Source organism: Corynebacterium sp. HMSC071B10, assembly GCF_001814825.1.
GTDB lineage: Bacteria > Actinomycetota > Actinomycetes > Mycobacteriales > Mycobacteriaceae > Corynebacterium.
On the sequence record NZ_KV818023.1, the window covers coordinates 33555 to 89733 of the forward strand.

Consider the following 56179-nt stretch of genomic DNA (forward strand, 5'->3'; position numbering starts at 1 on the left):
GCGGGCCAGCTGCGTCATCTTGTTGCGCCCGCGCAGTTCCACGGACTTCATCAGCGTCCAGCGCTGCTGCTCGACCTCGTTCGCGGCGCGTAGCGTGGCGGCGTTGGTCAGCACGCGGCCGGGCACGCCCTTAGCCAGTTCGGTCAGGCGTGCCGCGGCGTTGACGGCGTCGCCGATGACGGTGTACTCGAAGCGGTCGTGCCCGCCGATATGGCCCGCAACGACGTGGCCGGAGGCCACGCCCACCCCGGCTTCGAGCTGAAGGCCGTTGAGTTCTTGGCGGAGTTCGCGGGCGGCTTGGAGGGCGTGCGAGGCCGCGTCGTGAAGCGAGACTGGGGCCCCAAAGACGGCGAGCGCGGCGTCGCCCTGGAACTTATTGATCACGCCCTTGTTGCGGTGCACAACCTCGACGACAACCTCGAAGAAGTCGTTGAGTGCGGCCACGACCTCCTCGGGCGTGTGGTTGACGGCAAAGGTGGTGGAGCCGACGACGTCGACGAAGACGACGGCGACCTTGCGGTCCTCGCCACCCAGCTCCGGCTTCTCCTCCAGAGCCTTCTGTGCGACCTCGCTGCCGACGTAGCGGCCGAAGATGTCACGCACGCGCTGGCGCTCGCGCAGGCCCCGCATCATTTCGTTGAAGCCCGCCTGGAGCACGCCGATCTCAGAGCCGTCGTAGATGTCGACCTGCGTGTTGGTCTCGCCGCGGCGCACGCGGTTGATGGCGTCCTGCAGCTCCTTGATGGGGTCGACCACGCTCATGATCACAAAGGCGGTGCCGAACGCGCCGGTGGCCATGGCGGACAGCGCCAGCACGAACACGGCCGGTTGCAGCTCGCCTGGGGTGTTGGTGAAGTAGCCGCGGGACTGGGCGAGGAACAGTAGGACGATGCCCAGCATGGGCACGGCCGAGGTGGTGAACCACGTCATGTAGAGGCGCTGTTTGATCGGCGGCTCCAACGTGGCGTCCTCGAAGCGGCGCGCCAGCGCCTCCGCCGCGATGGGGCGGACCAGCCGCTCGGCCTGCAGGTAGGTCAGCACGGCGGTGACGAAGCAGGCCATGGAAGTGGCCACGAAGATGACCACCGCGAACCGCCCGCTCGTGCGCGCGGTGAGCACGGTGAGGATCGTGATGCCGATCAACCACACCACTACCACGATCATGGTTTGCAGCACGGGCAGTCGCAGCACCAGCCGCCGCACCATGTTCGGGTCGTGGTCTTGCGGCCGATGCTGCCACTCCAGCACCGGTCGGAAGAGGAAGAAGGTGACAACTATCCCCAGCACCACGGCGCACGCGACGTAGACCAGCCCGATCAGCCCGAGCGTGGAGCTGTGCAGCGCCAGCTGCTCGGTCTCCGGCATCGGAATGAAGAAGCGGATGAACACCATGATGGCGGCGGCACCAAGCAGGTTCGTTCCCAGCACGGTTGCGGCGTAGAGGGGCCAGGAGGTCCCCCACACCCAACGCAAGCCGTGCCAGAATCTGTTCATGGTGTATTACCTTAGCGAACGAGTACGCTAGGGCGCTGTGAACCTGCCCCAGTTTCGAAGTGTTGCCGAGCGCCTCGCGGATGCGCCAAACGTCCGCGAGGTCATCCTTGCTGCGGCCAGCGCTGCGCGGGAGCAATCGCTTATCGACGCCCCCCGCCAGGACTACGCCATGACCCACTCCTGGCTCTTTACCGGCCCACCCGGCTCGGGCCGTTCGCAGGCCGCACTGGCTTTCGCCGCAGCCCTGGTGTGCACGGACCCGAACGAGGTTGGGTGCGGGCGGTGCAAGGGCTGCCTTGACGCGCTCGCGGGCCAGCACACCGACATCGTGCACGTGGTGCCGAAGGAACTGATTATTAAGACGGACTACATCCGCGAGATCGTTGCCCAGGCGGCAAGGATGCCGACGGTTGCGCCCTACCGGGTGCTGATTATCGAAAACGCGGACCGCCTCCACCCGGCTGCGGCGGATGCGCTGCTGAAGACGGTGGAGGAGCCGCCTGAGCGCACCGTGATCATCCTGCTCGCGCCGTCGACAGACCCGGAGGACTTCTCCCAGACGCTGCGCTCGCGCTGCCGACACCTCTATATCCCCTCGCCGTCCGAGGCGGAGCTGGTGAACATCCTCATGCAGGAGGAGGGCGCCACGGAACACGACGCGCGTCTCGCTGCGGCGACCTCGCTGCGCCACGTCGGGCGTGCCCGCCTTCTGGTCCGTAGCCCCGAGATCCAAAAGCGCCGAGCGCAGGCCATCAACATGGCGGAGCTGATCTTCCAGGGTGCGTACGCCTTCCAGGCTGTTGGCTCGCTGATCAAGGCGACGGAGAAGGAAGCAGTCGACTCCTACGCGGACGAAGACGCCGCGGAGCGCGCCAAACTCGAGCAGGCCCTCGGCATGGGCGCAAAGGGCAAGGGCGCGGCCAAGGCGCTGCGCGGGGCCGCGAGCTCGCTGAAGGAACTCGAAGCCCGGCAGAAGGCGCGCAGCACTCGCCGCAAGCGTGACGTCTTCGACCTGGTCCTGGTGGATCTCGCCGGCGTGTACCGCGATGCGCTGGTGGTGCAGGCCGGTGCCGACGTCCCGCTGACCCACCCCGATTTCGAACCGCTCGCCCGCGAACTCGCCGAACGCGTCCCTGCCTCCGGCCTGGTCGCCTGCCTGGACGCGATCGCCCAGTGCCGCGCGCGTCTGCACCAGTCGGTGACCCCAGCCGTGGCGTTCAACGGCATGATCGGGCATCTGCGCGTCGCTTGCGGCGTACGCTGACCTGCTGGTTTATCGTTTAGTGGTTTCTGCACTACAATCGTTTTCCGGTACAGCGTCGCTATGCGTGTTGTCCGGCCGCCTTAGCTCAGTCGGCAGAGCGTTTCACTCGTAATGAAAAGGTCGCGAGTTCGATTCTCGCAGGCGGCTCCACCAAAACCCCAGCTAGAACACCGTTTTAGCTGGGGTTTTGTCGTCGTTTCGCGCGTCCAGTTGCCGATTAGCCCGATCAGCGACATCACACAAAGTGGGGAGCAGCGGGCCTGGTCCTAGATGCACAAAAGCCCCGCACGTAGCGGGGCCTCTGGCAATGTGGAGTTGCACACGACATGCAATCTCTACGCCTCAAATGGTAATGCAAAGCCACCAGTAGACATAAGGAGCAGATCGAACGGCACGGAGCATCAGATAAATATCGATTCCATAACTAAACGCAACTCTGGTTGATGATTACTTGTGCTTCTTCTTTACTGGGGAGGTACCTGAATTGAGTACGAGAGGAGTTGATCCGCAATGCATTACACCAGGAAGTTTGCCCCATCGTTTTGATTTCTGCGTTAGTGGTTGGGGGGCCGGCTAAGGCGCAAATTGATGGCCCTTCGCTAGTTCCGTGCTCGCCGTCGACTGGGTGCGTAACTGACGGAACTTACCAGTGGCAGGCCCCTATGCCTCCCAAGCTTACGGACGAAGAGCTGCGGCTATGTGATCAATGCAAAGTGCAAACGGTTGCTGCAGGACTAACCGCTGTGGCTGGAGGGTGGTGCTGTTGGGCAACTCGGTGCCGCAGTTATTGGTCCGTGTAAAGAAGTTCACGACAAATACCAAGAACGCGTCGGGCGAGGAGAATAGGAGACAGGTCATATGAGTGGACGATTCATTCTTTTGATTTTGGCGACAGCGTTGGCCTCCCTTTTGTTCATCTGGATGGTGCAAAGTTCGGAAACCCAGTTTTCCGGTTTCATCAGCGGAGCGGTAGCGCTATTCCTTGCTGCTCTTGCGGTGCGTGAGTGGAAGTCCAGGAACTCTCATCCGCATTAAAGCGTTCATCTAGATGCCCCAGGCATCGTTCTGGGCGTAGAAGTGGAGCTACCCTGCTTCAGTGTGACCTACACCGTGTACGAGGACAACTACATCATTCTCGAGGCCTCTGCCCCAGCCGCCGTGGAAGTAGACGTAGACCTACTTTTTGATCGTTTTAGGTGGGCAGAGTTATCGCTTGGCTTCGCCAGCACCGGGGGTTCCTTGAACGAGGAAGTCTCTTCGGGTCTCTGGGAACTCAATGACGTCACACGCAACATGATCAAAGAGCTACAAGCTATCCAAGTACATGTGAATGTCCGCTCTGCGGAGGGCCGATTGCCCCTTCGGCAGCTCTTCGCTGTGTGGGACTTGGCGCTCCCTGTAGCTATCTTTTCGGACCTTCGGTCGGTCGCCATGAAGAGAATTTCGCGTCCTGGAATCTCTCCAGTGCAGCGGAATCCCTTTCCTGACTTCTATTCGCGGGATTGCCTTGAAGATGTGGGCAAGGAATCATGGGCAAGTGCTGTAGCGCTCGTCGATCATGTTGTAGTTCGGCACCACCCACCTGAGCAAGGGAAAATCGCGTTGAGTGTTGGAGGAAAGAAGACCAAAGAAGCAACGTTCTATGCAGAAGGATTCCGCCCCGTGATCATCTCCCGTGATTTTGAATCGATCTTGGGTGATCTTCCCCTAGAAGAAGAATGGTCTGTCGCAGCTATCCGGATATGAGCAGGGCATTGATTGCAGGCCTCAGCGACGAGATCAACGCACTCGAACCCGCGAGGCTGCATTGTCCAAACGGGGCTAGCTCCATTTGGATCAAGGCCGGGCAGAAAACCCCAGTTCGAACCGTTTTAGCTGGGGTTTCTTCGTTAGCTGTTGCGACCGGCTATTTGGTGGCAGTGTCGTGACTAACCGGTAGCGCTTCAGTGAGCATCCGGTAGCGGCTCAACTTGCATAGGGTGATGGTTCCTGCATCCGCTTCATTCGGGTGCAGCACGTTCCGGATGGAGTCCGCTGATGAAATTGGAGCTATACCGCGGAAATCTCCACGGTCGGCCCCGGCTCTTCGGCACTAAATTGAACCAAGCCCGGTTGCAGTTCATCTCGCTTCAGGAGCGGCCCAAGCCCATCCTTGATGCCTGTCGATTCGGGGTAGTTGGTACCGCGATTCCGCGTAGTTGGTACCGGTGCTCCGCGTACTCGGTACTGCAGGGCGCTTTCATAGTTGATGCTGGAAGTACCGTGTTTCGGTGATGCTGCGGCAGCTCCAACCCGTTATACGAAGGAAAGGCCTGGAGCCCTACTCGCGGACTGCACCGTTGTCTCGATTCCAGGCCGACAGCAGTGGTGGTGGGACATTCTGGGGAGCCCGGGGCCCGAGTGTTCACAGCGCCGAAGACTTACTGAACCGTTGCGGGCAGTTGCGAATGACGCTGCCGGAGAGCCGATTGCAACATAGCGGACACCGAACCCGCATAGAAGTCTTCACCATGCGCAAGGACACCCCCAGTGGCCTGCTCGAACGAGTAATGCCTGCAGCCGGGGCCATACAGCCGGCCCGGCTCTGCTGTCCAGGTACCAACTACTTGGAACGCGGCAGTACCGAGCCTTCGGAGCGCCGGTATCAAACCCGCCCCTGACAACGCCACCATTTCTGAACCCTTGACCGACTCGCCGCAGGTGCGGAGCCCTGGCGAGCCTCCGCTACCGGATACTCACTCAGGCGCTACCAGATACTCACCACACCGCTACCATTTCAGTCTTCTGAACAACTGAGGTTCATCATGAGACCACGATATCCCGTTCTGGTTCACACCCCGAGAACTTAACCTAATGTTCACAGCTTTTTCATCCCCCATTCCCATCCCCCACGATCAGCATCAGGAGAGGGGGGAGCGTAGCAATGGGAAATCTTTGAAGCGTGAAAGTAGTCCGTGAACGGCTTTTGCTCAAGATGCACACATTCCTCAGAGTCCCATTCGAACGATGCCAATTCATGCCAGACCTCAAATTGTAGCCGCAAACAATGCAGATCCTTAAGGCCAAAAAAGCTGCATAGCTCTGAAATCGTAAACTCCGCAACGACTTCATCTTTGTACAGCTTAATCCGAACAACATGATGGTCAACGTCTACCGGTTCGCCACCCTCTAGGTTCCAGAGTGGGGTTTTTAACACTTTCATTAGAGCCTCCTTAATTAGACTCCCCTGTAAAGTCTCCCTGGCACCGTTCCAAGTTAAAGGAATGGGGGTGGTGGTGCCACGTTATATCCAGCGCAACCTCTTGTGGCCAACACACTTCACTCACGTTCCCTTTCAATTAGGGTACGCCCCAGAGTTACATGTGATGTGCTGGCATTAATGAAACACGGCGAGTAGGAAGTCTAATTCAACCCCAACTTCTGCGGCCCGAGAATTTGGCTATCTCTCTGTTCGCACTATTTATTCCTCATTTTCCACGACCTTTCTCCGGCCCAACACGGCCGGGCCCGACCCCGCACGACTGAAGTTCATTCAGCACCTCCACGACGTCGACGTCCTGGTCCTCGATGACTTCCTGGCTACACCTGTGGATGCCGCGACCGCGCACCAACTTCTCAACATCCTCGCCGGGCGAGAAGGCAAAGTCTCAACGATAGTGACCTCACAATTCGCCCCACTGGAGTGGTACAAGTCCATCCCCGACGCCGTGATCTCCGAGTCAATCCTCAACCGACTCGTCTCCGGCGCCGAGATCATCACACTCGAAGGACCAAACATGCGCCTGACCACCAACGCATAACCACCAACAACGCCTGAGTGAGACACCGCTACCGGATACTCACTCAGGCGCTACCGGATACTCACTCAGGCGCTACCAGATACTCACCACACCGCTACCATTTCAGTCTTCTGAACAATCAGCGACGAGATCAATGCACTCGAACCCGCGAGGCTGCATTGTCCAAACGGAGCTAGCTCCATTTACACCCGACCGCCCCATAAAATCCCAGGTCGTGCATCGCCACATCGGCTAAACGGAGCTAGCTCCATCTAGGCCTGCACACCCACGACGCCGCACACCGACGAAACCTCAACCCCCAACAACCCCGCGCACCAGGTACCCGCGCCGAATCTGCACGCTGCGGATGAGCGCGGAGCACGCAGCGAGCACGGCGAACACCGCAAACGGCAGACTCGGCCCGACGCGCGGCGTGATCCACGCGATCAATGGCGAGATCCCAAACCCGATGTAGGTCGCCACGTAGTACAGCCCGATGACGCGGCCGCGTTTTTCGGGCGGGGTGTACTCGTCGACGTCGAGAAGCCCCTCGCGCAGGCACAGCCCGTACGCCAGCCCGAGCAGCGCGGTAGCAGCCAGGAAGACGCCGGCAGAAGGTCGTGCCCCGCCTACCGCGATGAGCGCCATGCCGCCGGTCGCTCCGAGCGCCCCGACCACGCCTGCGCGCGGTCCCCACTGCCCGCGCCGGGCGAGTGCCTGCACGGTTAGTGCCACGCTAAAGCCCAGTACAGCGGCCACGCCGGGCATGAACGCGGCACCGATGGCAAAGTCGGTGCGCCCGGCCAGCACCACCATCGCCGTCGTGATTGAGGCGAAAACCCAGATCCCCATCGGCACCGCCGTCGCGAGCGCCTTAGCCTCGCTGTGCGCGGAACGAGCCTCAGCAGTCTGCGTCACCGCAGGCGCGCCGTCGTCGCGCATGCTTATCGACGCCACCATCACCCCCACAGCCATCACAATCGGCACCACGAACGGGACCTTCACCGCGTCCGCAGCCAGGTGAGCGACTACACCGGAGGAAACCGGACCAAGCATGAACCCGGTGGTCAAGGCGATGCCCGCGGCGGTTGCGCCGCTCGCGCCGCGGAGCCTGCCGGCCCAAGCGGTGCCGGCGCTGACGACCAGGCCCACCCCGAGACCGACGATGAAGCGGCCGAGGAGCAACCCGTGTCCGGGGATGCCCAGCATGAGGTAGACATTGCCCGCAGCCGCGATGATGGTGCCCGCAACCACTGCGGGCCGCGACCCGAAGCGGTCGGCGACCCACCCGCCGATGAGCAGGCTGGGGAAGAGCCCAACCGCGTAGATGCCGTAGGCGCTGTTGGCCAACACGGCGGAGACGTCGTGGTCGCGGCGCAGCAGCACCAGTACCGACGCGAAGTGGTTTGCGGACCACCCGGCCGTAATGAGGAACGCGAGGGTGAGCGCGTACGTGGCGCGCGCCATTAGTCCTCCCGGCGGCTTTCTGGCAGCAGGCGCGGTACGACCTTGCCGGTGGCGTTGCGCGGCAGCGAGCGGACGAAGTTCACGTCGCGGGGGATGGAGTGGTCGGCCAGGTTGGCGCGGACCCAGTCGCGCACGGCCTGGGCGGTCAGGCGCTTACCGGCCTCGGAACGCTCCGGCACGACCCAGACGGCGATGCGCTTAAACGTGTCCGGGTCGTCGACGCCGCCGGAGTGCAGCTCGTCGATGCCGGGCATGCGTTCGAGGACCTCGGTGACGGACTGGGGGTGGACGTTTTCGCCGCCGACGATGATCATGTCGTCGTTGCGGCTTAAAACGTGCAGATAGCCGTGTTCGTCGAAGTAGCCGAGGTCGCCCATCTCCACCAGCCCGTCGATGGTGACCAGCGGGGTCTCCGGGTTGGTGTAGCCGCGAAGTGCGGTTTCGTTGTTGAGGAAGATGCGGCCGACTTCGCCCTGGGGGACCTCGTTGTCGTTGTCGTCGTAGATCTTCAGGATGGTGCCCGGCGGGACGCGGCCGGCGACGGAGGCGTCGCTAGCCAGCAGCGCGGGGTCGGCGGCTGCAGCAAGTGCGAGCTCGGTGGACCCGTAGATGTTGGCCAGGATGGGGCCGAAACGTTCGTGCATGCGCTCGACGATCGCCGGGGTCAGCGCGTTGCCGGCGGAGCCGATGAACTTCAGGTGCGAGGTGTCGAAGCGCTCGTTGTCGGGGATGTCCAGCATCTGTTTGAAGAAGATGGGAGAGGAGATCATCCCGTCGCAGCGGTACTGCTGTAGCTGGCGGAAGACGTTTTCGGGGTCGAAGACGCGCTGGGTGACCACGGTGCCGCGCACGCCGAGCGTGATGTTGAGCGCGGACCAGCCCCAGGTGTGGAAGATGGACGCCGTCATCTGGATGGTGTGGCCGGAGCGAAACGGCATGGCCTCGAGGTATCCGGCGACCACCAGCGGCATCTTCGGCTCCGGGCGCAGGATGCCCTTCGGGATGCCGGAGGTGCCGGAAGACATGAGCACCATGTCGCCGTGCTTGGGGAACAGCGGCAGCTTTGGCAAGCCGCGCGTGCCGCGGGCGATGATGCCCGCCTGGGTCAGCTCGTCGCCGTGGTCGCGGGTGGTGTGCGCCCACACGCGCGTGACGTGCTCGATGCCTTCGGGGATGCGGTCGGCGAACTCGTCGTCGATGAACAGGATGTCAATGTTGTTTTCTGCGATGATCCCGGCGAGTTGCTCGGGGGACGAGCCGATGTTGAGCAGGAAGATCGTGCCGCCGGTGTAGCCCTTCGCGGCGAGCGGCAGGATGATGCCGCGGCCGTTGCGTGCCATGACACCGATGCGTAGGGCGTCGAGGCCCTTGTCCTGCTGGACTTGAAGGAGCCAGCGGCCGAGTGTGCGCGATTGATCGCGGAGTTGGCGGTAGGAGAGGAGCCCGTCGTCGTCGATAAGCGCGGTGCGCTCGGGCACTGCTGCTGCACCCTGCTCGACCTCGCGGGCGGTGGTGAAATGGTAGCGCGCGAGGTTGGGGACGAGGGCGAGCATGGCTTTCGGGCCGCCCTCGCCGCTGATGAGGCCGGCGCGGTTGGCGGCGCGCAGGAAGCGCACGGCGGAGCGCGCAGTGAACGCGACGCGGGAGGGGGTCAGCGCGGGTTTGTGCATGGCTGTAGTCCTTCTTTCCCGAAATTGGCGTACGGGCGATAAGTGTATCTGTTTAGTATTGCAAAACGTTCAGTAGTGTGACAATTGTGCACTCGTGTTAACTTGTGTTGTTAGGAGAGTATGATACGGGTAACGTTTCGCTGTGACCTTGGGATGATTACTCTGTACAAAGTTCTTTCGCAAACGGGAGCACACGCACAATGACGAGCACACGCTTACGCACAACACTTGCCGCCATCTGCGCGGCTGTCCTCGCCGCACTCGGCGTCGTTGCCGCGCCAAGCGCGGGGGCGCAGCAGCGCAACATGGTGATCTTCGGTGACTCCGTCATCGCGGACCCGAGTGGCCCGCAGTGGGCGGCCGGCAAGCTCGGGCTCGACTCGCGCGGCTCATCCTCGGTGACCACGTGGTGCCCGACCTCGCCGACCAGCTGGGGCAAGCAGGCAGCGGCCCGCCTTGGTCTGCCGGCCTGGGACTACTCCTGCACCGGCACCGTCTCCATCCAGAAGGGCCCGCAGTTTTCCTCGCAGGTCACCCGTGCGGCGCGCGACGGTGGGCTCAACCGCAATACCGCCCGCGTGATCATCTCCACCGGGTTCAATGACACGTACCACAATGACGGCCGCAATCGCGCCGCTTTCCGACGCGACTTTGTCGCCGCCATGGTGCCGCAGATTAACCGCATCCGCGCCGCCGCCCCGAACGCGCGCATCCAGATCGTGGGCTACCCCAAGATCACGCAGGGCGACAAGGTTTGCCTCTTCCACATCGCGCCGAACGTGTCGGATACGACCCCGTTCGCCGCGGTGCAGGAGTGGGAGGACTCCGCGCAGTGGGCCCAGGTGGACCTGGCACGCGCGACAGGCATTGAGTTTTTGGACTTGAAGCCTTCGACCTGGCACAACAACATGTGCGCGCCCGATAATAAGCGCATGTGGGCCGGCCTGGTGGACTTCTACGGCGGGCCGGGCAACCTGCCTATCCACGTCAACCAGCGCGGCCACGCGCACGTCGCCCGCGTTATCGCCGCATCCTAATTACGGACATGACCACCGCTGCGGCAGAGCACACCGCAGCGAAGCCGAAGAGATAGACGGCGACCATATTCGGCCCGCCTTCGCTGAACCAGTTCAAGCCCGCATTAGCGAGGACGATCAAGAACAAACCTGCGTTGATGCGGGCAGTGCGCTCGAGCCTGCGTTTTGGCCGCGCCGGGAGGCTGTGCGCGTAGCGCTTCGGATCGCCGAACTCTTCTTCCACGCTTGTGCCGTTTTCTGCGGCGAACGCATGTGCCTCCGCGATGGTCTCGCGGATCTCGCGCTCGTGGTACTCGCCGCGGGCCCGCAGCTCACCCGCGACCGTGGTGTCCCAGTCGCCACGGGGCGTGTGTTCTTCTGGGCCCTGTTTCTTCCACGGTAGGAAGAACGCCGCGGCCGCAAAGATGAGCGCGAGGATGAGGCCCCACTCGTTGCCGAACGGCAGGCCAAACTTGTCCAGCGCCATGATGGCCCACGCGCCGAGCAGGCTGATCGCCACGAGCGGGATAGCGGAGAGGGCACCGGCCTTCCACTTCGCCATGCGGGTGTAGAGATTCCAGTAGGTGGCCAGCGTGACGCTCAACCCGAACGCGAGGATCGCTGGGGTGACCACCATGCCGAGGGAGACATCGTCATTCCAGGTGACAACGGTGAGCCCGAGCGCGAAGCCGGCTGCGGCCACGAAGAAGATCCATGTAAGGCGTGGCGGGCGCGCCCTCTCTTCGCCAACGAATGGGTCTGTGCCTCCGTGCGCGAGCTCGTCGCGTACTTCGGCGGCGTGTTGCTCGGCCCATTCGTCGGCTGTGCCGAAAGCGGCCTCGGGGGTCAGTCCGTCGGCTTGCGCGTGCGCTGCGGCGTCGCCTGCGGCCCGTTCCGCGGCGTCGCGGGAAAAGCCGTGGTTGAGGGTCAGTACGAGGGTTGCGCGGTCAGTCCAACGGCTCATTTCGTGTCCTTTCGGGTAGCGGGGTCGTTAAAAAGCGAAGCACGGAGCTGGTCGAGCTGTGCGCTGTGGGCAGCGAGCTCAGCCTCGCCCTCGGCGGTAATCGCGTAGGTTTTTCGGCCCGGGCCGCTCTCGCTTTGGGTCCAGTGGGCCTGGATGAGCCCGGCGTCCTCGAGCTTGCCGAGTACGGGGTAGAGGGATCCGCCCTTCGGCCTGCCGAAGCCGAGCGCCTCGAGCGATTGCGCGATGGCGTAGCCGTGCGCGGGGCCGTCGCGAAGGCAGCGCAGCACCGCGGTGGGCATAAAGGCGCGGATCCACGGTTGAGGGAAGCTCATGTACCTAAGTATGAAACGTACCTAGGTACGTGTCAAGAGTTGGTACGGTGGGGGAGTATGACTGCACAAAAGGTTCAAGGAGTAATCGCCCGCGAGAAGGGCGCAGACGTCGAGGTCACCACTATCGTTATCCCCGAGCCTGGCCCGAACGATGTGGTGGTGAAAGTCCAGGCCACCGGCGTGTGCCATACGGACCTGGCCTACCGCGACGGCGATATCGAGGACGCGTACCCATTTCTGCTCGGCCACGAGACGGCCGGCGTGGTCGACTCGGTCGGCGCGGACGTCACCCACGTCGCCCCCGGCGACTTCGTCGTGCTGAACTGGCGCGCGGTGTGCGGCGAGTGCCGCGCCTGCCGCAAGGGGGACACGAAGAACTGCTTTAACACCCACAACGCTTCCAAGGGCATGACCTTGGAGGACGGCACGGAGCTCACCCCGGCGCTGGGCATCGGTTCCTTCGCGGAGAAGACCCTGGTCCACGAGCTGCAGTGCACCAAGGTGAACCCGGACGAGGACCCGGCCGCTGCGGGCCTGCTCGGCTGCGGCATCATGGCTGGCCTCGGTGCCGCCGTGAACACGGGCGAGGTCCAGCGCGGCGATTCCGTCGCGGTCTTCGGCCTGGGCGGCGTTGGCCTGGCTGCCGTCGCTGGCGCGGCGCTTGCGGGCGCGACCACGGTCATCGCCGTCGACCTTGACCAGCGTAAGTGCGACGCCGCCACCGAAACCTTCGGTGCCACTCACGCGATCTGCTCGAAGGGTTTGAGTGAGCAGGAGGTTATCGATAAGGTGCGCGAGCTTACCGACGGCTTCGGCACCGACGTCGCCATCGACGCCGTCGGCATCCAGCCCACCTGGCGCCAGGCCTTCTACTCGCGCGACCTGGCAGGCCGCATGGTCATGGTGGGTGTGCCCAACCAGACCGACCACATCGACGTGCCCGCCATCGACGTCTACGGCCGCGGCGGCTCGATTAAGCCCGCCTGGTACGGCGATTGCCTCCCGGAGCGCGACTTCCCCACCTACGTCGACCTGCACCTGCAGGGCCGCTTCCCGCTCGGCGAGTTCGTCTCCGAGCGCATTGGAATCAGCGATGTGGAGGATTCTTTTGCCAAGATGAAGCGCGGCGACGTGCTGCGCAGCGTCGTCGAGTTCTAGCCCGCCCAACCCCGAAAGGACCACCATGACTTTCCGTGTAGATAACGTTGTCACCTCTGGCCTGTTCAAGCTCGACGGCGGTGAGTGGGAAGTGGACAACAACGTCTGGATCGTCGGCGACGACAGCGAGGTCTACATCATCGACGCCGCCCACGACGCCAAGGCGATCGCCGCCGCGGTGGGGAACCGCCGCGTCAAGGGCATCATCGCCACCCACGGCCACTCCGACCACATCGACGCCGCGCCCGAGCTTTCCCGCCTGGTCAACGCGCCGGTCTACCTGTACCCCACCGACGGCTTTTTGTGGCAGCGCGAGAACCCCAACGCGCACTATGAGCAGCTTCTCGACGGTGCCACGTTCCACATCGCAGGCACCGACCTCAAGGTCTTGTCTACCCCGGGCCACTCGCCCGGCTCCGTGGTGATCTACGCGCCCGAGGCAGGCGAGCTCTTCTCCGGCGACACCCTTTTCCAGGGCGGGCCGGGCGCAACGGGACGCTCCTTCTCCTCCTTCGACACCATCATCCACTCCCTGCAGACCTCCGTACTGGACCTGCCAGCGGAGACGGTGGTGCGCACCGGCCACGGTGACCACACCACCATCGGTGATGAGGCACCGCATCTGGAGGAGTGGATCCGCCGCGGCTACTAGGGCTGTGGCTTAGAAGCCTCGCTCGTCTGCCATCTTGCTCAGCCATTTTGGCTCGTCGATGCGCAGGGAGAGGTCGGATTCAACGTCCGTGATGCGGTCGTTGTAGCGGCGAATCAAGCGAGCGAGGCTCTCGCGGATCCGGTCGGAATTGTACAGTGCGAGCTCTTCGATGTTTGTCCCAATGTAGGATTCTGCCTCGACGACTCCTACGCTCTGGTCAATCGCGGCAACTTCAGCAAGCTGTTTCGCCGCCAGAACGCGAGATGCAGGGACGATAATTACGGGTCGCACCCCTTCAGCGAGGTTATCCCGGCACCGGTCCATGAGCTTCTCCATCGGAGAAACAGTCACGTGGAACGCGGTCGTGCCGATCTGAAAATCGCCATTGCGTTCAGTCTGGAGATCTGCCGTGGTGGCTTTGTCCCGTCCAACATCGAGATCTGGAAAGCGGAGCTCAAGCTTTGCGCCGATGAGATGCTGGAGCACCGAGCCGGTGGGGCGATCATCCCTGGCAGCAGCTGCCTTGAGGATCTCGCCAACAGTGAGCGCGACGGGCTTGTTATGGTTCAGATCGACTTTGATCCGCTGCTTGTCAAAGTAATCAACTTTGGCTTTTTCGACGAAAAAGGACTCGAGCTGATCTGCCAGAACCGCAACATCCAGTCCGTCGATGTTGACGCGATTCCAACGCTCAACGAGGCCCTGCGCCTTAGGGATAGTCCCGCGTGAGGTTCTCCCACCCTCAGACGTATATTTCTGTGCTCACCGTGCTCCGCCAGGATTTTCTTCATTGCCGTGCCGGAGAGGCCGCGAACCTGACTTTGGTTTTCTGAGAGTAGACGCTCTTGGGTGATCGGCAAGCCTTCGCGGACCATCCTGGAGACGATCAAACCGACGTTGATCGTATTTGTTCTCGCGCTCTTATCTCGCTTGCGGTGGTCCTCGTACCAGTCTGTTGCTTCACCAAGAAGTTCGCTGAGCGCTTCTTCCACTCGACTCGCGCCGACGCTATTAGAGGGCGTGTTCGCCATATGTGTCTCCTCGAGTTTCCAAAGCAAGCGGAACCAGCGCCTCTCGTGAAAGCCAAGACACAACTGGCACTGCCACCGCGTCGCCAAAACCGTAGTGGACCTGGGACTCACGTAAACCATTGAGGTTGTACCACCCGGCACCCATGAGGCGTGCGTACTCGAGTCCGGTCATCCAGCGAACTCGGATCTGGCCGTGCCCCATGACCGCCACCGCCTGCTTCGATGAACCGCCGCGCGCTGTGCGCAAGCAACCCGCGATGTCTTCAGCGCGCATTTCCCAGGTGGGAACGCCGTTGCGGGTTCTCCGGTAGGCAGTACGCGCGGTCATAGCTCGCGCGTTGATAAACCCATCGGCGCGGAGCCGCTGTGTTGGCGACATGGAGCTGATGAAAGCCTCGGTACGCTGGCTGTCCCACCACCGCGGATCGTCGTCTGCAAGGTGCTCGATCTCGCTGCTGAACCCGTCTTTGCGGGGAGCAGCGATAGCCGGGAACGGGAACTTGAAGGTGCGCAGGTCATCTTCCTGGTGTACCCACGCCACAGAATCTGGTCGCAGCGCCGTGTCGCCTTTGCCGCCGTCAAGCGGTTGCTTTGCACCGATAAGGAAGAGTCTTGGGCGGGACTGCGGGACAAACCTGCGTGCGTCGATGGTGACGACATCCACCGCGTATCCGAGTTCGTTGAATTCCCTGATTGCAGCGCGAAGATCGTCGCCACCGTGGGAAGAAGCCAGGCCAACGACATTCTCTAAGACTGCGACGTTTGGTCTGCGATCTCCCATTCCGCGAAGGACATTGGTGAAACCAAAGAACGCGGATGATTCCCGACCGCTGATCCCATCCCGCTTCCCAGCCAGTGAGAGATCTGTGCAGGGAGAGGAAGACCAGGCAATGTCTGCGGCTGGCACCTGGTCTGGGTCAACGTCAAATACGTTCTCCAGCGCAAAGTCATCGTCGCCCCACTGGCCCGAGTACATGGCGAACTTGTTCTTGTCGTAATCGTTTGCCCAGACCGTCGAGATTCCTGCGTCAGCCATCCCAGCCCGCGCGAGACCGATACCTGCGAAAAACTCAATCGCGGTCAGCTGGTCGGTGGCGTGGACGGGGTGCAAATGCGGCATAGGAGACTCCTCGAGGAGCAGATGATCTTAAGGCTGTCTAGCTTAGCGAAAACCGCATTCGAATTCTTGCTCGACCCTACGCCCCGGCCCTCTCCAGCTCGGCGTCGATGACCTCGGCGAACTTCTCGTACGGCAGCGCGCCCTCGAGGACCTGGCCGTTGATGGAAAAGCTCGGGGTGGCGTTGAAACCGGCCTGCTGGGCGAGCTTGTTCGCCTCGGTGAGCGCCTGGTCGTACTTGTCGCTTTCCATATCCGCGCGGAATTGCTCGAGATCCGGTACGCCTGCTTCTACTGCAAAGCCGACCAGCTCATCGAGGCTGAAGTCCGGGTGGCCGTCTACCTTGGAAGCGGCCGCCACGTAAGCTTCCTGGAACTCGAAGAACTTGCCCTGGTCGGCGGCGGCGCGGCCCGCGCGTGCGCCGTTGAGTGCGCTTTGGCCGTTGATGACAAAGTCGTTCATCTCGTAGCGCACCTTGCCGGTCTCCACGTACTGCTTCACAATCTCCGGCATCGTCTCCGCCGCGAAGCGCATGCAGTAGGGGCAGGCCCAGTCGGAGAACTCGGAGATGACGACGGGTGCGTCGACGTCGCCAAGTGCCATCGGGTCATCCGCTTCTCGACGAGCAACCTCCACCTTCGCTTCCTTCTCACCTGCGGCTTCGCCCGCGGCCGGCGCCTGCTGCGTCTCAGTCGCCGTCGGCGGGGTAGCGCTCTGGCTACCGAGCACGTAGCCGCCTACGCCCGTACCGAGCGCCAGCACGGCGGTAAAGGCCCACATCAGGGGCGGGATCTTCGTATCGCTCACGCGGAATTACTCCTTGTTCGATTTGTCTGTGATCCCCAGCGTATCTTCCGGGCGCACCGCGTTTTGCAGGGCCACCGCCCGCGCCAGGCGCGCGTAGCGCAGCTCCTGCTCGCGGAAGCGCGTCCATGTGGAGATGGTGGTGAAGAAGAACGCGAAGATCAGCGCGTAGAGCATGAGATCTGTGCCGCGTGAGACGCCGAGCCAGTTGGCCAGGATAGTCACATCGTCGGGGCGCAGAATCGCCCAGATCGCCGCGAACACGAGCACGACGAATCCGAGCTTGACCCACGCTTTCGCGTTCGCCTTCTTACGGTGGGTGAAGAAGTAGATGGCCAGCACCAGGGTGGCCAGGATGAGGAAGAACTGGATCACGGTAGCCTCCTTGCCACGATGCCGTCGGCGAGGATATTCACGCCGTTGATCAGGGATTGGCCCTTGCTCATGGAGTACTCCGTGTACAGAATGTCCACCGGCTCTTCGGCGACCCGCCAGCCGTGCTCATCGATCATGGTGACGATCTCGGAGGCGTGCGACATCCCGTTCATCCGGATGTTCATCTCGCCTGCCACCTTGGCGTTGAAGGCGCGCAGCCCGTTGTGCGCGTCCGTCAATCCCAGCCGGCGGGTGCGCGGGGAGAGAAACACCACGGTTTTCAGCACGACCCGCTTGATCCATGGCACCTGCGTTTTTTCCTGCCCGGCGAAGCGGGTGCCCACCACGATGTCGATGGGCTCGGTGCGCAGCCGGTGGATCATGCGCTTGACGTCTTTGACCTGGTGCTGGCCGTCGGCGTCGAAGGTGACGAAGTACTTCGCGCCGGGCTGGGCGCGGGCGTATTCCACGCCTGTCTGGATCGCTGCACCCTGGCCCAGGTTCACCGGGTGGTTGACCAGGTGCGCGCCCGCGGCGTGGATGGCTTGCGCGGAGTTGTCGCGGGAGCCGTCGTCGACCGCCACGATGTTGGGGAAGGTCTCCCGCGCACTCGTCAGCACCTCTTGGATAACCTGCCCCTCGTTGTAGCAGGGGACGATCAGCCAGGTGTCGTCATAGGACTCCTGGCCTGCATCCGGGTAAGTGTCGCGGGAATCGTTCATAGCGTGCAATACGTTACCGCGCACGGTGGAAAAGTAGGGCGTACACGCGTGTGAGCAGCCTGTGAGGAATAGTGGGTGAAAGGGTTCCTAACCCGGCTGCTCACTTACCTCGATGGAACAACACACTATACGCACGCTGCATAAGCTGTAGCGGGAGCGCGCGATAAAGGTTTCGGAGTACGAAGTTGAGACGCGCACGCATCGGTGAGACAAGGCCATATCGGACAAGTGCCGACTGAAGTGCCCTTTCAGCCTTGCGTACATTTTTCGCGGAACGGCGTCTGAACTGCTCTTGATCCACTCGGAAGTATGTCAGAGGTTCCGGAAGATTATAAAGCTTTTTCCCCTGCGAGATCATGCGTGCCCATAGGTCATAGTCCTCCATGCCATGCAGATCACGGTAGCCTCCTGCGGCAAGCACGTCGGCGGTGCGAAACATTACAGAAGGGTGGTTCATTGGGGAATTTAGACGGACGTACTTTGCGATTGCTGAGGGGGTTTCCGGTAGTGCTCTGACATTGCCGTGACCTGAGTCGTTAAACTCCCTCATGGATGAACCGACTGCCGAGATGTCGGGGTGCTCGTTAAGGAAGCGAAGCTGGGTCTCGATGCGGTGCGGGAAAGCGGCATCGTCTGAGTCGAGGCGTGCGACAAATTCGGTATCCACTGCATGAAGACCTGCAGCCAGAGCTTTCCCGAGACCAACGTTTTTCGGCAGTGGTAACGTATCGACTTTGCTGAGGAGCTCGCGGACATCCGGAGAGATCGGGCCGTCGAGAACCACGAGGATGCGTTCGGGAGGTCGAGTCTGTGCCTGCAGGCTCTCCAAAGCGAAAGCAAGGTCGCCAGGTTGCGTTTTTGCGTACACGGACATGAGTACTGTGACTTCGCCTACGCGCAATGGCTTGACCTGCTTTTCTTCGAAAAGTGAACGTGCGATCTCAGGGCTATTTTGTCTGAAGCCCTGAGCTTTCGCATCCGGCTAGTTCAGGGTTCTTAAAATACCATTCCCCGACCATACATGGCAGAATTTGACTGCCTTTCTCCAGTCTTTTCCTGCGGCAACAGCTGCCCATCGTCCTTGAGCATTGTTGTATAGATCCATTTCTTTTTCAGCTTGCGGGCCGGTAGTGTACTTTTCGTGATTGGTCCCAATCAGCTTCGCTGCTGGTTCTCCAAGATCGATCGTCATTGATGCGCTCCACCAGCAGTGACGCCAGGCGTCCCCTCTGCCGTTGTGTGTGGAATTTGGATAAAATCGGTAAGCTTCATTAGAAGCATGATCGGCGAGCTGTTTTGCTTTATAGCATTTGGAAGCGCCTAGAGCGATGCCGCATTGAGCGATCTCAGCAGCGCTCAAAACGATTCGAGTGTAGTCCGTTCGCGTTTGAGCGCTTGGATGCGCAATGGCGGCTGCATCTTCAAGCTCCGCTGTGACTGCGAGCTTGACTTCCAGACTGAGATTGTCGAATTCCTGCCAGAATTCCTCTTCGGGGAGAGTGCGATTCTGTTCAATGAAGGCTTCTGCATCGGCTTCTGCAGTTGGAGTGATTCGGTCTCGGTCAACGCTGCTAAAACCTTCGGTATCAAGTTCTTGGGTGTCCGCATAGGCGAGAGGTGTCAGGCCTAGTGCAAGAGTGAGTGTTGCTGCTGCAGCTATTTTTGCCAACATGGCATCTCCTTGGGTGTGGGGGTGGGGGCCCGATGGTTTTCCGGGTAAAAGTATTGTACTAAAAAAATAGGGAAGGGAAAGTACTTTGTCAGAACTTTTTCTAGTCCCGCGCCGCGTCCAGCAGGTAGCGCCCGTAGCCCGACTTCAGCGTGGCGTGTCCGAGCTCCTCCAGCGCTTCACGCGAGATGAAGCCCTCCCGGTAGGCGGCCACCTCGGGCGAGCCGATGATGGTGCCGGTGCGCTTCTGTATGACCTCCACGTACGCGCTGGCCTCGCTCATGGAGTCGATCGTGCCGGTATCGAGCCACACATCCCCGCGGTGCAGGCGGTGGACTTTCAGCGCACCTTCGCGCAGGTAGGCCTCGTTAACGCTGGTGATTTCCAGCTCGCCGCGCGCGCTCGGGGTGATCTGTTTGGCAATATCCACGGCGCGGTTGTCGTAGAAGTACAGGCCCACCACGGCGAAGTTGGACTTCGGGTGCGCAGGCTTTTCCTCAATGGACAGGGCCGTGCCATTGGCATCGAAGTCGACGACGCCGTAGCGCTGTGGGTCCGAGACCTCGTAGGCGAAAATCGCGCCGCCGTCTACGTCGCGAGTCTCGCCCAGGATGCGGGTCAGTTGCGCGCCTTCGAAGATGTTGTCGCCGAGCACGAGCGCGACCGACTCATCGCCGATGAAGTCCTCGCCGATGATGAAAGCCTGCGCGAGTCCATCCGGGGAGGGCTGGACGGCGTAGCTGAGCATGATGCCGAAACGTGAGCCGTCGCCAAGCAGGCGCTTGAACGCGCCCGCATCCTCCGGGGTGGTGATGATGAGGATCTCCCGGATACCCGCGCTGATCAGGGTGGTCAGCGGGTAATAGATCATCGGCTTGTCGTAGATGGGCATGAGCTGCTTCGATATGCCCTGCGTGATCGGGTACAGCCGCGTGCCGGACCCGCCGGCCAAGATGATGCCTCGCATGCGTCCCAGACTAGCTGGTGGTCTAGCCCTCGGACATCTCCTTGAGGAAGTCCTCAAAGGTGTAGCGGCCCGCCGCGATCTCGCGCACGTCGAACTTCACGGCTAGGCTGAGCACCGTGGTCAGCACGCCGAGCACCAGCAGCGCGATTTGCGGCTTGCTGATATTGGAGAAGTCGCCGCTGGACAGCGCCAACATGATGTCAGGTGCCGCAGTCGTGCTTGTCGACGTCGTAGGCGTCACCGTCGGCGTGACCGTCACGGTCACCGTGGGCGTGGGCGTGCCAGTCGGGGTCGTGGTCGGCGTTACGGTACCCGTTGCGGTAGTGGTCGCCGTGGCGGTGGCAGTGCCCGTCGCAGTCGCCGTCTCGCTCGCCTTTTCAGGAGCCGCCTGCGCCGGCGCGATCACGCATGCGGCGCTGAGAGCAGCGGTGGTGGCAACAGCCGCAAAAAACTTCTTCGACATTGGTGGCTCCTTTAATGTTTCTGGCAGCGAAGCAAGTACAGGGTCTAAACCTAGTGCATCGCAAGGTAGAGGGCGAGTGCTGCGCGCCAATTCATCGGCGCAAACCCGGTCGCCTTGATCTTGTCCAAGCTCAGCGTGGACTCCGCCGGGCGCGGTGCCTCGGGCCCGTTGAGCTCGGCGTACTGCGCGGTGGTCACCGGGTGGACCTCGGAAGGGGCGTGGCCGACCCCGATGAACACGGCCATGGCGATCTCGTCGCGGCCTACGGCATCCCCGTCTGAGGTGAGGTTGTAGACCCCGTACTCGGCCTTGGTGCGCAGCAGGTGCGCGATGCCCTTGGCCAGGTCCTCGGCGTAGGTGGGCCGCCCGCGCTGGTCCATGATCACCTTCGGCTCCACCCCGCGTGCGGCAAGACCCGCCATGGTGGACATGAAGTTGTTGCCCTCGCCGAAGACCCAGGCGGTGCGCACCACGTAGTGCTTGCGCGCCCCCTGCGCCGCCGTATCACCCGCGGCTTTCGACGCCCCGTAGGCCGACAGCGGCGACGGCAGCTCCGCCTCATCGTGGACCTCGTTGGTGCCGTCGAAGATGTAGTCGCTGGAGACGTGCACGAGCGTCAGATCGTGCGCGTTGCAGATCGCCGCCAGGCGCGCCGGGGCTTCAGCGTTAACGGCCCAGGCGGTGGCGCGGTCGGTCTCAGCCCCGTTGACGTCGTTGTAGGCGGCGCAGTTGATCACCGCCCAGTACTGGGAAAAGTCCAGCTCCGGTATGTCGGTGAGGTCGAACTCGGCGCGGGTAAAGAAGTCCGCTTCCTCGGCACTGTAGATCTGTTGGAGCGCTCGGCCCAACTGGCCGTTCGCGCCGGTGATGAGGATTTTGCGGGGCGGGACTGGCGTGGCGTCGGCAAGCGCGGGGTGCGCCTTGTCGGCCTCGGAGAGCTCGGTGGGTTGCAGCGGCCACTCGATTTCCTTGTAGGAGCAAAACGCGTAAGACCCGTTCGGGTTGTAGCGCTGATTGACCAGGTAAATGTAGGAGGTGTCGTCTTCGAGGGCCTGGAAGCCGTTGGCCACACCGCGCGGGACAAACACCGCCGTGTCCGGGCCGACCTCCAGGCCAAAAGTCTTGCCATAGGTGGGCGAGCCCGCGCGCATATCCACCCACGCGGCATAGACGCGGCCCGTGGCTACCGAGACCCACTTGTCCCAGGGCTCCGCGTGCATGCCGCGGGTGGCACCGCGCCGGGCGTTAAAGCTCACGTTCTGCTGCGCGGGCACGAGCGCCTGGCCGGCCCAGTTCTCCTTAAACCAGCCGCGGTTGTCCTCGTGGACACGCAGCGAGTGAACTTCCAGGCCTTCAATCGGGGTGTCAACCATGCGGGCCAGTCTACTGGCCGCGCGCCGCGTAGCCCGCCTCTACCTCGGCCTTGTCGCCTGCCCACCAGGACTCGTTGTCGCGGTACCACTCGATGGTCTGCTCCAAGCCCGCGCGCAGATCGGTGTAGCGCGGCGCCCAGCCCAGCTCGTTGAAAAGCTTGGTGGCGTCCATGGTGTAGCGCTGGTCGTGGCCGGGCCGGTCCGCCACGTGCTCGTAGGTGCCGCCCATGATCTCGCAGATTTCCTCGATGACCTGCTTGTTCGTCACGTGCACGGCGTCCATGCCGGTATGGGCCCCGATGTTGTAGGTCTCGCCGGTCGCGCCGCGTTCAAGGATCGCCAGCACCGCGTCGTTGTGGTCGTCCACGTGGATCCAGTCGCGCACCTGCGCGCCCGTGCCGTAGAGCTTCGCCGGCTGCCCTTGCAGCAGGTTGGTGATCTGGCGGGGGATGAACTTCTCCACGTGCTGGTAGGGGCCGTAGTTGTTGGAGCAGTTCGAGATCGTCGCGTTGATGCCGAAGGAGCGGACCCAGGCGCGCACCAGGTGATCCGAGCCGGCCTTGGTGGCCGAGTACGGCGAGGACGGGTTGTACGCGGTGGTCTCGGTAAAGGCGTCCTGAGCGCCGAGTTCCAGGTCGCCGAAGACCTCGTCGGTGGAGATGTGGTGCAGGCGCACGTCGTGTGCGCGCACCGCCTCGAGCAGCGCGTAGGTGCCGAGCAGGTTGGTATGCACGAAGGAAGAAGGATCCCGCAGCGAGTTGTCGTTGTGGGATTCGGCCGCGAAGTGCACCACGGTGTCCGCGCGGGCCACAAGCTTATTTACGAGCACCGCATCCGCCACATCACCCTGCACAAACTCCACGTCGCAGCCGTCGAGGCTCGCGCGGTTGCCCGCATACGTGAGCTTGTCCAGCACAATCACGTTGTCTGCTGCGCCGCGGTCGAGCACCATGCGCACGAAGTTGGATCCGATGAACCCGGCACCGCCGGTGACCAGCATTGTTTCCATGGGGGTCTACTTTACCGCCCGGCGCAGTCCCGCGATATGCACCAGCGCGCCCGCGGCAGGGCCCAAGAAGAGGGCAGTGCTTACCGACGCCACGTGGCCGCCCGCAGCCGCCGGCGCTCCAAACACGATCCCGAAAGCAACGACAGTGGCGGTGACCCAGCCCGCCACGTACCAACCGTGGCGCTCCAGGGCGAGCACGGCCACCCCGGTGATCATCAGCGCGCCCATCCACGCGGACGCGAAGGTGAGCACGCCGAGGGTGAGCCCGTTCATGGCGTACTCGGGGGAAAAGAGCAGCCGCAGAATCAGCGGGCCGAGGGTCCAGGCGGCAACGAACCCGACCGCGCCGAGCGCGAGCACCGCGGCGATCGGCATGGCGAGGGCAGAGTAGATGCGGTCGCGGTGCTCGACGAAGCGGACCACGAGCGCGGACTGGAAGCGCTGCAGCGGCACGAGCACCGGCGCGCGGGTGAGGATCACCGCGTTGATCAGCGCGGCGACGGGTGCGGCCGGGAATGCGGCGTTGATCACTGCCGGGAAACCCGTGATCAGCACGGCCGAGGCGCCGGATGCCACCATCGCGCTGAGCATGCGGCGCACGAACATCCCGCGGTTCACATCCACCGGTACGTGCAGGTGTTCGCGGCGTAGCAGTGTGAGCCAGCTGGCCGCGCCGATGACGGTGATGACGAGGAAGACAGTGAGCCCCCAGCCGGCGGCCCAGGCGGCCAGGGCCAGCACCAGACGCACGCCTGAGTCCAGGGCGAACAGCCCGGCGTAGCGATCCCAGGCCTGCAGCCCGGAGAGGACGCCCGCGAGCACTGCCTGGAAGGCGTAGCTGGCCAGTCCGATCGTCATGAGCGCGGTGGCGGTGCAGGGGGACTGGGGCACGACCAGGCCCATGAGCAGCACCCCGCCGAGGGCGACGATGACTAGCACGATCGCGGCGAGGCGCGCGCCGATGCGCCAGGGATTCGCCGCGCCCAGCTTCTTGGTCTCGCGGGCGGAGGCGACTGCGCGGGTGGTCTCGTGCGTGATGCCGTCGATAAGCCCAGTGCCCGCGAAGAACACGCTCCAGAACGCGGCGAAGTAGCGGTAGCCGGTCTCCGCGTCCAGCGCGCGGGCGGCGACCCACAAGACGACGAAGCCGCTGATCGCGGCGAAGATCGTCGCCAGCGTCAGGTTCCTCACTTGTCGGTCCCCGTGGCAGTGTCGCCGATCTTCTCCTCGAGCCAGGCGTAGATCATGGCTTCGACACGCGCGACCTGCTCGTTATCGGCGGCACCGGCGTGGCCGCCCGCGGTGTTTTCAAAGTAGTCCACCGGCTGGCCTGCCTCCCACAGCGCGAGCGCGAAGGTGCGCGCGTGCGCGGGGTGGACCCTATCGTCGCGGGTCGAGGTGGTCACCAGCGCCGGCGGGTACGCGGGCGTGCTGGCCACGTTGCGCAGCGGCGACCAGGTCTCGATGAAGGCGCGCTGCGCGGGATCATCCGGGTCGCCGTACTCGGCCATCCAGGACGCGCCCGCGGAAAGGGTGTGGTAGCGCAGCATGTCCGTCAGCGGCACCTGGACCACGGCCGCGCCGAAGCACTGCGGGTACTGTGTAAGCGCCCCGGAGGTCAGCAGCCCGCCGTTGGACCCGCCGCGGATGGCTATCTGGTTTGGCGTTGCGTAGCCGCGCGCCACCAGGTCCTCGAGTACGGCGCGGTGGTCCTCCCACACCTTGTGGCGGTGCTCCTTGACCGCCTGCGAGTGCCAGCGCGGGCCGAACTCGCCGCCGCCGCGCAGGTTGGGTTGGACGTAGAAGTAGCCCTTGGACAGCCAGGCGATCCCGCGCAGGTTGGAAAAACCGGGGGTGAGTGAGACCTCGAAGCCTCCGTAGCCGCCCACCAGTGTTGGGCGCGCACCAAGCGAGAAGTCGCCGGTGATGTAGTAGGGGATCTTCGTCCCGTCCGCCGAGGTCGCCCAGTGCTGGCGGGTGGTCAGTCCCGCGGTGTCGAAGAGGGCGGGGGCGTGCTTGATGTCGGTGGGCGTGGCGTCGTCAAGCATGAGCGTGCTCGGCGTGGTGAAGCTGGCGACGTTGAGCCAGACCTCATCGCCGTCGAGCGGGCTGGTGGCGACGATCGACGCGGTCACCGCCTCGGGCAGGGCCACCTCGGTGCGCTCCCACGTGCCGAGGGTGAAGCGTGAGATGCGCGTGGCGACGTTTTCCAGCGTGGTGACGTAGATGCCGGTGGCGGTTACCGAGAGGTCTTCGACCGCAGCATCGCTCACGAGCAGCGTGAACTCGCGCGCGCCTTTGAGAAAAGCGTTGAGCTCGATCACGGCGAGCGCCCCGGCCGGGACCGTCTGCGTGCCCGCGGGGTAGTCCGTGCGCGGCAGGATGAACAGCCACTTTTTGTAGGTCACCGCGGTGCAGTCGGTCGGCAGGTCGAGCTCGACGCCGTCGACCCAGGTCCGCGAGGTGTAAAAGTCCAGGGCGCGGGTGCATATGGTGCGCTCAAAGCCCGGGGTGGGGTCGAAGTGCGCGCCGACGGCCACGTCGGACGGCTCGCCGCGGAAGATCTCCTCGGCCTGACCAAGGTCGGTGCCGCGGTGCCAGCGCCGCACCTGTGCTGGGTAGCCCGACTGGGTGAGCGAATTCTCGCCCAGGTCGGTGCCCACCAGCAGCGTGTCGCGGTCGATCCAGCTCACGTCGGTTTTCGCCTCGGGCAGGGAAAAGCCCCCGTCGACGAAGCTGCGGCGGGCGAGGTCGAACTCGCGGATGACCACGGCGTCGGCACCTCCGCGCGAGAGCTTGAGCAGTGCGCGGTCGTGCTCCAGCGGCAGGACGGTCGCGCCCTTCCACACCCAGTCTTCGCCCTCGGCCTGGGCCAGGGTATCGACGCTGACTAACTCCTCCCACTGCGGTGTATCCGAGCGGTACTCGTCCAAGGTGGTGCGACGCCACACGCCGCGCGGGTTATCGGCGTCGCGCCAGAAGTTGTAAAGGTGCTCGCCGCGGCGCACCACGTACGGGATGCGATCGCTGGTATCGAGTGCGGCGCGCAGGCGCGAGCGCAGCTCGGCGGTGGCGGGGCATTCGAGCGCGTCCTCGGTGGCGCGCGACCACGCGGTGGCCCAGTCGAGCGCCTCGGAGCCCGTGATGTCGTCTAAAAAGTGCGGATCAATGGAGCGCATTTACATCCCAAAGGCCGGGGCGATCGTGGTGAACCAGGCCTTCTTGATGTCCTGGCGCCAGTAGCCCCACGAGTGCGTCCCCGCGTTGCGGAACTCGTAGTGCGCCGGGATGTTCAAGCCCTCAAGCTTGGCGCGCAGGTCGTGCGAGCACTGGTTGATCGCGGCCTCAATCGCGCCGCCTTCCACCTGCAGGGTGGTGGCGGCGATACCGGCGGCGACCTCTGGCACGCCTGCCTCGCCGACCAGGTAGCTGACCTGGTCCTGACGTCCGGCAAGGCCGGTAGAAGTAGAGATGTACAGCTTGGTGCCGCGCAGGCGCTCCGCGTTGAGCAGCGCGTCGTTCCAACGGTTGTTCGGCCCGCCCATCGGTCCCCACATCTGTTCCGGGGTGATCTGCTGGAAGTTTGGCACGTGGGAGGCGCGGTTGACGGTGACGCGCCCGTAGTTGTAGCCGTGCGGCGAGGACGTCGAGGCGCACCCGGAGAAGGAAGCGGCCGCATCATAAAAGCCTGGGCGGTGTTCCGGGAGCACCAGGGAGGTAGTGCCGGACATGGAGAAACCAACGATGGCGCGGCGGTTATCCGCGTTCAAGGTGCGTTCGATCGGGCCCGGCAGCTCCTTGGTCAGGAAAGTCTCCCACTTCTGCGGGCCCTTGAGGTAGCGGCCCTGCGGGTTGGGATCTACCCAATCCGTGTAATACGAAAACGCGCCGGCCTGGGGGATGACCACGTTGACGCCCTTGCCCGCGAAGAACTCTCGGACTTCAAAAGACTTCAGCCAATCCTGGTCCTGCTCTGCGCCGCCCGCGCCGTTGAGCAGGTAGATGATCGGTGCGTTTGCGACACGCTGGCCCGCTGGGTTGGTAGCCGGGACGACGGCGATGGGGATATCGCGGCGCATCGACGGCGAGTACACCTTGTAGGACAGCACGTTGCGGTGGTCGACCTGCTTGGTCCAGGACTGCGGTTGGTTCAGGTTCAGCGCCAGCGGTGGGTTGTTGCGGGCATCCCACGGCTTGACCACGCCGACCGGGCTCTCACCGGCAACCTGGCCTGCGGTGACAGTGGCGGCGTCGGCGGGGGCTGCCACACCGCAGGCCAACGCCAGCGTCGAGGCGAGAGCGGCAACTACGCGCTTCATCTTCATCGGTCCGGGTTTCCTTAACTTTTCTGCTCGGGGGAAGTTGGCAAACACCGCTCCGCGCGGCTGTGACGGAAGTTCATCATACGTTACTCGTGGGGCAATTGGGGTTTACGTGTGCGACAATGGGGCGCACAGTTTGTAATATTCGTGCCAGCAAACGCGAACATAGAGATGTGTGCCTTGCAATCCACTGCAAGTCCTGCTGGCACCTGCCCCAAAGAAGAGAAAGAGGTCCCTTTTATGAACGGTTTGGAAGCACTCCAGGTTCAGATCAACACCGTGCTCGGCGAGCTCATCCACGTTGGTTCGTCGATGTCGTCGACCATCGCCTACGGCATGGGGATGTTCTAGCCCTTTTGTGGCGGAGAAAGCGCCCTGGTCGCAGCTCATCAGTTGCGGCGAGGGCGCTTTACTTTGTCGGGCCGTGTGTTAGGCGTCCGGGAGGAGCGCCGGGCGGATCACGGTCTTCCAGGACTCGCGCATGTCCTCCAGCCAGGACGGCCAGGAGTGCGTGCCAGTGGCGCGGAAGTTGTAGTGCGCAGGAATGCCCTTGGCGTTGAGCTTGGCGCGCAGGTCGTGCGTGCAAGCATTCATCGCGCCCTCGATCGCGCCGCCTTCAACCAGTAGCGTCATGTGGTTAGAAAAAGCCTGACTCGAGTTGAGCCCGCGCTGGTTCTTCAGGTAGCCGATCATGTCGGTCTCGCTGGTCAGGCCGGTGCCCGAGGAGATGTAGAGCTTGGTGCCGCGCAGGTGCTCGGCCATCACCAGTGCGTCGTTGTAGCGGTTGTACTCCGAGCCCATCGGGCCCCACAGCTGATCCGGGGTGATGCCGCCCGCGCGGTTGACCGTCAGGCCCACGAAGAAGGAGGGCAGCGGGGTAGAGGTGGCGGCGCAGCCGGAGAAGGAGCCGACCGCGTCGTAGAAGCCGGGGTTGTGCTCGGCGAGCAGCAGCGAGGAGGTCGCGGACATGGAGAACCCGGACACGGCGCGCTTATCGTTCGCGTTCATGTAGGGCTCGATCGACTGGGGCAGCTCCTTGGCCAAGAACGTCGACCACATCTGCTTGCCATTGAGGTAGCGGTTCTTCTCAGGCACGGTGAGCCAGTCCACGTAGTAGGAGAACGCGCCCTCCATCGGGATGACCACGTTCACCGGCTCATTGCCGAGGGTCTTGTAGATCGTGCCCGCGGCCTGCGCCAGCCAGTCGGTGTTCTGCTCGGAACCGCCAGCACCGTTGAGGAGGTAGTAGGTCGGCGCGTTGTCGATCGGCTTGCCTGCACTATCGGTCGCGCGGATCATCGCGACCGGGATGTCGCGCTCCATCGACGGCGAGTACACCTCGAGCGCCTCGCCGCCTGGGAACTGCTTGACCTTCTGAATCCAGGACTGCTCCCCGCCGTCGGTCGACGGCAGCGAGCGCGAAAGCGGCTTGACGGTACCCGCAGGGCTCTCCTGTTCCTCCGGCATGTTGGCCAGCTTCTCCGGGTCGGTCTCCGGGCCTGCCAGCGCGTTGTCCAGCACCTCGCCCAAATCTCCTTCCTCGCCGGTGGGCTTGGACGCGCCGATGTCCTCGCCTTCGGGTAGGTCGCTGTCGACGGGCGCATCCACCACGCCGACCTCGTCGACTACCTCGGTGGTGGTGGTCACTACGGGCTCTGCCGCTTCTTCGCTTGCCGACGGCGCGTTGTCGGCCGTGCCTTCAGTCGTGGTCGCGGCCGCAGCTGTCTCGGCTGCGCTTGTGGCGGAGCTGGTCTCCGGCACGGTCGCCTGCGTGGTCGACTGCGCCGCGGCGATGTGGGCGGTCTCCGCGTCAGACGAGTTGCTCGCGGTGAGGTGGGCAGTAGTCGGGATCGCGGTTGCAGCGACGGCAAGAGCGGCGACGGCAGCGATCGCCGGGCGCGTCATTTTCACAGGTTGGCTCGCTTTCCTGAGTCTGGTGTGGGGATCGTTAGGGTATATAGTGCCAGATCGCTGAAGCGTTACCCAAGGGTAGCGGGCGTCGGAAAGCGGCGGGGCCGAGGCGAAGTCGGCGCAGGGGCACGCAAAATCGGGGGAGTCGTACCCAAAGTGCGGGAATACACGTATCCTGATGGGCGTGAGTAAAGAACATTTTGACGTTGTTGTCCTCGGCGCGGGCCCCGGTGGCTACGTTGCCGCAATCCGTGCAGCTCAGCTGGGTAAAAAGGTTGCAGTTGTAGAGAAGCAGTACTGGGGCGGTGTGTGCCTGAACGTGGGCTGCATCCCGTCCAAGGCGTTGATTAAGAACGCCGAGGTTGCTGAAATTTTCAACCACGATGCCAAGACGTTCGGCATTAAGGGCGATGTGGAGTTTGATTACGAAGACGCCCACAAGCGCTCCCGCCAGGTCTCCAAGAAGATCGTCGGCGGCGTGCATTACCTGATGAAGAAGAACAAGATCACCGAGGTCAACGGTCTTGGCTCCTTCAAGGATGCGAACACGATCGAGATCACCGAGGGCGACGATAAGGGTAAGGTCGTCACCTTCGACGATTGCATTATCGCTACCGGTTCTGTCGTGCGCACCCTGCCGGGCATTGAGCTGTCCGAGAACGTGGTGTCCTATGAGGAGCAGATCCTGAATCCGGAGGCTCCGGAGAAGATGGTCATCGTCGGTGCCGGTGCCATCGGTATGGAGTTCGCCTACGTGCTGTCCAACTACGGCGTGGACGTCACGGTGGTGGAGTACATGGACCGCGTCCTGCCGAACGAGGACAAGGACGTGTCCAAGGAGATCGCCAAGAAGTACAAGAAGCTCGGCGTGAAGCTTCTGACCGGCCACGCCACCACCGCGGTGCGCGACAACGGTGACTCCGTTGAGGTCGACATTAAGAAGAACGACTCCGAGAAGACCGAGACGCTGACCGTGGATCGCGTGATGATCTCCGTCGGCTTCGCCCCGCGCGTTGAGGGCTACGGCCTGGAGAACACCGGCGTGGAGCTGACCGACCGCGGCGCGATCGACATTGATGAGCGCATGCGCACCAACGTCGACCACATCTACGCCATCGGCGACGTGACCGCCAAGCTGCAGCTTGCGCACGTGGCGGAGGCCCAGGGCATCATTGCTGCGGAGACCATCGCTGGTGCGGAAACCCTCGAGATCGAGGACTACATGATGACCCCGCGCGCTACCTTCTGTAACCCGCAGGTCGCCTCCATGGGTTACACCGAGGAGCAGGCCAAGGAGAAGTGGCCGGACCGCGACATCAAGGTCGCGACCTTCCCGTTCAGCGCGAACGGCAAGGCCGTCGGTCTGGCTGAGACCGCCGGCTTTGGCAAGCTTGTTGCGGACGCCGAGTTCGGCGAGATCCTCGGTGCGCACCTCGTTGGTCCGAACGTCTCCGAACTGCTGCCGGAAATCACCCTGGCGCAGCGCTTCGACCTCACCGCCGGTGAGATCGCGCGCAACATCCACATCCACCCGACGCTGTCTGAGGTGCTCAAGGAGATCGCGCACGGCGTCGAAGGCCACATGATCAACCTGTAGAAGGCCACGAACGCATCTGAAACTCGCCCCGGTTTTGCCGGGGCGTTTTTCGCATCTCAACAGGCTCGTGGGCGTCGCAAAGCAATGGCTCAACCTCAGGTTGACTCTTAGGGTGGGCTTACCAACCAAAGGTTGACACATTAAGGGGTACTGAAAGGGGTACCCTCAACAAAGCTGGTGCAAGGTGTCCAAAGTCACAAATGCGCGTAGGGAAACCTGGCAAGGTTGAAATCTGCTGGGAGTATGGAGCGATCCACAAAAGATATGCTCATTGTGGGAGGTGGGAGGGGGTGTCTCGGCGTGCAAAGCGGACAATAAAGTATGTGGCAAGACCAAAGGTTGCCTACAGTAGTAGCGACACTGGAGGTGCCATGACTGTACAAAACGCAGACCGTGAAGCAATTCGTCACGGAAAAATCACTGAGAAGCCGCTGCGCGAGCGGCCGTCCTACCCAACGTGGGCTTTGAAGCTGACCATGGCCATCACTGGCCTTATTTTTGGTCTTTTCGTGCTTGGCCACATGGTGGGCAACCTGAAGATCTTTATGCCGCTCGATGCGAACGGGGAGGCGCCGATTGATGCATACGGCCGCTTCCTGCGCGAGATGGGCGAGCCGTTGTTCCCGCACGAGGGCTTCCTGTGGATCGTCCGCATTGTGCTGCTTGCCTGCCTGGTGCTGCACATCTGGGGCGCATTCGCGCTGAAGTCGCGCTCGGCGAAGTCCCGCGGCAAGTTCAAGCGCACGGGCCTGATGGGTGGCTGGCAGTCCACCGCCACCCGCTGGATGCTGGTGACCGGCGTTATTTTGCTGCTGTTCATCATCTTCCACCTGCTGGACCTCACGGTCGGCCAGGTCGTCGCCTCTGAGCAGTTCATGCACGGTGAGGTGCGCAATAACCTGCTCGCCACGTTTGCGCCTGAGCGCTGGTACGTCACCCTGTTCTATGTAGTGGCCAACCTTGCGCTGCTGCTGCACCTGACCCACGGCATCTACCTCGCTGTCTCCGACCTCGGTTGGCTGGGCGAGCGCGGCCGCGGCCTGATGGTGCTGCTGGCATACGTCCTTCCGTTCATCGTGGTCATCGGCAACGTTGTGATGCCGATCGCCATCATGCTCGGCTGGGTCCCAGGCTTTTCCCGGTAACGGCTGATAGAGGAGAAATACAACTATGACTACCGCATTCAACGCCAACCAGGGCGCACAGAGCGGCGAAGCCGACACCACTGTCACCGCTGCCCAGGACACCGCACAGGGCTTCCGCCAGCCGGAGTCCGTCGCGCCTGGTGTGACCCCGGGTCACGTCCTCGAGTCCAACGAGCCGAACCGCGACGAGGTCCGGATGAAGGACATGTGGGCCTACCAGAAGGACCACATGAACCTGGTCTCCCCGCTGAACCGTCGCAAGTTCACCGTGCTCGTAGTCGGCACCGGCCTGTCCGGTGGCGCTGCAGCTGCCGCACTCGGTGAGCTGGGCTACAACGTCAAGGCGTTCACCTACCACGACGCACCGCGTCGTGCGCACTCCATCGCTGCGCAGGGTGGCGTCAACTCCGCCCGCGGCAAGAAGGTGGACAACGACGGCGCGTACCGCCACACCAAGGACACCGTCAAGGGCGGCGACTACCGCTGCCGCGAGTCCGACTGCTGGCGTCTGGCCATCGAGTCGGTCCGCGTGATCGACCACATGAACGCCATCGGCGCACCGTTCGCCCGTGAGTACGGCGGCACCCTGGCCACCCGTTCCTTCGGTGGTGTGCAGGTCTCCCGTACCTACTACACACGTGGCCAAACGGGCCAGCAGCTGCAGCTGTCCACCGCGTCGGCACTGCAGCGCCAGATCCACCTGGGCAACGTGGAGATCTTCACCCACAACGACCTGATGGACCTGGTCATCACGGAAGAGGACGGCAAGAAGCGCTGCCGCGGCATTGTCACCCGCAACCTGATTAACGGCGAGATCGTGCCGTTTACCGGCCACGCTGTCATCCTGGCGACCGGCGGTTACGGCAACGTCTACCACAAGACCACCCTGGCGAAGAACTCCAACTCTTCCGCCATGATGCGCGCCTACGAGCGCGGCGCTTACCTCGCCTCCCCGGCGTTTATCCAGTTCCACCCGACTGGTCTGCCGGTGAACGCAGAGTGGCAGGCGAAGACGACGCTGATGTCGGAGTCCCTGCGTAACGACGGTCGAATTTGGACCCCGAAGGAGAAGGGCGACGACCGCGATCCGAAGGACATTCCGGAAGAGGAGCGCGATTACTTCCTCGAGCGCCGCTACCCTGCGTTCGGCAACCTGGTGCCGCGTGACGTGGCATCCCGCGCCATCTCCCAGCAGCTCAACGCCGGCTACGGCGTGGGCCCGCTGCACAACTCCGCGTACCTGGACTTCGCCGACGCAATCGAGCGCCTCGGCGAGGACACGATCCGCGAGCGCTACTCCAACCTGTTCGAGATGTACCTGGACTCCACCGGTGAGGACCCGTACAAGGCTCCGATGCGTATCGCCCCGACCGTCCACTTCACCATGGGCGGCCTGTGGACCGACTTCAACGAGATGACGTCCATCGACGGCCTGTTCGCCGCCGGTGAGTGCTCCTGGACCTACCACGGCGCGAACCGCCTGGGCGCGAACTCCCTGCTGTCGGCTTCCGTCGATGGCTGGTTCACCCTGCCGTTTACGGTGCCGAACTACCTGGCCAACCACCTCGGCGAGGAGCGCCTGGCGGAGGACGCACCGGAGGTCGCCGAGGCTGTCAACCGCGCCAAGGACATGGTCGAGCAGATCATGAACGTCAAGGGCAATGACCCGCACGGCCCGGAGTACTTCCACAAGCAGCTCGGCGAGATCCTCTACGAGCACTGTGGTGTCTCCCGTACCGTTGAGGGCCTGCAGGAGGGCATCAAGAAGATCCGCGCCCTGCGCGAGGACTTCCGTGCCAACATCTCCGTCCCGGGCTCCGCTGATGAGATGAACCAGACGCTCGAGGCCGCACTCCGCCTGGCTGACTACATCAACCTGGGCGAGCTCATGTGCATCGACGCGCTTGACCGTGACGAGTCCTGTGGTGCGCACTACCGCATGGATCACCTCTCCGAGGACGGCGAGGCTGAGCGTGACGACGAGAACTGGTGCTTCGTCTCCGCGTGGGAGCCGGCTGGCGAGGGCGAGTTCATTCGCCACGCAGAACCCCTGTACTTTGATTCGATCCCGCTGATGACAAGGAACTACAAGTAATGAAACTGACACTTGAGATCTGGCGTCAGGCCGGACCCGACACTGACGGGCACTTTGAGACGGTGCAGGTAGATGACGCCGTCGAGCAGATGTCCATCCTGGAGCTCCTCGACCACGTGAACAACAACCTGGTCGAGGAAGGCAAGGAGCCCTTCGTCTTCGCCTCTGACTGCCGCGAGGGCATCTGTGGCACCTGTGGCCTGAGCGTGAACGGCCGCCCGCACGGCGCCGACACGAACATCACGGCCTGCCTGCAGCGCCTGTACAACTACAACGACGGCGACACGCTGAAGATCGAGCCCTTCCGCTCCGGCTCGTTCCCGGTGATCAAGGACCTCACCGTGGATCGCTCCGCACTGGACCGCGTGATGCAGCAGGGCGGCTACGTCTCCGTCAACGCCGGTACTGCACCGGACGCCGACACGCTGGCTGTCAACCACCACGACGCGGAGACCGCGCTGGACTACGCCGCCTGCATCGGCTGCGGTGCCTGCGTGGCTGCCTGCCCGAACGGTGCTGCGCACCTGTTCACGGGCGCGAAGCTCAAGCACCTGAAGCTGCTGCCCCTGGGCAAGCAGGAGCGCGGCCGTCGTGCCCGCAACATGGTCGACGAGCTGGAGACCAACTTCGGCCACTGCTCGCTCTACGGCGAGTGTGCGGATGTGTGCCCGGCGGGTATCCCGCTGGACGCGGTCGGCGCAATCAACGCCGAGCGTGCGCGCGCAGCCTTCCGCGGTGGCGACGACTAGGCCGTCGTATAATGACGACAGAGTATTGACCGAGTATTTGACGCAGGACTAGAGAAAAGAGTCATCATGGCTTCCGAGCACGCTGTTGCAGACATCAGGAGCGAATCCTTCCCGGACTACGAGCCGGCTATTCAGGACACCTACATTGAGGGCTACGACCCGGTTTCCCTCGCCGCGCCCCATGCATCGCTGAACAAGCACGCCACCTGGATCTCGATGGGGCTGATCCTGGCCTCCTTGCACGGTTTCGGTATGGCTGTGTGGGGCGGTGCCGCAATGCTCTACGGCTTCGGCGCTCAGCAGCACGACTACGCCCAGATCATGCTCATCATCGGCGTGGTTGAGATGGTCCTCACCCTCGTCGGTGGCGCTGCCCTGTTGGGCGTGGGTCGTAAGGACTACAAGGCCTACCGCAAGGCCACCGGCCGCGTGAACTAGTCACTGCGCCAAATCTTAAACTCCCCGTCCGGGAACGCAGAGGTTCTCGGGCGGGGAGTTTTGCGTGCGCGGCCACTCGTGACTTGAGTCGAGCCCGCAGTACCTGCCCTGCCATAATCGGGGTATGGCTCAGCACGCGCTCATGCCCGCGCCCGCGAATGAAGAGGCGCGGCGGCGGACTTTAAGAAACCACAAGATCTTCGTTACCAGCCTGCTTGGGCTGATGGCGGTGATCTTCCTGTCCTGCTCCTGGTGGCAATCCACCGGTAGCGCGCCCGCCTGGGTGGGGTACGTGCGCGCGGCCGCGGAGGCCGGCATGGTCGGCGGGCTCGCCGACTGGTTCGCCGTGACCGCCCTGTTCCGCTATCCCATGGGCATCCCGATCCCGCACACGGCGATCATCCCCAACAAGAAGGACCAGGTCGCCGACGCGCTCAGCGAGTTCGTGAGCGAGAACTTCCTCAACGCACAGACGATCACGCAGAAGGTGATGGAGGCCAAGCTGCCCGAGCGCGTCGGCGCGTGGCTCGCGCAGCCTGCAAACGCCGAACGCGTGAGCGAAGAGGTCGGCGTCTTCACCGTCCGCCTGGTGCGCGGCATCGACTCGGCGGATGCGGAGGCACTCATCAACACGCAGCTGATAGACCGGCTCGCGGAGCCGACGTGGGGCCCGCCGCTCGGCCGTGCGCTCGACGGCTTCATCGCCGACGGCAAGGCCGAACCCATCGTGGATGACATCATCGCCTGGTCCCGCACCAAGCTCGGTGGGATGGAGGAGAGCATCATCACGCTTATCGACGAGCGCATGCCCCGCTGGGCTCCCAAGTTTGCCAAGGACCTGGTGGGGGAGAAGGTCTATTCCGAGCTGGTGAAATTCATGGCTGAGGTAGACCATGACCCGAATCACGAGGCCCGCCGTGCGATCCGCCGCCAGCTCAACCAGTTCGCCCAGGACCTGCAGTTCGACGGGGAGATGATCGCGCGCGTCGAGGCGCTGAAGACCGACGTGATGGGCTCGAACGCGGTGACCGCTGCCGCGGGCAACATCTGGGCGCAGGTCTCCGAGGCACTCATCGCCAACGCCTCGGATGCGGACAGCTTGCTGCGTCGCAAGGTGGCAAGCGCCGCGCAGGAGTGGGGCGAGAAGCTGGCGCACGACGAGCAGGTGCGCGCCGCGGCAGCGGAGAAGCTGGAGAAGGCGGTGCACTACGCCGCCGACAACGGCGCGGACCAGATCGTCGGCATTATTGCGGAGACGATCCAGCGCTGGGACGGGCGCGAGGCTTCCGACAAAATCGAGCTGATGGTGGGCAAGGACCTGCAGTTCATTCGCCTCAACGGCACGATCGTGGGTGCGCTCGCCGGTCTGGTTATTTACACTGTGTCGCAACTGCTCTTTTTCTAACAAAGGATGATCCATGACTAAGCACACTTCCTCGGGCAAGCACACCGCACCGGAGACCGGGAGCGATGCCGACGGGCTGCGCGCCAACCTGCGCGACGCGGGCCAGGCCCTGCTTGCCGCCGGTTCCTCGCTCGGCTCGCTGCTGAGCAAGCAGGCGGGCAAGTACGCTGAAGACCTGCCGGGCAAGCTCAAGGCAGCCACCGCGAGTGCGCGCGAGCGCCTGGATAGCGCCGCCGATGAGAGCGAGGTGCGCGCGGCGGCCTCCAATTTTGTGGCCGAGGCGGAGAAGCAGTTCCAGGCCTTCCAGAAGCGCGACCTGGAGTTCTCCGACGAGGTTATGTCCACCCTGCGCAGCACGGTGGAGGACGCGCGCAGCACGTTTAACAGCAAGATTGATGAGCTGCGCGCCAAGGACACTGACGGCGTGCTCGAGGACGTCCGCCAGCGCCTGGAGGATCTCTTCGGGCGCGTGCAGGAGCAGTTTGCTGGCAAGGAGGAGACGCCGGATATCATCGAGGGCGAAATCGTTGCCGAGGATGGAAAGTAACACATGCCCATTCCCTTTGATCTGAGCACTGTCGGCCTTGTTGCGTCGATCCCGAGCATGGTGAGCGCCGCGTTGTTCCTGATGGTGGGAATCGCCGGCTTCGTCGGCCTCTACTTCGCGGCCACCACCCGCCCGGACGCCTTCGACGCCGCGGACCGGCAGTCCAAGGGCGCCTGGTGCGCGATCCTGGCCATGTCCGGCCTGGTGTGCCTGCTCAGCTTCCCGTTCGTGATGTGGTTCGGTGCCGTCGCGATCGGCATCTACTGGTTTGATGTCAAGCCACAGATCGACGGCATCCTCAACGGCAACTACGGCTACTAGCCCCCTTACGCGCCAATGGATGACACCGAGTGGCTGGCCACCCGCCGCGGCACCTTCGTCGCCGGTGAGCCCTTCCACCTGCCTGCAGACCCGGGCACGGCCGGGCTGGTCGTCGAGCCGACCCAGATCCCGCAGGCAGTGCGCACCGGTCTGAAGGTCATTGCCGTGGTGGGTTGGCCCACGGGCCGTCACCACAGCGTGATCAAGGCCGCCGAAGCGCGTCTCGCCGCAGAGTCAGGTGCGGACGCGCTGTGGCTCGCCTTAGACCCCGATGCCGCGCCAGACGCCATGCTTGCCGACGCCATCGCGGTCCACCAATCCCTCACCGTTGAAGTCGGCATCGTCTGCCCCGGCACGCCCGATCCGGCTGCGGTGCGCGTCGCCGAGCAGCTCGGCGCGTCGTGCCTGGCGGTGCCCGCGTCCGCCCCTCTGCCGGCAACCACCCTGGGCATCTGCGTCTATGACGCCGAGCCGGGCCAGGAGGCCGCGATCGAGTGGCTGGAGGCGGGCGCGGCCCGCGTGTTCGCTAGGCCAGCTTAAGCCCGCCTAGATCTACCTAGGCCCCGAAGTTCTGGCCCTGCATCTGCTGCAGGTCGTTGAAGTTCACGTTCTCGCCAGCCATGGTCACGCGCACCCCGCCGGGGACAACGGTGAAGTCCTCAATGCGTAGCTGGCCAGCACCCTGGTCCTCCATGCCCTGCTGCATCGCGTCGCTCAGCGAACCCGCGACCTCGTCCGGCAGGTCAAAGCCGAAAAGTTTGGTGCCGGTGGCCTCGAAGCGCATCTGTCCGGCCTCGGTGATCGGTTTGAGGTCCAGGCTAGCCGCCCCGCCGCTGAACGCGATGTGGATGGTGCCAGCCTCGGGGTCGGTGTTCACATCGGAGACGGTGATGATGCCGCTGAGGAAGGAGTCCTCGCCCATCTGCTCGCGCAACTGCTGGTTGAGGATGGCGCGGATCAAGTCGTTGGTCAGCTCGGTGTCCAGGCGCAGCGAGTCGGCGATGGGCTCGCCGGAGCCGTAGCGCATGTTGTCCATCAGCACGTGCGAGGCGGGCTCGCCGTAGATCTCGTCGCCGTTGACCACCAGGGTCGACGGCGTTTCGATCTCGATGTGCGGCAGCTTGCCGGAGGCGAGCCCGAAGATCACCGGCTGCGGGCCAAAAGACACCTTGGGCTCAGCAGGCTCGGCGGCCTCACCGGACTCAGCGGCAGACTCCGCGCCCGCCGAGTACTCGGAGGTGATCTGGTTGGCCATGAACATGCGGATCCCGCCCTCGGCGATGAGCAGGAGGACGAGCAGCACGGCAAGGATGCCGACGATGACTTTCCACGCAGTTTTCATGCGGCCTAGTGTACGGCAGGGGCCACCGCCGACCAGTCCACGGTGAGCACGTTGTCGCGCAAGGGCCGGCGCACCGGCTGGATGGGCCAGCCTGAAGCGATGAGCTCCTTGCGGGCTTCGCGCCAGCGGACGCGGGGTCCGTAGGGCTCGAAGGCGGCGGCGTGGGCGTAGGCGGCGTCGGCGTCGGCAAGCAGCGCGTGGATGCGCTCGCCCGGCACATTGCGGTGGATGAGCACCTTGGGCAGGCGCTCGGCGACATCGCCTGGGGTGGTCACGTCGAAGGGGTCCCAGGCGAGGGTGAGGGAGCGCGGGCCGGAGGCGTCGAGAAGCACCCAGGTGGCGCGGCGGCCGAGCTCATCGCAGGTGCCCTCGATAAACATGCCGCCGGGTGCGAGCCGCTCACAGACGGTGCGCCAGGCCTCACCGACCTCAGCGACGTCGTACTGGCGCAGCACGTTGAAAGCGCGCACGAGGTGCGGCCGGTAGCCGGCGAGCTCGAAGCCGCCAAGCTCGAAGCGCACCCCGTCGCGCGGCGGCAGCACCCTATCGGGGTGGATCTCCAGCCCCACGACCTCGGTGGACGGGGTGATGCGGCGTAGCCAGCGCGCCCACTCGACGGTGGTGGTGTGCGAGGCGCCGTAGCCCACGTCGAGCGCGAGCGGGGACGGTGCGCTCCGCAACAGGGAGCGGATCGCCGGGTTGTAAAAGGCCCAGCGATCGCAACGGCGCAGGCGGTTATACCCGGTCGTGCCGCGGGTGATCACCCCGTACGGCCTGCCGGGACCGGCCTGCGCCCGAAGGTTGTGGTGGTGCGGGGAGATTTACAGGTTCTCCGCAATCCACTGCTCGGTGAGCTTGGCCTCGTTCTCCACGATCTCCTCGAGCGCCTCGGCCACCTTCGGCTCGAGCGCAGCGCCCATGAACGGGATGTCCACCTTCGCCTCGTTGTCGTAGGCCAGGGTGGTGGTCTCGCCCTCGCCGGTCATGGTGATCTCGCCGGAGAAGTCGACCGGGGTGCCCTTCACATCACCGGTGAAGGTGTGGGTGGCGGTGTTGCCGTCCAGCTTGCCGACGTTGACCACGCGCTTGAGCTTGAGGTCCTGGCTGATCATTGCCTGCGCGGCCTCGGGAAGGATGGACTTCGGCAGCACCTCAAACAGGGTGGCGGTCTCACCGGTGAACTCGTGCAGCTGGCCCGGCTCCGGGGAGAGCTTCTCCGCGATGAACTCCCAGTACGCCTGGGTCGAGTAGGCTTCGGCGACCTTCTCGGCCGGCTGGTTGATGGTTACGGTGGTTTCACTACGTGCAGTCATGATGAACAGACTACCGTTGGTGGGGTGTCTGATTCATCTTTCGCCTCCCTGACCACGCTCCGCGTCGGCGGCACCCCCGCTGACCTGATCCGTTGCACACACGCCGAGGAGCTCGCCGCCACCGTCGCGCGCCTCGATGCGGCGGGCACCCCACTGCTGGTGGTGGGCGGCGGCTCGAACTTGCTCGTGGCGGAGGGGCAGTTGGACATCGTTGCGGTTGTCGCGGCGAACGCGGGCATCTCGCTTCTCGACGCCGCCTCGTCCACCACCCACGCCACCCTCCGCATCGGCGCGGGCACCGTTTGGGACGACGTGGTGGCCTACGCGGTCGAGCACGGCCTGGCCGGCATCGAGGCCCTATCCGGCATCCCGGGCTCGGCGGGTGCGACCCCGGTGCAGAACGTGGGGGCGTACGGCGCGGAGATCGCCGACGTACTCACGCGCGTGCGCCTGTACAACCGCGAGACGAAGCAGGACGAGTGGGTGCCCGCCAGCTCCCTGGATTTGGCGTACCGCTACTCCAACCTGAAGTTCACCAACCGTGCCGTGGTGCTTGAGCTGGAGATCGAGCTGGAGCGCCGCGAGCTCTCCGCCCCGCTGCGCCACTTGGGTGGCGAACGCGTCCCGCTTGCCGAGGCGCGCGCCTCGGTGCTTCAAACCCGCAGGCAGAAGGGGATGGTGCTGGACCCGGAAGACCACGACACCTGGTCGGCCGGTTCCTTTTTCACCAACCCCGTCGTGGATACGGCGCTGGCGGACCGAATCGAACGCGAGGTAGGCGAGGAGGGCATGCCGCGTTTTGCCCAGCCCGACGGGAGGGAGAAGCTATCGGCGGCCTGGCTCATCGAACGCGCAGGCTTCCCGCGCGGCTTCCCAGGCGAGGACGCGCCGGCGCGGCTGTCCACAAAGCACACGCTCGCCCTGACCAATCGTGGTGGGGCGAGCGCGGATGATATTGCGGACTTGGCGCGGCGGGTGCAGCGTGGCGTCGAGAAGCGCTTCGGCGTAGCCCTCGTGCCTGAGCCCGTGTGGGTGGGCCTTTAGCCCAGCATGCGCAGCAGGTCCTCGCGGACCTCGCGGCGGCGGATCTTGCCCATCTGGTCGCGGGCCAGCTCCTCGAAGTGGTAGAAGGTGCGCGGCACCTTGTAGCGGGTGAGGTTCTCGCGCGCGTGCTCCTTGAGTCCCTCCGGGTCGAGCGCTGCGCCGTCGCGGAGTACCACGCAGGCGACGACGTCCTCCGAGCCGTCTTCGCGGGGGCGGCCCACCACGGCGACGTCGACCACGTCGCGGTGCTTGCGCATGACCTCTTCTACCTCGGCGGGGTAGACGTTGAACCCGCCGGTGATGATGAGCTCCTTGATGCGAGAAACCAGCTTGATAAAGCCGTCCTCCTCCATCACGCCCATGTCGCCGGTGCGGAACCAACCGTCGTGGAAGGCGCGCTCGGTGGCCTCCGGGTTGTTGAAGTAGCCGCCGAAGACCTGCGGGCCCTTCGCCAGGATCTCGCCCTCCTCGCCGTAGGGCATGTCCTCGTCCAGGTTCTTCTCGTTAACGATGCGGATCTGGGTGTCCGGGAAGGGGATGCCGATGTAGCCGGGGCGGCGGTCCGCGGTGCGCGGGTTGCCCACGATGATCGGCGAGGTCTCGGTCAGCCCGTAGCCCTCCACCAGGTGGCCGCTGGTAATGGCCTCCCACTCCTCGATGACCTCGGCGGGCAGGGAGGAAGCGCCGGAGAAGCCGACCTTCACCTTGGACATGTCCACGTTCTGCTCGCGCGCGGTCTTCACGATGCGCTCGAACACGGTGGGTACGCCCGGAATGAAGCTCGGCGGTCGCTTCTTCAGCGCGCTCATGATCAGGTCCATCTTCGGCGCGGGGAGTAGGACGAGCTCGCTGCCCACCAACATCATGAGTGTGAGCGAGAAGGTCAGGCCGTAGGCATGGAAGAAGGGCAGGGTAGCGAGCATGCGCTGGCCCGGCTCCTGCAGCTCCTTGACCCAAGCGCGGCCCTGCACTGTGTTGGCGTGCAGGTTGGCGTGGGTGAGCACCGCGCCCTTCGGCGCGCCGGTCGTGCCGGAGGTGTAGAGCACCACGGCGGGCGAGTCGGGGGTGAGCGTTGCCGGGATTTCCAGGTCTGTGCCCTCGCCGCCGATGGCGGAGCCGGTGAGCGCCTCGAAAGGCACCGTGTTGGTGCAGGGGCCGGTGAGCTGGGCGCGCGCCTCGCGGAGCTTCGGGATGGGGATGCGCAGTGCGAGGCGCTGCAAACGCGGCATCGCGCGGGTCATGTCCACGCTGACGACCGTTTCAAGTGAGGTGTCCGCGCGCAGCTTCTCCAGCGTGTCTGCGGTTTTATCCCACACGATGGCGATGCGTGCCCCGTGGTCGGCGAACTGCGGGCGCAGCTCGTTGGCCGTGTAGAGCGGGTTGTGCTCCACCACCACGCCGCCGAGCAGCTGGACGGCGTAGAAGGCGACGATGTGCTGCGGGCAGTTTGGCAGCATGATGGCCACGCGGTCGCCCTCGCGCACGCCGAAGGCTTTGAGTCCTGCAGCGGCGCGGCGCACATCGCGGTCCAGGTCGGCGAAGGTGAGCGTGCGGCCGAAGAAGGTCGCCGCCGGCTTGTGGGCGTTCTTCTCCAGGTTCTGCTGGTACATCTCCGGCAGAGTGGTGGTGCCGTACTCCAGGGAGTGGGCGGTCCACTCCGGGTAGTACTGCAGCCAGGGCTTCTCTGTGTTCGGATCGGGGGTTGCGCCAGTGTTGGATGGTTGCACTGTGGAAGACATGCCACACACCTTACGCTCCCGTAGCTTTCGGGGTGTGGCGCGCTTAGCTGTCGGCGTTCAGCATGCCCATGAGCGTCTCCTGCACTTCTCGACGCCGCACCTTCCCCGTCTGGTCGCGATTGAGCTCTTCGAAGTGGTAGAAGGTGCGCGGCACCTTGTAGCGGGTGAGCCTTTCGCGCGCGTAGGCCTTCATGCCGTCCGGGTCCAGCGCCGCACCGTCGCGAAGCGTCACGCACGCCACCACATCCTCCGAGCCGTCTTCGCGCGGGCGGCCGACCACCGCGATGTCGGTGATGTCCGGGTGCTCGCGCATGACCTGCTCCACCTCGTCCGGGTAGACGTTGAAGCCGCCGGTGATGATGATCTCCTTGATGCGGGCGACCAGCTTGATCCACCCGTCTTCCTCCATGACGGCCATGTCGCCGGTGCGGAACCAGCCGTCGTGGAAGGCGCGCTCGGTGGCCTCCGGCTTGTTCAAGTAGCCGCCGAAGACCTGCGGGCCGCGGGCGAGGAGCTCGCCGGGCTCGCCGGGAGGCATCGTCTCCGCCGGGTTATCCGGGTTAGCAATGCGGATCTCGGTGTTGGGGAAGGGCAGGCCGATGTAGCCGGGCCTGCGGGAGCCGTCCAGCGGGTTGCCGGCCAGGATGGGTGAGGTCTCGGTGAGTCCGTAACCCTCGATCAGGCGGCCGCCGGTGGCCTGTTCCCAACGCTCAATGGTGGGTGCGGGCAGGGTTGCCGCGCCGGAGATGGAGGTGTGGATGGAGGAGAGGTCCGCGTTCGACTCCAGCGCCCAATCGATGATGCGGTCGTAGAGCGTGGGCACGCCGGGCAGGACGGTGGGGCGAGTCTTGGTGATGGCGGGCTGGTAGAGCTCCGGCTTCGGCGCGGGCACGAGCACCATCTGCCCGCCGCAGGTCAGCGGCAGACCGTAGTTAAGCGCAAAGCCGTAGATGTGGAACAGCGGCAGGACAGCGAGGACCTTTTCCTCCACCGCGCCCCAGTTCTCCAGCCAGGAGAGACCGGCCGTGAGCACGGAGACGATGTTGCGGTGGGTCAGCGGCACGCCCTTGGGCTCGCCGGTGGTGCCGGAGGTGTAGATCATGATCGCGGTGTCTTCCGGCTCCACCTGTGGGGTGGGTACCGCCTGCTGCGGGGTGGCAACCAGGCTGGAAAAGCTGATCGTGCCGGGCGCGGGTGTGCTGAGCTCCTTGCGCTTGGACTTGATCGGGCCGATCGGGATGGACAGCACCGCCTTGGTGGTCCAGGGCATTTCCTCGATCATGTTGACCGAGATGACCGTCTCTAGCGGGGTCCGTTCGGTCAGAGCGGTGAAGGTCGCCGCTTGTCGGTCAAAGACGATGGCGACCTTTGCCCCGTGGTCCAGGAACTGACTCCGCAGCTCGTAGGAGGTGTAGAGCGGGTTGTGCTCCACCACGATCGCACCCAGGCGGAGGATCGCGGTGACGGCAATGATGTGCTGCGGGCAGTTCGGCAGGGCGACGGCGACGCGGTCGCCGGCGCGCACCCCGAGGCCGTAGAGCTGCGAAGCGAAGCGAGAGACCTTGGTGTTGAGCTCCTCGTAGGTGAGCGTTTTGCCCATGAACCAGGTGGCTGGATTCTTCGGCGTGGTGGCCATGACCCGGTTGAACATGCTGACCAGCGTGTCGCTCCCGATCTTGGGGTTCGGGTCGGTCCATGCCGCGTATTGCTGGATCCAGGGCCTGGCGGTCTCGTGCGCTCCCATACGTCGTATCTCCTTAGTTGTTGGTAACTAACAGGGTGCGAGTATAACCTACGGAACAGTAGGTTCGGGGGATTCTGGGAAATTTATTCGCTCCCATTGCACGCCCCGCGGCCCTGCCTTAGGCTTGGTGCCCAACGACACACGAGGGGAATTTTGGGGGGAAATTTCATGACCACGTATGCTGAGCTAGCTGGACGCAATGCTCACAGCGATAACACCGTCGAGCTCGCTCCGCCGCCCGCACTCGACCACTCCAACCTGGTCGACCCGGTCAAAGCGCCGCCGAAAGCGGGCTGGCGCAAGCTCGTCCACGCGGCCAGCCGGGGCAGGATCAACCCGGGCGGGTCGCGCAAAGAGCTCGAGTACGAGCGGCTGATCGCAGGCATCCGCGCCCCGCTGCGCGGCGACTACCGCATCGCGGTGATGAGCCTGAAGGGCGGGGTGGGCAAAACCACCACCACGGTGGCGCTCGGCGGCGTGTTCGCCGAGACCCGCGGCGACCGAGTTATCGCTATCGATGCCAACCCGGACTTGGGCACCCTGGCGCAGCGCGCCGCAGCGATCAGCCCGGCCACCATCCGCGACCTGCTCGCCGCGCCAGATACCTCGCGCTACCCGCAGGTGCGCGCCTTTACCAACCAGGCCACGTCCCGGCTCGAGGTCATCGGCTCCGAGCGTGACCCGGCGGTCTCCGAGGCCTTCTCGGAGCTGGACTATCGCCGCTCCATCGACATCCTGCAGCACCACTACAACGTGATCCTCACCGACTGCGGCACCGGCCTGATGCACTCCGCTATGGCGGGCGTGCTCGACCTGGCCAACGCGCTCGTGCTGGTCACCTCGCCCGCGCTCGACGGGGCGCAGTCCGCCTCGGCGACCCTGGACTGGCTCAACCTGCACGGCTACGACCAGCTGGCTGCGAACTCCACCGTGGTCATCTCCGCGGCCGCGCCGGGCAGGCCCACCATCGACACAGCGAAGCTTTCCGCGCACTTCGCCTCCCGCGCCCGGGCGGTCCACACCATCCCGTATGACCGGCACCTGGCCGAGGGGGCGGTGGTGGACCTCGACCGGCTCGCCACCGAGACCAAGCGCGCCTACCAGCACCTTGCCGCCGATATGGCCAGCGATTTCGGTGCCTGGCACAAGCACGCCGCCCACTAAGTACGCTTGTGCCTTATGGGCCAACTACGCGTCGCGATGATTTCAATGCACACCTCGCCTTTGGAGCAGCCAGGCGTGGGCGACGCCGGCGGCATGAACGTCTACACCTTCAACGTGGCCAAGGGCCTGGCCCGGCAGGGCGTGTGCGTCGACGTGTACACGCGCGCCACCCGCCCCAGCCAGGGCGAGGTGGTCGAGGTATGTGAAGGCCTGCGGGTGATCAACATCGTGGCTGGCCCCTACGAGGGCTTAAGCAAAGAGGAATTGCCCACCCAGCTCGCCGCATTCGCCGGCGGGGTAGTGCAGTTTACGCGCGCCCACGGCCTGGACTACGACCTGATCCATTCCCACTACTGGCTTTCCGGGCAGGTCGGCTGGCTGCTCGCGGACCTGGCTGGGATTCCGCTCGTGCACACCGGGCACACCTGGGCCGCGGTCAAAAACGCGGCGTCGAGTGGCGAGATGGAGGCTGAGGCCAGGCGCATCTGCGAGCAGCAGTTGGTGGATAACGCCGATTGCCTGGTGGTGAACACGGAAGACGAGATCGATCAGCTGGCGCGCCACTACGACGTGGACCCCTGCAGGATCCGCGTGGTCACCCCGGGTGCCGACACGGAGCTGTTTACTCCGGGCACGAACCGCAACACGGAGCTTGCCCGCCGCCAGCTGGGCATCCCGCTGCACGCCAAGGTCGTCGCGTTTGTGGGCCGGTTGCAGGATTTCAAGGGCCCGCAGGTGCTCATCCGGGCGCTCGGCGAGCTACACCGCACACACCCGGAGCTGCCGCTGCGCGCGGTGATCTGCGGCGGGGCGTCGGGAAGCGGTGCCAGCGTCGAGCGCTACGTGCAGCTTGCGCGGGAGGAGGGGGTCGCGCACCTCGTGCGCTTCCTTGGCCCGCGGCCACCCGAGGAGCTGGTGGCGGTCTACCAGGCGGCGGATGTGGTCGCCGTGCCGAGTTACAACGAGTCCTTCGGCCTGGTCGCGGTCGAGGCCCAGGCCACGGGTACGCCGGTCGTCGCCGCGCGCGTGGGCGGGCTCCCGCTCGCCGTCGCGGACGGGTCCACCGGCCAGCTGGTGGATGGGCATGAGCCTGGCGCGTGGGCCGAGGCGCTAGGGGCTTTGCTTAGCGACGACGCGCTGCGGATCTCCATGGGCGAAGCCGCCGTCGCCCACGCCGCCACCTTCAGCTGGCAGGAAAGCGCAAAGACGCTGGTGGGCGTGTATAAGGAGACGATCGCCGACTTCGCGCCGGGCGCGGGCGAGCGCCGCGCCATCGGCGGCTAGTTCGAGCTGCCCATGCCCGCGAGGTTGCTGATCGCGTAGTTGGTGCCGGTGGCGGAAAGCTGAGCGGCGTGGTGGTTGGCGGCAAAGGCCGCGGTGTCCGCCAGCTTCTGGGCCTCATCGATGGTGCGGACCTTGCCGGCGCGATCGGCGACGATGGCGGCGTCGGTCTGCGCGGCGTCGATAGCCTTGTTCCAGGCCTCCTCGGGCGTGTACAGCTGCAGGTCCGGGTTTTCCTGCTTGACGGTGTCGGTGATTCGCTGTTGCTCGGTGTTCAGCGGGGTGAAGTTGGCGTGCGGGGCGGTGGAGTCCTCGAGCTTGAACTCCTTGTTGACCTGGCCGTCGGGCACGCCGTAGGCGGTCTCGATGATGCGGTCGGCGGGCTGCGCCTTGCCCAGGGGGCCGAGCCCCATGGAGGTCACGCCCACGACGGCACCGTCGTTGGGGTCGTAGTTGATGCCGCCGGAATCGCCGAAGCCGTAGTACAGGCCCCAGCTGTAGACGCCGTTGCGGCTGCGCCCGATCTGGGTGCCGCAGCTGCGGCCCGTGGTGGCACCGTCCTTGCAGATCGGCTCGCCGAAGTTGTCGGTGCTGAAGGTGTTGTGCGGCAGGGTCGGCCGGTCGCGGATGCTGCGCAGGCGCACCGGCGCGCCGTGGGTACGGCCGCCCGCATCGCGGGACTGGGAGAGACTGGTGGCCGGCACGCCGTCGTGAAGCTGCACGATGCCCCAGTCGTCGGTGTTGATGGTGTCCCAGAAGAACTCGTGCGGCCAGAAGGTGTTTTCGTAGTCGGTAGGCTTGTGTACCTTCCCGCGCGTGCCGATGGGCACGTACTGGCGGTTGACCGGCACGGTGACCCGCTCGCCCATCTTCGGGCTGTCTTTGTCTGCTGCCAGGCAGTGACCGGCGGTGAGCATGACGCGCTGCCCGCGGATCGTGCCGTTCGGTCCCTGGGAGCAGGCGGCGGCGGAGGCCTCCGGTGGAATGACCACGTTGACACCCCCGCCCGCGGGCAGGTGCTTCGGCGGGTCTTGCGCGAACACGCGGAACGCGCCGCCGGGGGCGACGAGTGCGGGCTCGGCCGCTTGTGCGGAGTTCACGGTGGGGGTGAGTGGGGCGATGAGTGCGGTGGCGAGCACGGCGAGCGTGGCTGCGCGGAAGCGGTGTAACTTCACAGGGTGCCTTTGCTAGTAGACGTCAGCGTAGCGGGTGGTAGATGTGACGATTCTAAAGCATGGGTCCGCGATTCGTGGCATGCTGGGGGTATGAGCAACGGAAAGCTGATTCTTGTCCGTCACGGGCAAAGCGAGTGGAACAAGTCCAACCAGTTCACCGGCTGGGTCGATGTCAACCTGACTGAGCAGGGCGAGAAGGAAGCGGTGAACGCCGGCAAGCTGATGAAGGAGCACAACGTCGAACCGGACGTCGTGTTTACTTCGCTGCTGCGCCGCGCGATCCGTACCGCCAACATTGCGTTGAACGCCGCTGATCGCCACTGGATCCCGGTGCACCGCAACTGGCGTCTGAACGAGCGCCACTACGGCAAGCTGCAGGGCCTGAACAAGGCCGAGATCCGCGATGAGTTCGGCGAGGAAAAGTTCATGACCTGGCGTCGTTCCTACGGCACCCCGCCGCCGGAGATTGACCCGGAAAACGAGTACTCGCAGACGCACGACGTGCGCTACTCCTTCCTGCCGGAGGTGCCGCGCACCGAGTGCCTTAAGGACGTGGTGGCCCGCTTCCTGCCTTACTACATTGACGTGATCCTGCCGGAGGTGCTCGCGGGCAAGAACGTCATGGTCGCCGCGCACGGCAATTCCCTGCGCGCGCTGGTGAAGTACCTGGACAACATCTCTGAGGAAGAGATTGCCGGGCTGAACATCCCCACGGGCATGCCGCTGGTCTACGAGATTGACGCGGAGGGCAAGGTACTCAACCCGGGTGGCACCTACCTGGACCCGGAGGCGGCCGCTGCCGGTGCCGCTGCAGTGGCAAACCAGGGCCAGAAGTAGTTCGCCCACTTTTGCCTGCATGTCCCCACTGATCGCCTTCTTTCTAGGCATTGGCGTCGCAGCGCTCGCCGCACCACTGGTGCAGCGGGCGCTGCGTTGGCGTGAGCGCAACCGCGACTACAGCGACGAGACCAGCGAGGAAACCAGCTCGATTAGCCAGATGTACCACCTGGCCATCCAGGGCTCGCCCACCGGAGTCGCGGTGGTGGAGCGCTCCGGGCGCGTGGCGCTGTCCAACGCGCGTGCGCACGACATGTCGATCGTGCACGACGGGACGGTCAACCCCGAGGTGTGGTCTGTTGCTGAGCAGGTCTTCGAGGACCAGGAGGAGCACCTCTTAAACCTGGACCTGCCGCAGCGCGCCACGGGCAGCCGGATTCGGAACGTGCGCGCGGTGATCAAACCGCTCACGCTCACGCAGAACTCCTATGCGGCGGTGTACGTGACTGATGAGTCGGAGAACGTGCGCATGGAAAACGCGCGCCGCGACTTTGTGGCCAACGTCTCCCACGAGCTAAAAACCCCGGTTGGCGGCATGGCGCTGCTGGCCGAGGCGCTGATGGAAGACCCCTCGGACGTGGAGATGGTCGACTACTTCGGCACCCGCCTGCAAAAAGAGGCGCACCGGATGGGGGAGATGATCACGGATTTGATCTCCCTGTCCAAGCTGCAGGGAGCGGAGCGCCTGCCGGACATGTCACCGGTGCGCATCGACGAGGTCATCGACGACGCGTTAGAGCGCAACCACGTCACCGCCGAGGACCGCGACATTGAGCTCATCCGCGGCGAGCGCACCGGGCTGCACGTGTTGGGGGACCGCTCGCTGTTGACTGCCGCGGTGTCCAACCTGGTTTCCAACGCGATCAACTACTCGCCGGACGGCAAGCCGGTGAGCGTGACCCAGAAGGTCATGCGGGGCACGGTGCTGCACCTGCGGGTGACCGACCGGGGGATCGGGATCGCGCCGGAGGACCAGAAGCGCGTCTTCGAGCGCTTCTACCGGGTGGACAAGGCACGCTCGCGCAGTACCGGGGGCACGGGTTTGGGCTTGGCCATTGTCAAGCACGTCGTGGCCAACCACGGGGGTAACATCAAACTATGGTCCCGTCCCGGCACGGGATCGACGTTCACCATCGAGCTGCCGATCTTTGACCCGGAGCGTGCTGCCGCAAGTGCTGCAAGTGCCGCAGACGCGAGCGTTGGGGCCGCGCAGCATCCGATGCAGAGCTAGGAAGACGTAAGGAACAACAGTGACCACCATTCTCATCGTTGAAGACGAAGAATCTTTGGCTGATCCCTTGGCCTACCTGTTGCAGAAGGAAGGCTTTGACACGCTCGTTGCGCCGGACGGCCCGAGCGCGCTGGAGTCTTTCGCCGCAAACGAGGTGGACCTGGTCCTGCTGGATCTCATGCTGCCGGGGATGAGCGGCACAGAGGTGTGCAAGTCCCTGCGCACTACCTCGATGGTGCCGATCATCATGGTCACGGCCCGCGACACGGAGATCGACAAGGTGGTGGGCCTGGAGCTCGGCGCGGACGATTACGTGACCAAGCCCTATTCCACCCGCGAGCTCATCGCCCGCATCCGCGCGGTGCTGCGCCGCGGCGGCGAGGGGGAGCAGGCACAGCCCGAAGACCAGGAGATCCTGGAGGGCGGCCGCGTGAAGATGGACATCGAGCGGCACACAGTGCTTATCGACGGCACGCCGGTCCCCATGCCTCTCAAAGAGTTCGACCTGCTCGAGTATCTGATGCGCAACGCCGGCCGGGTGCTGACCCGCGGCCAGCTCATCGACCGGATCTGGGGCGCGGACTACGTCGGCGACACGAAGACCTTGGACGTGCACGTCAAGCGCCTGCGCACCAAGATCGAGGAGGAGCCGTCGAAGCCCAAGCAGCTGGTCACCGTGCGCGGCCTGGGCTACAAGTTCGAAGCTTAAACGCTGGTATCCGCTGCGGGGTGGATGGACTTCGCCTCGCGCGGTGCCTTCGCGCGGGCGGCGCAGTGGCGCGCCACGACCTCGTAGGGCTTTTCACCAATCAGCGCGGTGAGCTCGTCCTTCATTGATTGCCACACCGGGGTGGCTGCTCCTTCGCCCTGCGGGGTGTGGCAGCTGGGGGCGCTGGTGCACCACCAGTCGAAGTCTTCGCCGCCCCCGCCCCACTGGCGACGGTCGTACTCGCCAATGGTGGTCCGCAGAATCTCCTCCCCGTCGGAGCGTTCCTCGTAGGCGTCCTCCCGGGAGAAGGGCACCTGCCAGCACACTTCCGGCTTGGAGCCGATGATGTTGCGGCCTTCCGCCATGGCCCACTGGTGCAGGGCGCAGCCCGGCCCGCTGCCTTCCTTCGTCCGGTTGGCAAAGATGCAGGCACCGTTGACCACGCGGGTCTTGATGTGTGGGCCGTCGTCCTCTTCCTCCGTGTCGTCCCACTCCAGCCAGGGCTCGAGCACGGTCGGGTCCGCGTTGGCGATGTAGGAGTCCGTGTCCGCTGGGCGCAGCTGCCAGTACTTTGCGGGCATTTCTGCCACGGCGTTGTAGAGGTCGTCGCGGTCGGTCTCATCGGCGATGTAGGCGCCGTGGATGCAGCAGCCGACGACGGGGAAGCTCTCGTCGATACCCAAGCACTCGGGCGTGCCGAAGCGGCAGGACCAGGTGGATTCCAGCCAGGTCAGGTCCAGGCTGAAGTAGTGGGTGGGGTCGTCCGGGTGGACGAATTCGAACCATTCGCGGGGGAAGTCCGGGGGTGTCTCCCGCCCTGCCAGGATGGATTTTCCGGCGGGGGAGGTGGCGGGAAATCCAAGAAAAACTTCATTGGAGGCTGGTTGATTCACACCTCAACACCGTAGACCCATTACCCTGGTGGTGTGCGATTAGGTGTATTAGACGTTGGCAGCAACACCGTTCACTTGGTGGCGGTGGATGCCCACGCAGGTGGCCGCCCGACCCCGATGAGCGATTGGAAGCAGCCGTTGCGGCTCGTGGAGCAGCTCGATGCGGACGGCAATATTGAGGACAAGGGCGTCGCCAAGCTTATCGACGCCGTGGACGAAGCCCGGGGCTTAGCCGAAAACCTCAAGTGCGACGAGCTGCTCGCCTTCGCCACCTCCGCAGTGCGCTCGGCGACCAACTCCGAGGCCGTGCTGAAGAAGGTGGAGAAGAAGACGGGGGTCAAACTCAAAGTCATCTCCGGCGAGGAGGAGGCCCGCTCCACCTTCCAGGCAGTGCGCCGCTGGTACGGTTGGTCCGCCGGCCGCATCACCAACCTGGACATTGGCGGTGGCTCGCTCGAGCTGTCCACCGGCAGCGAGGAGGTGCCGGACCTTGCCGTCTCCCTGGATCTGGGCGCGGGCCGATTGACCCACGAGTGGTTCGACACGGACCCGCCGGAGCGCAAGAAGATCAATGCGCTGCGCGACTACATCGACGCGGAGCTCGCGGGCCCGGCCGAAAAGTTCCACGCGCTGGGGGAGGTAGGCCTGGCCGTCGGTACGTCGAAGACGTTCCGCTCGCTGGCGCGCCTGACCGGTGCGGCGCCGTCGTCAGCCGGCCCATACGTGCAGCGCACGCTCACCGCGCCTGGCCTGCGCCAGCTGATTGCCTTCATCTCGCGCATGACGGCGGCCGACCGCGCTGAGCTGGAGGGCATCAACGCGGATCGCTCCCACCAGATCGTTGCGGGGGCCCTGGTCGCGGAAGCCGCCATGCGTGCCCTTAATCTTGATAAGTTAGAGATCTGTCCTTGGGCGCTGCGCGAAGGCGTCATTCTGAAGCGGATTGACCAGGGACTCGCCCCAGGAGATGACGAAGGAGACCACGCCTAATGTCTGAGGATCAGCAGCTGACAGTAGCGGAGCTGCTCGCCCGGGCCCAGAAGGATAACCCCGAGGCGGGCAAGCGCCGTCGGCGTCGCCGGAGCTTGGAAGAGGGCGGCGTCTCGGTTGCTGAGCTCACCGGCTCCCTTAAACGCGTGGACGCTCGACCGCCGGAGCCGAAGCACTCGAGCGTGCCGATCGACCCGCCGGAGGAGCAGGCTAAGGAGAAGGCTTCTGGTGCAGCTTCGGCCCCGCGCGAGGTCGAGGTGGAGAAGGTAGAGGTGAAGCGTCCGGAGCAGTCTGCGGCCGCAGACTCCGCCGACGCCAAAAAGTCCGCGGCCGCAGACTCCGCGGCACCCGCTGAGTCCGCTGAATCTTCGGCACCTTCTGCTGACGAGACCGCAGTCCTGCCCAAGGTGGGACCCGGTGTCTCCCGCCCGGTCAAGATCGCGCCGGAAAAGTCCGCGACCGCGGACTCCGCAGACGCCAAAAAGTCCGCCGCCGCAGACTCGGCAGACTCCGCCGCACCCGCTGCACCCAAAAAGTCCGCGGCCGCAGACTCCGCAGACCTGAAAAAGTCTGCCGCCGCAGACTCCGCGGATGACACAGACGACACGATCAACCCGATCATGCTTGTGCTGCTTGTCTTCTTCGGCCTCATCCTCGGCGTGCTGGGCTTCTTGGCGTTCCAGTGGATCTGGGCGAACGCTGCGACTGCCGTGGCTGTCATTGCCGGCATCGTCGCCGTCGTCGCGGTGATCTTCGGCGTGAAGGCGCTGCGCACTGGCAACGACGCGCTGACCGTGACGATGGCGGGCATCGCCGCCGCGGTCATGGCTTTCGGCCCGGCTCTGATCTAGCGGGCGCGATACCCCCCCTTTCACCCTCCGCCGAGCGCGTGCTTGGTCGGAGGGTTTACGCTGTGCTGCATGGAACAGAGCACTACCGGACAACGAGCAGACGTCGAAGAGCAGCCCGAGGTGACGGCGAAGGACGCCGAGCAGCCCGCCGAGCCCGCGTTTCGCGGCCAGATCGCGATTATCGGTGCGGGCAGCATCGGTGAGTCCCTCCTTGCTGGTCTTGTTGCCAGCGGGATCGACCCGAAGCGCATCACGGCGACGAACCGCACGGCGGAGCGCGGCCAGGAGCTGGCCGATCGCTACGGCGTGCAAGTCACGGACGACAACAACGGGGCCGTCTCGGAGGCGGACGTGGTCTTTCTGTGCGTGAAGCCGTATCAGATCCTCGAGCTGCTGGAGGAGGTGAGCACCGACATCGCCGAGGCGGACACTCAGCCGGTGCTGGTGTCGATGGCGGCGGGGATCGCCCTGCACGCGATGGAGGAGGCGGTGTCCTCGGCGGGCGCGCCGATCGTGCGCGTGATGCCGAATACCCCGATGCTGGTGGGCAAGGGTGTGCTCGCAGCCGCCTTCGGCCGCTTTGTCGACGACGAGCAGCGCGCGCAGATCGCGGAGCTGCTGTCTGCCGCGGGCACCTTTGTTGAGGTCGAAGAGCACCAGCTGGATGCTGTCACCGCCCTGTCAGGCTCGGGCCCGGCCTACTTCTTCTTGCTCGCTGAGGCGCTTGTCGACGCCGGCGTGTCCCTCGGCCTTCCCCGCGACCTCGCCGCCGAACTCGCCTCCGCTACCGCCGCGGGCGCGGGCGCGATGCTGGAGGAGACACCGGACCCGGCAGCGCTGCGTGCGGGCGTGTCGTCTCCGGCGGGCACGACCGTTGCGGCGATCCGTGAGCTGGAAGAGTCGGGCTTGCGCGGCGCGCTCTACCGGGCGACGGAGGCCTGTGCGGAACGCTCGGCGGAGATGGGGCGCAAGTAGCGATTGACGGCGCGTAAGCCCCACCTTTCACACGAGTGTGTTGGGGTCGACTGAAAACACTCTGAAAAATTTTGGCACTTGAGTCGCATTCGGCCCTGGTTTCACGATAGGGTGGTTCAAGCACGTGCGTGTTCGTCCCGTGGGAGGGGAAGCCTACAGCGCGACCGTGCTGAAGGGTTAAATATTTCATGGCAAACGAAGATAAAGGTAAGTTTCTGACAGTCGCAGAGGTCGCGGAGATCATGCGTGTTTCGAAGATGACGGTGTACCGCCTGGTGCACTCCGGCGAGCTGCCGGCAGTGCGCGTGGGCCGTTCTTTCCGTGTGAACGAGACCGCGGTCAACGAGTACCTCGAGTCCTCCGTCTACGACGTGGGGTAGAAGCACTGCGCGAAGCGCTACCAACACCTCCGGCGTCGGGTGCCCTAAGAGTCAAGGGTGCGCGGCGCCGGATTTTTGGTGGCGGCACGCTGCGCGGTATGCTGTCAACCACTGAAGTTGGCGCGCGCCCGGCAGAGCGTGCACCTCGTGCTGGCCCGCTAGCCCCGTTTTATGTGGGGATGGTGGTCGCGCTGACTCGCACTGTACGTACACAAGAAACGAGGAAGCCCCATGGGTTCTGTTATTAAGAAGCGCCGCAAGCGCATGTCCAAGAAGAAGCACCGCAAGATGCTCCGCCGCACCCGCGTGCAGCGTCGTAAGCTGGGCAAGTAAGCCTTATGAATTGCACCCGTCCCACTTGTTGGGGCGGGTGTTTTGCTGTCCGCGTGAAAAATTCGACCATTTTTTCACCCGATTTCGCATACCCCCAGGTCATTAAATGGTCATACGTGGAATTTTTCACGCTTTGCCATAAGCCGCACCAAGCCGCCGGCAACAGCAACCACACCAGCCACGCAAGCCCCAAGCGCAACGCGGTTCCGGGCAAGCTTGCGCAGTGGCCGGTACTCGCGGATCGCCCACCCGGCCTCGCGGGCGTGGCGGCGCAGCGCGCGATCCGGGTTGACCGCGACAGGCGAGCCCACCATGCCCAGC

At 64.3% G+C, this 56179-nt stretch carries 54 protein-coding genes, 1 tRNA gene and 1 pseudogene (1 of these 56 running past the window's edge); 27 read left to right on the top strand and 29 right to left on the bottom strand.

Features of this window, described 5'->3' with window-relative positions; translation table 11 throughout:
• Positions 1-1494, bottom strand: a 1494-nt coding sequence (locus HMPREF2990_RS10060; RefSeq protein ID WP_070764498.1) for an adenylate/guanylate cyclase domain-containing protein, incomplete at its 3' end; no start/stop codon positions are given.
• 37 nt (positions 1495-1531) lie between these two features.
• Here HMPREF2990_RS10060 and HMPREF2990_RS10065 point away from each other — a divergent pair.
• The 3 genes from HMPREF2990_RS10065 (at position 1532) to HMPREF2990_RS10080 (ending at position 4504) form a co-directional block, all read left to right on the top strand.
• A complete protein-coding gene (locus HMPREF2990_RS10065) occupies positions 1532-2758 on the top strand; it encodes a DNA polymerase III subunit delta' (protein WP_070764499.1) in 1227 nt (408 codons plus the stop codon).
• Positions 2759-2832: 74 nt separating this feature from the next.
• A tRNA-Thr gene (locus HMPREF2990_RS10070) sits at positions 2833-2908 on the top strand.
• A 948-nt stretch (positions 2909-3856) separates the two neighbouring features.
• On the top strand, positions 3857-4504 hold the full coding sequence (locus HMPREF2990_RS10080; RefSeq protein WP_070764501.1) for a hypothetical protein: 648 nt from the start codon (positions 3857-3859) through the stop codon (positions 4502-4504).
• Between the two features lie 1111 nt (positions 4505-5615).
• Here HMPREF2990_RS10080 and HMPREF2990_RS10090 read toward each other — a convergent pair.
• Complete coding sequence (locus tag HMPREF2990_RS10090; protein ID WP_070764503.1) at positions 5616-5960, bottom strand: hypothetical protein; 345 nt, start codon at positions 5958-5960, stop codon at positions 5616-5618.
• Between the two features lie 256 nt (positions 5961-6216).
• Here HMPREF2990_RS10090 and HMPREF2990_RS10095 point away from each other — a divergent pair, with 256 nt between their 5' ends.
• Entirely contained in the window at positions 6217-6558 is a 342-nt protein-coding gene (locus tag HMPREF2990_RS10095; protein ID WP_256380992.1) for an ATP-binding protein, read from the top strand.
• 291 nt (positions 6559-6849) lie between these two features.
• Here HMPREF2990_RS10095 and HMPREF2990_RS10100 read toward each other — a convergent pair whose 3' ends face one another.
• Together HMPREF2990_RS10100 and HMPREF2990_RS10105 are read right to left on the bottom strand one after the other, a co-directional pair.
• Positions 6850-8004 (bottom strand): MFS transporter, encoded by a 1155-nt coding sequence (locus HMPREF2990_RS10100; RefSeq protein ID WP_070764504.1) that lies wholly within the window; start codon positions 8002-8004, stop codon positions 6850-6852.
• Entirely contained in the window at positions 8004-9674 is a 1671-nt protein-coding gene (locus tag HMPREF2990_RS10105; RefSeq protein WP_070764505.1) for an AMP-binding protein, read from the bottom strand. The genes HMPREF2990_RS10100 and HMPREF2990_RS10105 overlap by 1 nt, the downstream gene beginning before the upstream one ends.
• A gap of 200 nt (positions 9675-9874) precedes the next feature.
• Here HMPREF2990_RS10105 and HMPREF2990_RS10110 point away from each other — a divergent pair, with 200 nt between their 5' ends.
• Positions 9875-10711 (top strand): GDSL-type esterase/lipase family protein, encoded by an 837-nt coding sequence (locus tag HMPREF2990_RS10110; RefSeq protein ID WP_070764506.1) that lies wholly within the window; start codon positions 9875-9877, stop codon positions 10709-10711.
• Here the strand turns inward: HMPREF2990_RS10110 and HMPREF2990_RS10115 are convergent.
• Positions 10695-11654, bottom strand: a complete 960-nt coding sequence (locus tag HMPREF2990_RS10115) for a hypothetical protein (RefSeq protein WP_070764507.1) — start codon at positions 11652-11654, stop codon at positions 10695-10697. The two genes, HMPREF2990_RS10110 and HMPREF2990_RS10115, sit on opposite strands and share 17 nt — an antisense overlap.
• On the bottom strand, positions 11651-11986 hold the full coding sequence (locus HMPREF2990_RS10120) for a PadR family transcriptional regulator (RefSeq protein ID WP_070764508.1): 336 nt from the start codon (positions 11984-11986) through the stop codon (positions 11651-11653). Before HMPREF2990_RS10120 ends, HMPREF2990_RS10115 begins: the two co-directional genes overlap by 4 nt.
• Before the next feature lie 57 nt (positions 11987-12043).
• On the opposite strand from HMPREF2990_RS10120, the gene HMPREF2990_RS10125 reads away from it, so the two are divergent.
• Both HMPREF2990_RS10125 and HMPREF2990_RS10130 read left to right on the top strand, forming a co-directional pair.
• Entirely contained in the window at positions 12044-13144 is a 1101-nt protein-coding gene (locus HMPREF2990_RS10125) for an S-(hydroxymethyl)mycothiol dehydrogenase (protein ID WP_070764509.1), read from the top strand.
• Positions 13145-13169: 25 nt separating this feature from the next.
• On the top strand, positions 13170-13796 hold the full coding sequence (locus HMPREF2990_RS10130) for an MBL fold metallo-hydrolase (protein ID WP_070764510.1): 627 nt from the start codon (positions 13170-13172) through the stop codon (positions 13794-13796).
• A gap of 9 nt (positions 13797-13805) precedes the next feature.
• Here HMPREF2990_RS10130 and HMPREF2990_RS10135 read toward each other — a convergent pair.
• From HMPREF2990_RS10135 to HMPREF2990_RS10210, 15 genes and pseudogenes are all read right to left on the bottom strand, one after another.
• A pseudogene (locus tag HMPREF2990_RS10135) lies at positions 13806-14827 on the bottom strand (DUF4928 family protein).
• Entirely contained in the window at positions 14808-15947 is a 1140-nt protein-coding gene (locus HMPREF2990_RS10145) for a DNA cytosine methyltransferase (protein ID WP_070764513.1), read from the bottom strand. The pseudogene HMPREF2990_RS10135 and the gene HMPREF2990_RS10145 overlap by 20 nt, the downstream one beginning before the upstream one ends.
• A 76-nt stretch (positions 15948-16023) precedes the next feature.
• Positions 16024-16752 carry a DsbA family protein gene (locus HMPREF2990_RS10150; protein ID WP_246817521.1) on the bottom strand — a complete coding sequence of 243 codons (729 nt, stop codon included), beginning with the start codon at positions 16750-16752 and terminating at the stop codon, positions 16024-16026.
• 6 nt (positions 16753-16758) lie between these two features.
• Positions 16759-17124: a DUF2304 domain-containing protein gene (locus HMPREF2990_RS10155; protein WP_070764514.1), complete on the bottom strand. Its 366-nt coding sequence runs from the start codon at positions 17122-17124 to the stop codon at positions 16759-16761.
• Positions 17121-17846, bottom strand: a complete 726-nt coding sequence (locus HMPREF2990_RS10160) for a glycosyltransferase family 2 protein (RefSeq protein WP_070764515.1) — start codon at positions 17844-17846, stop codon at positions 17121-17123. The genes HMPREF2990_RS10155 and HMPREF2990_RS10160 overlap by 4 nt, the downstream gene beginning before the upstream one ends.
• 100 nt (positions 17847-17946) lie before the next feature.
• The gene (locus HMPREF2990_RS10165; RefSeq protein ID WP_070764516.1) at positions 17947-18720 is read right to left on the bottom strand and encodes a glycosyltransferase; all 774 of its coding nucleotides are present in this window, start codon (positions 18718-18720) and stop codon (positions 17947-17949) included.
• 108 nt (positions 18721-18828) lie between these two features.
• The gene (locus HMPREF2990_RS12765; RefSeq protein ID WP_141757881.1) at positions 18829-19518 is read right to left on the bottom strand and encodes a DUF6973 domain-containing protein; all 690 of its coding nucleotides are present in this window, start codon (positions 19516-19518) and stop codon (positions 18829-18831) included.
• Positions 19519-19618: 100 nt separating this feature from the next.
• Entirely contained in the window at positions 19619-20482 is an 864-nt protein-coding gene (rfbA, locus tag HMPREF2990_RS10175; protein ID WP_070764518.1) for a glucose-1-phosphate thymidylyltransferase RfbA, read from the bottom strand.
• Between the two features lie 22 nt (positions 20483-20504).
• Positions 20505-20945: a hypothetical protein gene (locus tag HMPREF2990_RS13035; RefSeq protein WP_070764519.1), complete on the bottom strand. Its 441-nt coding sequence runs from the start codon at positions 20943-20945 to the stop codon at positions 20505-20507.
• 50 nt (positions 20946-20995) lie between these two features.
• Entirely contained in the window at positions 20996-22318 is a 1323-nt protein-coding gene (locus HMPREF2990_RS10185) for a sugar nucleotide-binding protein (RefSeq protein ID WP_070764520.1), read from the bottom strand.
• A gap of 10 nt (positions 22319-22328) precedes the next feature.
• A complete protein-coding gene (gene rfbB, locus HMPREF2990_RS10190) occupies positions 22329-23327 on the bottom strand; it encodes a dTDP-glucose 4,6-dehydratase (RefSeq protein ID WP_070764521.1) in 999 nt (332 codons plus the stop codon).
• A gap of 6 nt (positions 23328-23333) precedes the next feature.
• The gene (locus HMPREF2990_RS10195) at positions 23334-24518 is read right to left on the bottom strand and encodes a hypothetical protein (RefSeq protein WP_070764522.1); all 1185 of its coding nucleotides are present in this window, start codon (positions 24516-24518) and stop codon (positions 23334-23336) included.
• A complete protein-coding gene (locus HMPREF2990_RS10200) occupies positions 24515-26506 on the bottom strand; it encodes a prolyl oligopeptidase family serine peptidase (RefSeq protein WP_070764523.1) in 1992 nt (663 codons plus the stop codon). The genes HMPREF2990_RS10195 and HMPREF2990_RS10200 overlap by 4 nt, the downstream gene beginning before the upstream one ends.
• The gene (locus tag HMPREF2990_RS10205; RefSeq protein WP_210399980.1) at positions 26507-27652 is read right to left on the bottom strand and encodes an alpha/beta hydrolase; all 1146 of its coding nucleotides are present in this window, start codon (positions 27650-27652) and stop codon (positions 26507-26509) included.
• 426 nt (positions 27653-28078) lie between these two features.
• Complete coding sequence (locus HMPREF2990_RS10210; RefSeq protein ID WP_246817522.1) at positions 28079-29554, bottom strand: alpha/beta hydrolase; 1476 nt, start codon at positions 29552-29554, stop codon at positions 28079-28081.
• A gap of 184 nt (positions 29555-29738) precedes the next feature.
• Here HMPREF2990_RS10210 and lpdA point away from each other — a divergent pair, with 184 nt between their 5' ends.
• The 9 genes from lpdA to HMPREF2990_RS10255 all read left to right on the top strand — a co-directional run bounded on the left by lpdA (position 29739) and on the right by HMPREF2990_RS10255 (position 38397).
• Positions 29739-31157, top strand: a complete 1419-nt coding sequence (lpdA, locus tag HMPREF2990_RS10215) for a dihydrolipoyl dehydrogenase (RefSeq protein WP_070764524.1) — start codon at positions 29739-29741, stop codon at positions 31155-31157.
• A 371-nt stretch (positions 31158-31528) separates the two neighbouring features.
• The gene (locus HMPREF2990_RS10220) at positions 31529-32302 is read left to right on the top strand and encodes a succinate dehydrogenase cytochrome b subunit (protein WP_038587973.1); all 774 of its coding nucleotides are present in this window, start codon (positions 31529-31531) and stop codon (positions 32300-32302) included.
• Positions 32303-32327: 25 nt separating this feature from the next.
• The gene (locus HMPREF2990_RS10225; protein WP_038587976.1) at positions 32328-34397 is read left to right on the top strand and encodes a fumarate reductase/succinate dehydrogenase flavoprotein subunit; all 2070 of its coding nucleotides are present in this window, start codon (positions 32328-32330) and stop codon (positions 34395-34397) included.
• On the top strand, positions 34397-35146 hold the full coding sequence (locus HMPREF2990_RS10230; protein WP_070764525.1) for a succinate dehydrogenase/fumarate reductase iron-sulfur subunit: 750 nt from the start codon (positions 34397-34399) through the stop codon (positions 35144-35146). The genes HMPREF2990_RS10225 and HMPREF2990_RS10230 overlap by 1 nt, the downstream gene beginning before the upstream one ends.
• Before the next feature lie 66 nt (positions 35147-35212).
• Entirely contained in the window at positions 35213-35584 is a 372-nt protein-coding gene (locus HMPREF2990_RS10235; protein WP_038587982.1) for a hypothetical protein, read from the top strand.
• Between the two features lie 124 nt (positions 35585-35708).
• Positions 35709-36989 (top strand): DUF445 domain-containing protein, encoded by a 1281-nt coding sequence (locus HMPREF2990_RS10240; protein ID WP_070764526.1) that lies wholly within the window; start codon positions 35709-35711, stop codon positions 36987-36989.
• Positions 36990-37002: 13 nt separating this feature from the next.
• Positions 37003-37536, top strand: coding sequence for a CGLAU_01105 family protein (locus HMPREF2990_RS10245; protein ID WP_070764527.1), 534 nt, complete (start codon positions 37003-37005; stop codon positions 37534-37536).
• Between the two features lie 57 nt (positions 37537-37593).
• On the top strand, positions 37594-37857 hold the full coding sequence (locus tag HMPREF2990_RS10250; RefSeq protein ID WP_070764560.1) for a DUF2516 family protein: 264 nt from the start codon (positions 37594-37596) through the stop codon (positions 37855-37857).
• A 15-nt stretch (positions 37858-37872) separates the two neighbouring features.
• A complete protein-coding gene (locus tag HMPREF2990_RS10255; RefSeq protein WP_070764528.1) occupies positions 37873-38397 on the top strand; it encodes a hypothetical protein in 525 nt (174 codons plus the stop codon).
• A gap of 16 nt (positions 38398-38413) precedes the next feature.
• Here HMPREF2990_RS10255 and HMPREF2990_RS10260 read toward each other — a convergent pair whose 3' ends face one another.
• From HMPREF2990_RS10260 to HMPREF2990_RS10270, 3 genes are read right to left on the bottom strand one after another with little or no spacing between them, the layout of a single operon-like run.
• On the bottom strand, positions 38414-39199 hold the full coding sequence (locus tag HMPREF2990_RS10260) for an LmeA family phospholipid-binding protein (RefSeq protein WP_070764529.1): 786 nt from the start codon (positions 39197-39199) through the stop codon (positions 38414-38416).
• Between the two features lie 5 nt (positions 39200-39204).
• The gene (locus HMPREF2990_RS10265; RefSeq protein WP_070764530.1) at positions 39205-40020 is read right to left on the bottom strand and encodes a class I SAM-dependent methyltransferase; all 816 of its coding nucleotides are present in this window, start codon (positions 40018-40020) and stop codon (positions 39205-39207) included.
• On the bottom strand, positions 40021-40512 hold the full coding sequence (locus tag HMPREF2990_RS10270) for a DUF2505 domain-containing protein (RefSeq protein WP_070764531.1): 492 nt from the start codon (positions 40510-40512) through the stop codon (positions 40021-40023). It abuts the gene before it with no gap.
• Between HMPREF2990_RS10270 and HMPREF2990_RS10275 the strand changes: the two genes are divergently transcribed.
• Positions 40474-41556, top strand: a complete 1083-nt coding sequence (locus tag HMPREF2990_RS10275) for a UDP-N-acetylmuramate dehydrogenase (protein ID WP_070764561.1) — start codon at positions 40474-40476, stop codon at positions 41554-41556. The two genes, HMPREF2990_RS10270 and HMPREF2990_RS10275, sit on opposite strands and share 39 nt — an antisense overlap.
• Here the strand turns inward: HMPREF2990_RS10275 and HMPREF2990_RS10280 are convergent.
• Together HMPREF2990_RS10280 and HMPREF2990_RS10285 are read right to left on the bottom strand one after the other, a co-directional pair.
• Complete coding sequence (locus tag HMPREF2990_RS10280) at positions 41553-43295, bottom strand: long-chain-fatty-acid--CoA ligase (protein WP_070764532.1); 1743 nt, start codon at positions 43293-43295, stop codon at positions 41553-41555. The two genes, HMPREF2990_RS10275 and HMPREF2990_RS10280, sit on opposite strands and share 4 nt — an antisense overlap.
• A gap of 43 nt (positions 43296-43338) precedes the next feature.
• On the bottom strand, positions 43339-45039 hold the full coding sequence (locus tag HMPREF2990_RS10285; RefSeq protein ID WP_070764533.1) for a long-chain-fatty-acid--CoA ligase: 1701 nt from the start codon (positions 45037-45039) through the stop codon (positions 43339-43341).
• Positions 45040-45207: 168 nt separating this feature from the next.
• On the opposite strand from HMPREF2990_RS10285, the gene HMPREF2990_RS10290 reads away from it, so the two are divergent.
• Positions 45208-46203, top strand: coding sequence for a MinD/ParA family ATP-binding protein (locus tag HMPREF2990_RS10290; protein ID WP_070764534.1), 996 nt, complete (start codon positions 45208-45210; stop codon positions 46201-46203).
• A gap of 15 nt (positions 46204-46218) precedes the next feature.
• Positions 46219-47487 (top strand): D-inositol-3-phosphate glycosyltransferase, encoded by a 1269-nt coding sequence (gene mshA / locus HMPREF2990_RS10295; RefSeq protein WP_070764535.1) that lies wholly within the window; start codon positions 46219-46221, stop codon positions 47485-47487.
• Here the strand turns inward: mshA and HMPREF2990_RS10300 are convergent.
• On the bottom strand, positions 47484-48659 hold the full coding sequence (locus HMPREF2990_RS10300) for a chymotrypsin family serine protease (RefSeq protein WP_070764536.1): 1176 nt from the start codon (positions 48657-48659) through the stop codon (positions 47484-47486). The two genes, mshA and HMPREF2990_RS10300, sit on opposite strands and share 4 nt — an antisense overlap.
• A gap of 90 nt (positions 48660-48749) precedes the next feature.
• Here HMPREF2990_RS10300 and HMPREF2990_RS10305 point away from each other — a divergent pair, with 90 nt between their 5' ends.
• From HMPREF2990_RS10305 to HMPREF2990_RS10315, 3 genes are read left to right on the top strand one after another with little or no spacing between them, the layout of a single operon-like run.
• Complete coding sequence (locus HMPREF2990_RS10305; RefSeq protein ID WP_070764537.1) at positions 48750-49496, top strand: phosphoglyceromutase; 747 nt, start codon at positions 48750-48752, stop codon at positions 49494-49496.
• A gap of 19 nt (positions 49497-49515) precedes the next feature.
• Positions 49516-50727, top strand: a complete 1212-nt coding sequence (locus tag HMPREF2990_RS10310) for a sensor histidine kinase (protein ID WP_070764538.1) — start codon at positions 49516-49518, stop codon at positions 50725-50727.
• A 19-nt stretch (positions 50728-50746) separates the two neighbouring features.
• Complete coding sequence (locus HMPREF2990_RS10315) at positions 50747-51436, top strand: response regulator transcription factor (RefSeq protein ID WP_070764539.1); 690 nt, start codon at positions 50747-50749, stop codon at positions 51434-51436.
• Here HMPREF2990_RS10315 and HMPREF2990_RS10320 read toward each other — a convergent pair.
• A complete protein-coding gene (locus tag HMPREF2990_RS10320; RefSeq protein WP_070764540.1) occupies positions 51433-52329 on the bottom strand; it encodes a DUF3109 family protein in 897 nt (298 codons plus the stop codon). The genes HMPREF2990_RS10315 and HMPREF2990_RS10320 overlap by 4 nt on opposite strands.
• 33 nt (positions 52330-52362) lie before the next feature.
• On the opposite strand from HMPREF2990_RS10320, the gene HMPREF2990_RS10325 reads away from it, so the two are divergent.
• The 5 genes from HMPREF2990_RS10325 (at position 52363) to HMPREF2990_RS12540 (ending at position 55858) form a co-directional block, all read left to right on the top strand.
• Complete coding sequence (locus HMPREF2990_RS10325; protein ID WP_070764541.1) at positions 52363-53319, top strand: Ppx/GppA family phosphatase; 957 nt, start codon at positions 52363-52365, stop codon at positions 53317-53319.
• Positions 53319-54170 (top strand): phage holin family protein, encoded by an 852-nt coding sequence (locus HMPREF2990_RS10330; protein WP_070764542.1) that lies wholly within the window; start codon positions 53319-53321, stop codon positions 54168-54170. The genes HMPREF2990_RS10325 and HMPREF2990_RS10330 overlap by 1 nt, the downstream gene beginning before the upstream one ends.
• 69 nt (positions 54171-54239) lie before the next feature.
• Entirely contained in the window at positions 54240-55145 is a 906-nt protein-coding gene (gene proC / locus HMPREF2990_RS10335; protein WP_083317139.1) for a pyrroline-5-carboxylate reductase, read from the top strand.
• Between the two features lie 188 nt (positions 55146-55333).
• Entirely contained in the window at positions 55334-55525 is a 192-nt protein-coding gene (locus HMPREF2990_RS10340) for a helix-turn-helix domain-containing protein (RefSeq protein ID WP_038588022.1), read from the top strand.
• Positions 55526-55756: 231 nt separating this feature from the next.
• Positions 55757-55858, top strand: a complete 102-nt coding sequence (locus HMPREF2990_RS12540) for a 30S ribosomal protein bS22 (RefSeq protein ID WP_003855542.1) — start codon at positions 55757-55759, stop codon at positions 55856-55858.
• A 110-nt stretch (positions 55859-55968) separates the two neighbouring features.
• On the opposite strand, the gene HMPREF2990_RS10345 is transcribed toward HMPREF2990_RS12540, so the two are convergent.
• Positions 55969-56179, bottom strand: the final stretch of a protein-coding gene (locus HMPREF2990_RS10345; protein ID WP_070764543.1) for an HAD-IB family hydrolase. It continues 830 nt past the right edge of the window; 211 of the gene's 1041 nt are visible here — the last part of the coding sequence; its start codon lies beyond the right edge, outside the window; its stop codon occupies positions 55969-55971.

Bases quoted from the DNA above. Each gene is read 5' to 3' on its own strand.
- HMPREF2990_RS10260 (WP_070764529.1), bottom strand. From the start codon at position 39,199: ATGAAAACTGCGTGGAAAGTCATCGTCGGCATCCTTGCCGTGCTGCTC.
- HMPREF2990_RS10145 (WP_070764513.1), bottom strand. From the start codon at position 15,947: ATGCCGCATTTGCACCCCGTCCACGCCACCGACCAGCTGACCGCGATT.
- HMPREF2990_RS13035 (WP_070764519.1), bottom strand. From the start codon at position 20,945: ATGTCGAAGAAGTTTTTTGCGGCTGTTGCCACCACCGCTGCTCTCAGC.
- HMPREF2990_RS10285 (WP_070764533.1), bottom strand. From the start codon at position 45,039: ATGGGAGCGCACGAGACCGCCAGGCCCTGGATCCAGCAATACGCGGCA.
- HMPREF2990_RS12540 (WP_003855542.1), top strand. From the start codon at position 55,757: ATGGGTTCTGTTATTAAGAAGCGCCGCAAGCGCATGTCCAAGAAGAAG.
- HMPREF2990_RS10235 (WP_038587982.1), top strand. From the start codon at position 35,213: ATGGCTTCCGAGCACGCTGTTGCAGACATCAGGAGCGAATCCTTCCCG.
- HMPREF2990_RS10115 (WP_070764507.1), bottom strand. From the start codon at position 11,654: ATGAGCCGTTGGACTGACCGCGCAACCCTCGTACTGACCCTCAACCAC.
- HMPREF2990_RS10280 (WP_070764532.1), bottom strand. From the start codon at position 43,295: ATGTCTTCCACAGTGCAACCATCCAACACTGGCGCAACCCCCGATCCG.
- HMPREF2990_RS10340 (WP_038588022.1), top strand. From the start codon at position 55,334: ATGGCAAACGAAGATAAAGGTAAGTTTCTGACAGTCGCAGAGGTCGCG.
- HMPREF2990_RS10130 (WP_070764510.1), top strand. From the start codon at position 13,170: ATGACTTTCCGTGTAGATAACGTTGTCACCTCTGGCCTGTTCAAGCTC.
- HMPREF2990_RS10230 (WP_070764525.1), top strand. From the start codon at position 34,397: ATGAAACTGACACTTGAGATCTGGCGTCAGGCCGGACCCGACACTGAC.
- HMPREF2990_RS10110 (WP_070764506.1), top strand. From the start codon at position 9,875: ATGACGAGCACACGCTTACGCACAACACTTGCCGCCATCTGCGCGGCT.
- HMPREF2990_RS10270 (WP_070764531.1), bottom strand. From the start codon at position 40,512: ATGACTGCACGTAGTGAAACCACCGTAACCATCAACCAGCCGGCCGAG.
- HMPREF2990_RS10240 (WP_070764526.1), top strand. From the start codon at position 35,709: ATGGCTCAGCACGCGCTCATGCCCGCGCCCGCGAATGAAGAGGCGCGG.
- lpdA (WP_070764524.1), top strand. From the start codon at position 29,739: ATGGGCGTGAGTAAAGAACATTTTGACGTTGTTGTCCTCGGCGCGGGC.
- HMPREF2990_RS10105 (WP_070764505.1), bottom strand. From the start codon at position 9,674: ATGCACAAACCCGCGCTGACCCCCTCCCGCGTCGCGTTCACTGCGCGC.
- proC (WP_083317139.1), top strand. From the start codon at position 54,240: ATGGAACAGAGCACTACCGGACAACGAGCAGACGTCGAAGAGCAGCCC.
- HMPREF2990_RS10210 (WP_246817522.1), bottom strand. From the start codon at position 29,554: ATGACGCGCCCGGCGATCGCTGCCGTCGCCGCTCTTGCCGTCGCTGCA.
- HMPREF2990_RS10185 (WP_070764520.1), bottom strand. From the start codon at position 22,318: ATGGTTGACACCCCGATTGAAGGCCTGGAAGTTCACTCGCTGCGTGTC.
- HMPREF2990_RS10120 (WP_070764508.1), bottom strand. From the start codon at position 11,986: ATGAGCTTCCCTCAACCGTGGATCCGCGCCTTTATGCCCACCGCGGTG.
- mshA (WP_070764535.1), top strand. From the start codon at position 46,219: ATGGGCCAACTACGCGTCGCGATGATTTCAATGCACACCTCGCCTTTG.
- HMPREF2990_RS10225 (WP_038587976.1), top strand. From the start codon at position 32,328: ATGACTACCGCATTCAACGCCAACCAGGGCGCACAGAGCGGCGAAGCC.
- HMPREF2990_RS10220 (WP_038587973.1), top strand. From the start codon at position 31,529: ATGACTGTACAAAACGCAGACCGTGAAGCAATTCGTCACGGAAAAATC.
- HMPREF2990_RS10250 (WP_070764560.1), top strand. From the start codon at position 37,594: ATGGTGAGCGCCGCGTTGTTCCTGATGGTGGGAATCGCCGGCTTCGTC.
- HMPREF2990_RS12765 (WP_141757881.1), bottom strand. From the start codon at position 19,518: ATGTTGGCAAAAATAGCTGCAGCAGCAACACTCACTCTTGCACTAGGC.
- rfbA (WP_070764518.1), bottom strand. From the start codon at position 20,482: ATGCGAGGCATCATCTTGGCCGGCGGGTCCGGCACGCGGCTGTACCCG.
- HMPREF2990_RS10200 (WP_070764523.1), bottom strand. From the start codon at position 26,506: ATGCGCTCCATTGATCCGCACTTTTTAGACGACATCACGGGCTCCGAG.
- HMPREF2990_RS10330 (WP_070764542.1), top strand. From the start codon at position 53,319: ATGTCTGAGGATCAGCAGCTGACAGTAGCGGAGCTGCTCGCCCGGGCC.
- HMPREF2990_RS10255 (WP_070764528.1), top strand. From the start codon at position 37,873: ATGGATGACACCGAGTGGCTGGCCACCCGCCGCGGCACCTTCGTCGCC.
- HMPREF2990_RS10310 (WP_070764538.1), top strand. From the start codon at position 49,516: ATGTCCCCACTGATCGCCTTCTTTCTAGGCATTGGCGTCGCAGCGCTC.
- HMPREF2990_RS10160 (WP_070764515.1), bottom strand. From the start codon at position 17,846: ATGAACGATTCCCGCGACACTTACCCGGATGCAGGCCAGGAGTCCTAT.
- HMPREF2990_RS10125 (WP_070764509.1), top strand. From the start codon at position 12,044: ATGACTGCACAAAAGGTTCAAGGAGTAATCGCCCGCGAGAAGGGCGCA.
- HMPREF2990_RS10165 (WP_070764516.1), bottom strand. From the start codon at position 18,720: ATGTCCGTGTACGCAAAAACGCAACCTGGCGACCTTGCTTTCGCTTTG.
- rfbB (WP_070764521.1), bottom strand. From the start codon at position 23,327: ATGGAAACAATGCTGGTCACCGGCGGTGCCGGGTTCATCGGATCCAAC.
- HMPREF2990_RS10290 (WP_070764534.1), top strand. From the start codon at position 45,208: ATGACCACGTATGCTGAGCTAGCTGGACGCAATGCTCACAGCGATAAC.
- HMPREF2990_RS10090 (WP_070764503.1), bottom strand. From the start codon at position 5,960: ATGAAAGTGTTAAAAACCCCACTCTGGAACCTAGAGGGTGGCGAACCG.
- HMPREF2990_RS10205 (WP_210399980.1), bottom strand. From the start codon at position 27,652: ATGAAGATGAAGCGCGTAGTTGCCGCTCTCGCCTCGACGCTGGCGTTG.
- HMPREF2990_RS10100 (WP_070764504.1), bottom strand. From the start codon at position 8,004: ATGGCGCGCGCCACGTACGCGCTCACCCTCGCGTTCCTCATTACGGCC.
- HMPREF2990_RS10305 (WP_070764537.1), top strand. From the start codon at position 48,750: ATGAGCAACGGAAAGCTGATTCTTGTCCGTCACGGGCAAAGCGAGTGG.
- HMPREF2990_RS10245 (WP_070764527.1), top strand. From the start codon at position 37,003: ATGACTAAGCACACTTCCTCGGGCAAGCACACCGCACCGGAGACCGGG.